This window comes from Neptunomonas sp. CHC150 (assembly GCF_030397555.1).
Lineage (GTDB): Bacteria > Pseudomonadota > Gammaproteobacteria > Pseudomonadales > Balneatricaceae > Neptunomonas > Neptunomonas phycophila.
Window position 1 is genome coordinate 230687 of sequence record NZ_JAPNXU010000006.1, and the last position, 56926, is coordinate 287612.

Consider the following 56926-nt stretch of genomic DNA (forward strand, 5'->3'; position numbering starts at 1 on the left):
CAGTCAATGCCTTCGGGTAGAGGTTTGGTACCGTTAGTTTCAATGGCAATCTCAAAACCGGCATCATGCATAGCATCCACTAAGGCTTTATCAAGTTGTAAAGCGGGTTCGCCGCCAGTAAAGACAACAAATGGAACTCCTTCAGGTGAAGGCCAAAAGGATTGAATACGCTGTGCTAGCTCTATAGCCGTTTTAAATTTACCGCCGTTTTGACCATCAGTACCGACAAAATCGGTGTCGCAAAAGCTGCAAACAGCGTTATTGCGATCTTGCTCGCGCCCAGACCAGAGATTACACCCGCTAAAACGACAGAATACAGCCGGACGGCCAGCATGTGCGCCTTCGCCTTGTAGGGTATAAAACATCTCTTTAACGCTATACATGAGGGTCTCGCTATAAAAAAGGGGCTAGTCTACCGTGGCATAACTAGGTTGCAATCATTATAGCGATAAATCCGCGCTATCGCTTACGCTAGCGCGGTGATAAGACTGTTGCAAAGCGAGTTAGCGTTGAACTTCGCCGCCAAAGGCGTCCATCAGTTGAGGGTATAAACGTTGACATTCTAACGCTAAGCGCGCGGTATCACTGTCTAAGCGAACTAACGGGTCTTCTGAGCTTTCTTGATTTAACGTTTCCGATAACTCATCACTGAGTTTTACACGCTTGATACTCAAATCATCTTGTAGCATAAACGATAATGTTTCATCCCACTCCAATGCTAGTTTCACCACTTGCTTGCCCGTATCTAAATGGGCAATCATTTCATCCGAATGTAGGTCATCTCCTTTAACGCGAATGGTGCCGCCTTCGTCAGTTGGGTCTTTCATTTCGCATTCGTCTTTGGGAGTAAAGCCAATGGCTGTCTTGGTTTGTCTAAGCCATTCAGACATGACAACGGCAGGCGATTGATGAACATCGGGTAATATAATGGGCAAAGTGCCGAGACTATTGCGCAATAGGTTTAGTAGTTCTTCAGCACGTTTATGGTTGGCGCTGTCCACTACAACCAATCCTTCGCGGGGTAACAACAGTGCGCTAGTCTGCTGAAACTTGCTGAATGCTCGCGGTAGCAAGTCGATGACGATCTCATCTTTAAGTTGTAATTTTTCTTTACGGTAAACTTTGCGTGCTTGCTCGCTTTCAATTTGGCTAACGCGCTCATTTAGCAAACGTTTGATAACATTTGCAGGTAGCATCTTTTCTTCTTTTTGTGCGGTGATTAGAAAGCCGCCACCAGAACTAAAAATCGTTTGCTGGTCGAGTGCTGAATGTGGGGGAACCCAACCGTAACGGCTCAGCTCTTGGCTTTTACACGGGGTAAAAAGGTGTTCTGCAAAGGCTGTTTCTAGCTGGTCTTGTGTGTAGTCGGTGGATTCGGTGTAACGATAAAAAATTAAGTTCTTAAACCACATAGCGTGTCTCTAAATATCCGTAAAAACCGCCATAGCTTAGAGGTAAATGCTTAAGAATGACAGGTATAAAACGATTAAGCGCCTGCTTGGTAAACATGCTTTATGGCATCTATTAATAGGCTGGTAATAGACGAAACTATATCGCACTATACCGCTCTACAGTGACCTCATATTTTTTGTAGAAGTAGCCAGTAACATGACCAGCTTTTTTGCACACTCAAGCGCTTATTTTAATACACGCCGATTTCAACTTTCTTTTCTGATAATAACGTGTCTGTTCGGTGTTAATGCTCCGCTAGCGTTTGCGGACAAAACAGATGAACTCGATTCGACATTAGCTCCGTTAATGGCGCAAGTCAGACAATCCGCAAAATCCTCTGTAATGGTAGAGGCCTCTATTGAGCGGCCCGCTATTCATATTCGTGAAGACATGCCGTTGTTACCTGCATCAACACTTAAAATACTAACGGCCTATTTGGCTATTCAGCGTTGGGGGTTGGACCACCATTTTACGACTGACTTTTATGTAGAGGGATCTACCTTGTGGATTAAAGGTTATGGTGATCCTTATTTAGTATCGGAAGAATTATTGTTGATTAAGTCTGCGCTCGCGCCTTATTTAAGGGATAAAACTATTCTACAAATAGGCATAGATACCAGTGCATTTCCCGATGTGGATCTGGGGCGCGGCGATAGTGATAACCCTTATGATGCAGGAAATGCGGCGCTAGCCCTTAACTTTAATAGTGTCAATTTGATACGCCAGCAGGGGGTTATACAGTCGGCAGAGCCACAAACGCCTATCACGGCTTTAGCCCAAACCTTGGGACAAGAAATGGCTGTGGGCAGTAAAGCAAAACGGGTTTCACTTCCTGGTGGGCGGGAAATGTCAGCGCAATATTTTGCAGAGGTGTTTAGCCAGATAGTATTTGATCAGGATTTACCTATTCGCATTGGCCTCTTACCACAACAAGCACAGCCTATCTACCAGCACCATAACTCTAAAAATTTAGAGCAGGTTTTAATTGCGATGCTTAAATACTCGAATAACTTTATCGCCAATCAATTATTTTTAATGATGGCTTCAGATCAGTTAGGCACAGCGCTATCCGCGACTGAATTGGTCAACAATGCCCGCCATTATGCGATGACAGAGTCAGCTGAAGCTTTTGGGTGGAAAAACTATGCGGTTGTTGATGGTGCTGGTTTGTCGCGTGATAATTATCTCAGTGCCGAGCAGATGATGGTGTTGTTAGAGCACTTTCGTCCGTGGCGTTATTTATTACCGCAGCGAAACAGTCGTGTACAGGCAAAAACAGGCACCCTTACGGGGGTTAGAACCTATGCCGGCTACTATCAAGATGCTAGCAACGAGTGGCGTGCTTTTGCGTTGATGATGAATGAGCAGATCGCTTGGCGTTTTCGCTACGCCTTTGCGGATGCACTCGCAAATTGATTGGTACGCATTCGTTAACGATATCTAGCAAGTAATAGCTCATATCTAAACAGCTAGAACGTTTACGGGGCCTCATGGCAAGGAGGTCTGAAGGGGGCGGATGTGAGCTGTATAAAATTTGTGCTACGGTTATTCTCGATAATTATCGATCGAGTAGTCATCTCTAATGGTTTGCGCTGTGTAGCGTAACCTCATGTTCGGTCGTGTTTCAAAGCTGAGGCGTATCTCGATTCAACAAGGAGGATGTATGAAAGGTAAGTGTCTGTGTGGAAATATCGAAGTAGAAATGGCTGACCATAATGAAGTGGGGTTATGTCATTGCTCTATGTGTCGTCGCTGGGCGGGTGGCCCAATGTTTGCGGTGCACGGCGGCTCTGATGTTAGCTTTACAGGAGAAACACCAGCTAGATACAAATCGTCTGACTGGGCTGAGCGTGGTTTCTGCCAAAACTGTGGTACGCATTTATTTTATTATCTGTTACCCGCTAATGAGTACATGCTTCCTGCTGGTCTATTTCAAGATCAAGAGTTTACTCTACTAAGTGAAATCTTTATTGAAGAAAAACCTGAGTATTATGAACTCCGTAATGAAACGGACAAGTTAACAGGGCAACAAGTTTTTGAGCATTTTGCACCTAAGGCATAAGCCTAGGGGCATCTGAAAGATGCTCCGGTGCTAGAAGCCGGAGCATCGATCTATTAAGCGGAAAGCTGTTTAACAATTGCTTTCCCAACGGCATGAGCGCTGCTTGGGTTTTGACCGGTAATCAATCGGCCATCCTCGATGACAAACTCACCCCATGGCTGTACCTTGCTGTATCGTGCGGCTGTGCGTGCTAATGACTCTTCTAGAAGAAACGGTACGTCGTTAATTGTGCCGTAATCGATTTCTTCTTCTCGAGTAAACCCCGTTACTGATTTAGTAGCTAGTAGAGGCTCGCCAGAGCTTAGTGTGATCGGTAATAACCCCGCTGGGCCGTGGCATACGGCGCCAATAATACCGCCATTTTCGTAGTGTGTGGCGCTGAGTGCGGCAAAGGCTTTGTCAGTGGCTAAATCAGACAGCAAACCAAAACCACCTGGATAAAAAACCGCATCGTAATCATCAATATTGATTTGCGTAACAGGGATCGTGTTATTGATACGGTTTTGGAAGCCCTCATCAGCTAAAACGTTATCATTGACAGAATCGTCTTCAATGTCAGTTCCGTAAAGGGGAGCCTTACCACCTTTTATTGAGGCGATATCATATTCGATCCCATTCTCCATAAATACATGAATGGCATGTGTGATTTCGGGTGAATACGTGCCGTTAGTTTGGTCAGTGTCGCCCAATGTGGCGTGATTGGTCACGGGTATGAGTATCTTTTTCATGATATTCCCTCAATGAATTATGAGTTTCAAAATTTACGTTGTCATTACTGTAAAGCATCTCCAAACGGGTGATAATGGGTCGTATTTGATAATTACAATTGCTGTATAGCAATAATAAGGGATGTGATGGACAGTTTTGAGGGCATCATTGAGTTTGTGGCGGTTGCCGAGAGTCGCGGCTTTTCGGCAGCGGCTAAGCAGCTAGGCTGTAGTACTAGTCATGTTAGCCGCCAAGTCGCTCGCCTTGAAAAGCGGCTGGGGTGTTCTTTGTTGGCACGCTCGACCCGTTCAGTTAGTTTAACTGACAATGGCATGGCATATTATCAGCAAAGCAAAGAGCTTGTGGTTGGGCTGCAGCAGGCCAATGAGCAAATAACTCTACAACAGTTCCATTTAAGCGGTACATTGCGCGTTAGTGCTGCGGGTGGTTTTGCTGAACATTTTGTCGCCCCAGCGTTGATGGCCTTTGGCCGTGAGCATCCTAGTCTATCCATTGATTTTGATGTGAATAGTAACGTGGTGAACTTTGTTGAGCAGGGGATAGATTTTGCGATCCGCTATGGTGATTTAAACGACTCGAATTTAATTGCTCGCCAGTTAGTAAAGCGGCCCATGATGGCGGCCGCCAGTCCGGATTATTTAGAACAATATGGCACACCTAATAACCCAAAACAGTTAAAAAGCCATAGTTGTATTATCTCTAACAACGATCATTGGTTGTTTATTAATAACGGTGCTTACGAGAATATAAAGGTCAGCGGGCGTTGGCGCAGTAATAACTCAAATATTGTTGTTAACGCGTGTGAAAGAGGTTTGGGTATCGCATATATGCCAAAAAGTACATTTGATAGATCGCTTAGTAGTGGCCGCTTAGTTCCTGTGCTTGAGTCTTTTTGGAGTAATGGCGCTAGTAGTTGGATTGTTTATCCCAATAGACAGTTTCTTCCCTTGCGTGCACGGCTAGCAATTGATTATTTACTGGACCATTTTTCTGATTGGCAGGAGTAAAACTTGATTGTAGCCGAGCAAGGAAGCTTGAGTTCTAGGATGAAGAGAGATGAAATATGGGTAAGCGATTGATAGTTAATTGTTGCGTGGTAAGCTCTTGTTATCAAATTAAATACTGATGGAGTTACGGTCGCTCTTATGAAAAGTTCTTTAACTAAGTTGTGTTGGCCTGTTCTCAAATTTTTTGAGACCGGTATAGAATCGGCAAACTACAAAAAGTCTCACCGTGTGGCGTTAAACGTGTTGGGTTCTTTATTTATCATACTGTCTTTTGGTGCCGCATGGGCTGCGATCGCTAGCGGTGGGCTAGGTGGTTTCATCCCTGTTGTTGTCTTTTTTGGGCTGGGAGTCGTCGCTGTGATTGTTGGTACTTTGGGGTCTAGTCGCGCCGTATCCAAAATTTGGGGCACTAAGTAGGTGATGAGCAGGCGCAGGTAGTACCAAAACAGGCTTAGATGTTTTAAAAGTACCTTGGGTTTAATTCAGTACAGGCGCATACTGAACTCAAGTGGTGGTCTGCTTGCAAACTTAAACAACACACATAGGTACTTATGAAGCGCTATAAAATCATTCACCGTACCTACTATAATTATACGGATACTGTTTCTTTAGGGGCGCATCATTTATTGTTACGTCCTCGTGAAGGTTACGAATTACGTATCGAATCTTTCGCGCTTAACATTTTGCCTGCCGCCCAAGTTTTTTGGCACAGTGATGTGGAAGGTAACGCAGTGGCTATTGCTAATTTTTCTGAGTCAACTCAGCGGCTAGCGATAGAAAGCGAAGTGGTTATTCAGCAATATAATGAGTCGCCTTTGGACTTTATAGTCGCTAACTATGCGATTAACTATCCTTTTTCCTACGATGAAGCCGATCAGTTTTTATTATCTCCTTATCGGGTATTACCTGACCAAGAGACTAGAGAGTTATTGAATCATTGGATCTCGTCCACTTGGCATGCCAATGATCCAGTTCAAACGTATACCTTATTACAAGGTTTAACACAGACTATTAATCAAACCTTGATATACAAAGCGAGAGAAGAGCCGGGCGTTCAGTCGGCGCAAGAAACGCTCGCTTTAGGTTCTGGGTCGTGTCGAGATTTTGCCTTACTCTTTATGGAAGCGGTTAAATGCTTGGGCTTGGCTTCTCGTTTTGTGAGCGGGTATCTGTATGCGCCGTTGATGTCTAGCCAAGTGGGCTCTACACACGCGTGGGCCGAAGTGTATATACCGGGAGGTGGTTGGAAAGGGTTTGATCCGACCATTGGAGATATTGTGGGGGCGGACCATATACCGGTAGCCGTTTCCCATCGGGCTGAGTCTGTACCTCCTATCTCAGGATCCTTCGCGGGCTCGGCTACGGCAAAGATGGATGTCGGTGTGTGGGTGAGTGAGTGTTAGCTGCTTGAGTCTAACTAGATTGACTAGAGCCCATTGCCCGTTTCGTTTGGTGCGTGGCTACCGCCGTTAACGGGTCATCTGGCCACGGGTGCTTTGGATAACGTCCCTTCATTTCTTTTTTTACTTCGGGGTAGACATGCTTCCAGAAGTGCGCCAAATCTTGTGTAACTTGCAATGGTCTTCCGGCGGGTGACAGTAAATGTAATTTGACGGGCGCGCCACATACGACAGGCGTGCTCGTGCAACCGAACATAGATTGTAATTTAACAGCCAACACGGGAGGGGTTTCACTGTAATCAAGGGTTATAGATTGCCCTGACGGTACTGATACGGTGTTAGGTGCGAGTTGATCGATTGTTTGCAGCTGTGACCAGCTAAGCTGATTTTTCAGCAGCGATAGGAGGTCTATTTTTGCTAGCGTATGCTGGTTGCGCACTTTTCCTAGATAAGGGATCAGCCATGAATCTACCGAGGCTAGCAAACCTGCATCACTGTAATCTGGCCAAGGCTCTTCCCTAGAAAAGCCGTTAATAGAGCGTTCATTGGCCGAGTTTATGAGGAAACGCACTCGTGCTAGCCATGCATGTGTCGTGGCATTCCATGGAAGTACTTCCAGTCCTGATGCTTTAATCCAGCGGCTTATCGCTGCTTGAACTTCTTCATCGGGTAATTGGCTAAGGGCATTACGGGTGAGGATGATTGCACCTACCTTGGTTTGCTCTTCAGCAACTAGCCGTCCATTTGTCGTGCTCCATTCAACGGCCGTTTCATGTTTTACTAATGGTTTGAGCATGCCGGCTAACAGTAAAGGGTCAAGCGCCAACGCGAGTGTAATACGATCACCAGACGTGGTTTCTTGTTGTATCACTTCTGCAATGGCTAACCATTCTGATTTATTAAGCGGGTCGGGCGAATAAAAGCGTGCTCGGCGGCCATTGGCCAGTTGATAAACTTGTTGTGTGCCATCATTGTTGATGCGTTTCGCAATGCGATCTGGCCACGCGGAGGCTACCAGTAGGCTAGCACGCTGTGCTATGTCCATTGGGGCCGTTAAGTGATTCTCGGCTGGCGTTAGATCACGCTCTTGTGACGTGATGAGTTGCTGAAAGCGTTGGCTTTGTTGTTTGACCGAGGAGCGTAAGTGCTGACTTTCTGGTGTATTAGCCCTGAGCCATGTAAGGCGCTGATGGATGTCGGCTGTGTTCGATTTAAGCGGATCCCTTTCGCTGAGTAAGGCGGCCAAATCGGCAGCAAGCGCGAGGGCGCCTATCGATTTTCCTGTGATTAGAAGGTGAGCTAGGCGGGGGTGCATTGGTAGCTGTGCCATATGCTGGCCATAAGGCGACAATCTGTATGTGTTGTGTGTTGTTGCTTCAAGTGCGCCTAGTTGCCGCAGTAAGTCGCAAGCCTGTTGGTAACGGCCGGCGTTGGGCGGGTCTATCCATTGTAGTTCTTGCGGAGTGTCGCACCCCCATTGGAATAGCTGCAATGCAAGTGGTGCTAAATCGGCTTGGCTTATTTCTGGCGGCGTAAAAGCGCTCAACTGCTGCTGTTGGTCTTGGCTCCAAAGGCGGTAACATACGCCTGGCTCCAAGCGACCTGCGCGGCCCGCCCGTTGATCAGTCGCTGCACGTGACGCTTTTTTTGTCACAAGGCGGGTCATGCCGGTTATTGGGTCATAAATGGCTTGGCGGCTGAGTCCCGCATCAATCACAACACGGATCCCTTCGATTGTTAAACTAGTTTCGGCAATGTTAGTGGCCAGTACTATTTTTCGCTGACTATTGGAGCTGGGCGCAATGGCGCGTTGTTGCTCTGCAAAATTAAGGTTGCCGTATAGCGGCGCTACAATCACACCGGATGATGAAGGCATTTGATCTGCTAACAGCGATTCGACTCGACGTATTTCACCTTGACCCGGCAAAAACACTAACAGGCTACCGTGCTCATCTTGCAGGGCTTGTTGGATAATACGTACCACGCGTTTTTCGATGGGCTCTGGATAACCACCGGTTTTTGGGGGAGCAAAGTAACGGATATCCACGGGGTAAGATCGCCCCTCGCTGCAGATTACCGGGGGGTTATCCAATAACTGGCATAATGCTTGGCTGTCTAAGGTGGCAGACATGACTAATAGTTTAAGTGGTTGTTCTTCATCTCGAAAGTATTCACGACTTTGTAGCGTAAGTGCTAAACCCAAATCTGCATCTAAACTCCGTTCGTGGAACTCATCAAAGATGACCAAACCCACGCCTTCCAGCGCCGGATCGGTTTGAAGCATGCGATTAAGTATGCCTTCCGTGACAACCTCTATTTTTGTATGCCGGCTGACTTTTGTGTCTAACTTAATCCGATACCCAACCGTGTGGCCGACGGGTTCGTTAAGCAATGAAGCCATGCGCTCCGCTGCGGAGCGGGCCGCCAGACGTCGAGGTTCTAACATGATGATTTTTTGCTCGCCAAGCCATGGTTCGTTCAACAAGGCTATGGGTACTTGAGTCGTCTTACCTGCGCCGGGAGCGGCTTGTAGAATCGCCGTATGGGATTGATTTAGCGCGGAAATCAGTTCGGGAAGTACGTCGAAAATTGGCAGCGTGTTCATCAATTAACCTTGATTACACAAAAAGGTAGGGAGAAAGCACAGTGGCTGGTGCTGCCGCTGTGCTGAAGTGGCTTAGGGAGACTATAAACCTTCGTAAGCTAACATGGTGTAAACAGGGAAACCGGCATCTTGTATACGCATCGAGCCGTTTAGGTCAGGCAGGTCGATGAGTGCAGCGCATTCAACGACTTCAGCGCCCAATTTTTTGATTAAGGTGCAAGCGGCTAGGATAGTCCCGCCTGTTGCGATTAAATCATCAAAGACTAAAACACGATCACCGGCTGCTACCGCGTCTTTTTGCATTTCTACAGCAGACGTTCCGTATTCTAGTTTGTATTCTTCGTGGATGGTTTCGCCGGGTAGCTTGCCTTTTTTGCGCACTAACACCAACGGTTTCTGCATTTGATAAGCCATGATTGATGCGATTAAGAACCCGCGTGCATCGATGCAGGCAATGTGTGAGACATCAGCGTCCATGTAACGTTGGATAAAGGCGTCCGCCACCATGCGTAGTGCTTTTGGCTCTTTGAAAATAGGGGTGATATCACGAAACATCACACCGGGCTCTGGCCAATCTGGCAAGGTACGGATAACCGATTTGACGTAAAACTCGTCGTAAGACATGGATGCTTAGCTCCTGGGCTTGCTTAAAACAGAAAAGCGCTTGTGTACCACACAAGACATAAAAAGAGATTATATCGTTGAAAGGCAAGGGCGGCAAAAGTAGCCGCCCTTAATTACGTGGTTTTGAAACGAAACTGTATGCAGTAGCGTTCGCTAGAGAATGGTTTGCTGTTGTCCGGTTGGGCCTATTCGGATGGCTTGGTAGGCGCATTCTCCATACTGTCGCATGAACAAGGAGTTGGCTATTAACCACACACGCACGACGCGTGTGGCGGGTCCATTAATGATCGTTTTGTAGTCGTCATATAAATTACGTTGCTCTGATACCCATTGGCCTAACTGGGTTGTTCCGCTTCGTTGAACAACATGGGTTTCTACTTGATCCCATCCCGGTATGGGGCAGCGGAACACTTTTCCTACGGGTAAACTGGAACTCCACATATAGGTGATGTCTTGCCCGTCATCAAACTCGACCGCCATGGATAGGTAATCGTGAGCAAGGAGTGTATCTTCAGGCTGTGTGGAGGGGAGCTGATGAACAATCCAATCCCAATCTAGCTGCAAGTTGCTCACTAAGGGCTGATCTGCAAGAGGGTACTGCAAAATGCCTACATTCTTGTGTGTCTCGCAGTCTATGTGTCCTTTGGCGTTTTCGGTGTAGATGCTTCCATCGCCAAACATGAAAATATTGCTCCAGCCTTCAGGCATTAAACTTAACAGACGTTGGCGCTGAAGTTCGGCTTTTAGCATGCCTTGCACATCCCCCGCACTCGACAGCTGAGTCAGGCCTTTTTTGGGGTCGCCTTCCCAGATGATGGCGATGCCTTCCACGTGGCCTTCGCTGGCTTGATACTGCTCAATAGGTACCCATAAATCACCTTGTGGTGATGCGAATTCGCCAACCGAGCGGGCTATTTCTAAAGAACCGTTACGGTCAGCATAAAAAGTCCCTGTGTTTTGCATGGCGTTGTAAATAACACTGCTACCCGTCTTGTTTGTGGTACGTGCGAAAAATACAAAACCAGGTTCAAGCCAGCGACTTTGTTCTTTAAAAAACCACCAGTGTCCAGTAAGCAAAAACGTGACTGCTTGGCCTTGCTCTAGTTTCCCTAAACTTTTTTTCCAGGGTAAATCGGTTGGTGCTAGTTGGAAGCGTTCTATCCGTTTGATCGGTGCATTGGATAGGGTTTGGAGTTGGGTTACGGATTCTTGAAGGGACTGGCCGCTGACTGGCGAAGGTGGTGGTTCCGGTGCGTTAGCGAATGCGCTAGCGCAAGGGGCGAGCAAAGGAGCGGCGGCTAGGGTTTTAATGGCATTGCGTCGGCTGTGGTTGCAGCGATGAGTTTCTGACATGGCTATTATCCTTATCATTATGTCGTTGATGGCGGCAGTACTGACCGTTTCTCCACGATAATAAAAGGAGCGAGGCGCTGAAGTGTCAGGCTTATGTAAGATTTAGCAATTTAGGCTGTAACCCAGCCCGCGGACGGTAACAATGTATCGATGCTCGTGTGATGTGTCGCGTAACTTATGCCGTAATCCGACCATATACTGATCTAACGCGCGGCTGTTAGGCAGGTAGTGCTGGCCCCATACAAAGTCATACAGTTCGTCTCGCGTGACTACTCGGTTTGTGCTTCGTTGCAGGCGCTCTATTATACGGGCTTCTTTAAGTGTTAACGTTTGAGTGGAGCCGTCAATAAACGTCACTGTATGCGTATTTAGGTCGATTATTGTATCGCCTAGCTTTAGTTGGTTTGAAGGCGGGGTAGGGATAAGGTACGGAATTCGGCGGCGTATTGCGGCTAAACGAGCAAGCAGCTCCTCAGGGTTGAAGGGTTTGGTTACATAATCATCGGCACCGCACTGTAGTCCTCTAATTTTATCAGAATCGCTGTTTTTGCCGGATAAGATCAAAACGGATAGGGCAGGATGTTGGGCTTTGATTGTTTGGCAAAGTTTATCTCCTGACATTTTGGGGAGTTGGCGGTCTATTATGCAAATATCTGGTTGATTAGTGGATAACCAAGTGACGGCTGATTCAGCGCAAGAAAAATCATAACAGCGGTACAGCGAGGCTTGCAGTAAATTACATAAACCCTGGCGCAAGGCGGGGTCATCCTCAACTATTAAAACGCGATACATGAAGTGTCCTGTTGGCGTTTTTTAAGGTTGGTCTGTTTGGGTAGTGTGAGTGTTACAGATACAAAGCACTCATCGCAATCAATTAATAAGTGCCAACCAAATGCTTTGCATAAGGATTTACAAGAGGCGAGCCCTGTACCATCGATAATTGTTATCGGCGTTTGTACATGCGGCGAGCATCGCTCATTTTTTAACAAAAGAGACAGGCTGTCATCGTCCTGATTGCAGTGATAGATGAATAGCCCTTTGTTTGAGTGTTGAACCACATTATCCAATAAATTAGAAAGAATACGGTTGAGTGCTTGAGTTGCACTGTGCGCATCATCGCGTCTGTATGACGTGGCGCTGATGGAGTCGACGGTGATCTCCATAGTACGACGTTGCTGCAAGAGCGTCGGTAAATACGTGTGTATGTGCTCATTTATGATGTCGATTGGAGTAAAAAGGTCGCCGGGTGTGCGGGTGGTGCTGTAATTGATGGGTGGGTTAGCTTTAGGGTGCCTTAGTGATGGTCGTCTCATAAGGTGGTTGAGTTGATAGAGAAGATGCTTAGCTTTGTTCGTTTCTTGTTGTAACGTGTCCAGATAAGGTTGAGGCGAAGTGAAACCGATCTGTTGACCCAATAGATAGGTGTATAGGTGAACATTTGATAAAGGCGATGCAAGGTCATGTATTGTCTGGATTAGTTTGTCGTAGTAATTCAGAACAAGACGTATAAAGCCGATGCACGAGAATAAGATCGCCAACCACAGTGTCGGCATAAATAAGGCTGTTGTGGTGTATGTAGACCAAGTGCAGACGGTGTAACCATTCTCCCAACAATGATATTGACTACTGTTGATTATCAAAGGGTGAGAAGTCTGTGACTTCAACAATTGTTCGAAATACGGGAGAGCCATTTTTAAGCGGCTCAATTCAGCCAGTGTGTTATCTAAACCCTCACCCGGATAAATAAGGTCATTATCCTTCCAGAGCGTGATTAATGATAAGTCGGGTTCCTGATATAACAACCGCCTAAGAGACTGTTCTATGGGGTAATCATCTGATAATACTTGATCGATTGTCGCTTGAAATAATTGCGTACGCTGCATGTTATTAATAACCAGCGCATAGCTACAAAGTGCGGCTAGCAGGGCTAAACTAAACCACAGGCGATATTGGCTAAGGCATTGTAGACTGATTAATTTCATGGTTATCCCTTGTGAGCTAAGAGCGCGCACGTACGGTTAACGGTATGGCGGCGTTAACTCTGTTTCTGTAACCATGATTAGTTGAATAAGGCCGGTTGTCTGTCCTTCAAAAGGAGAGTTTTTGAGCGCAATTAGTGCTGTTTTTATTTGAAAGGGCAATGCCGTTTGAGTCCGGCATTGCAGTATATGAGGTCAGCCCTAAAGAAAGAGCAATGATAGAATGCTTTATATAGATAACTCTTGCGTATCGGTTGGCTCTGAAGTGCCAGGGCATTCGCCGGATATTTCATAGAGCTTGTCGATACTTAACAGCTCAATTTCTTTGCCATCAACAGCCAGAATTTCGCTTTTCTGGAAACGTGTAAAGATACGGCTCACGGTTTCGACGGCTAAGCCTAAATAATTCCCTATTTCATTGCGTGACATGGAAAGACGGAATTTGTGCTCGGAGTAGCCTCGGGCTTTGAAGCGTTGCGATAGTTTTAATATGAACGTAGCAATACGAGCTTCAGCGTTCTTTTTAGAAAGCAAAAGCATCATTTGCTGGTCGTCCTTAATCTCTTTACTCATGGTGCGCATAACTTGGCGACGTAATTCCGGCAGTTGGCCACAAAGGTCATCTAAATTATCAAACGGAATTTCGCAGACGGCAGTTGTTTCAAGCATTTTAACCGAGATCGGATAAATGCCATCGTCATACCCGCTTAGACCGACAAGTTCACCAGGAAAGTAAAAACCGGTAATTTGCTCTTCGCCTTGGTCCGTAATTGTGTAGGTTTTGACGCTACCGGCGCGAATGGCGTATACGGATTTAAAAGCATCGCCTTGGTGAAAAAGGTGATCGCCTTTCTTTAGCGGACGGCTTTTTTCGATAATATCATCGAGACGGTCCATTTCGGTCATGTTGAGTGATACAGGCAAGCACAAAGAGCTCAAACTGCATGTTTTGCAGTGTGACTGATGAATACTATGAACTTTCCCTTCTTTACCGCAATCTGTCATGACAATTTCCTGTCGTAATTAGCCAATACTGCCTCGTTTACAAAGCAGATTATGGACTATTTAGGAAAGCGGGTGAAGGCTATATTAGATAATTCTTGAATAACCGAGAGTGGTATGCTCCTTTGGTATAAAGGCATCGAAGGCCATGCATATGCGCCTGATCAATAATCGACCAGCAGGCGAAACAATAATTTTGTCTTTTTTAACCGATAACAGCTTGTCTTCTTTAAACTGATTGATTTCAGGTAACACATCATTGAAATAGTCAAAGAAGTCGATGTCGTATTTTGTCTCTATCGCGGTAGTATCCAGTGAAAAATGACAAATAAGTTGGGTGATAACATCACGACGTATATGGTCGTCTTTAGTCAGCTGTATGCCACGCCTAATGGCACGGCCTCGATCCTCAATGGCTGCACTCCACGCCGTAATATCGTGCTCGTTTTGATAATACACGTCTCCTACTTGGCTAATAGCCGATACGCCCATGGCGATTAAATCGCAATCGGCATGTGTGGTGTAGCCTTGGAAGTTACGGTGTAATTTGCCTGTTTGTTGAGCGATAGCTAGTTCGTCTGTCGGCTTTGCGAAATGATCCATGCCAATATAGACGTAACCGGCATTGAGCAGTTTTTGAATCGTTGACTGTAAAATAGCCAATTTTTCATTGGCGCTGGGCAAGTCGGCTACATTGATATGTCGCTGAGGGCGAAACCGATCAGGCATGTGGGCATAGTTAAATACCGATAAGCGATCGGGGCTCATGTCGATAACTGTATCGAGTGTTTTATTGAACGTTTCGAGTGTTTGGTGCGGTAATCCATAAATTAAATCCATGTTAATGGATTTAAACCCCAATGAGCGAGCCTCATCGAGAATGCGCTGTGTATCTTCAGTTGACTGCACGCGGTTAACGGCTATTTGTACCCGAGGATCAACATCTTGGATGCCTAAACTAATCCGGTTAAAACCTGTAGCGCGCAATGTTTTTAGTGTGTTTGAAGAAGCTTCACGCGGATCTATCTCGATTGAATAATCGCCTTTATCGTCATTGCGCAGAGCAAAGTGATGACGTAAATGTGTCATCAGTTCTTGCATTTGCTCGTCACTGATAAAAGTAGGCGTGCCGCCGCCCCAATGCAATTGGTTTACAATACGCTGGTTACCGTACCAAGCAGCGGCTTGTTCTATTTCTTTGTAGAGAGTGTCTAAGTAAGGCTGGGCTTTATCGCGGTTGCGCGTAATCACTTTATTGCAGGCGCAGTAGTAGCAAACATGCGCGCAAAAAGGGATATGTATGTATAAAGAAAGCGGTGCATGAGCATCACTGGTTTTCAATCCGGTGCGAATTAAATCAATTTCGTTATGCTCAGTATCAAACTGTAAAGCCGTTGGGTATGAGGTGTATCGAGGGCCTGCTAGGTCATAGCGCTTGATTAAATCTGTATTCCAAGCAAGTTGAGTCGGTTGAGCCACAAATAGATCCTCTGTACATCATCATAGTATTGACGCCATGTTAGAGGATACGGATGTGTGTTGTTTTGACAGGGGTCAAGCTAGTGCGTTAATCCCGTCCATGGAATGGTGTAAATGCCAAAGGCGATAATCACGATACCAGCTACAGTATGAATCCATTGGCGCTGGAGTAATTGTTTGATCTCATTAGCTAATAACCCAGTTGCAAGCATGGCAGGTAGGGTACCCAAGCCAAAGGTAAACATGAGTACAGCACTTTCTAACGGATGTTGTGCAGAGGCACTCCAAATAAGCGTGCTATAAATAAGACCGCATGGCAGCCAACCCCAAAAGAAGCCAAGCAGTAGAGCTTGGCTAAGAGTCTGAACGGGCAGTAGTTTGCTGGCGGCGGGGCGGATGATAGACCATAACCCTTGCCCCAATTTTTCGATTCGGGTTAGCCCTTTCCACCATTGCCCGATATAAAGCCCCATGGCGATTAACAAGAGACCTGCACCCGTGCGCAGTATAAGTCCGGTCACGGGATCTTTGATCATGAATCCAAGACTGCCCACCAAAAAACCAGCCAAAGCGTAACTGAATATTCGCCCAACGTTGTATGCAACCAAGTAGTAGCGACGAGACTGCGTCATGGCAATAGAGGCTGCAATACCACCGCACATACCCAGGCAATGAGCACTGCCAAGCAAACCTAATATAATAGCCGTGGTGAGTGTGAGGCTGGTGGGCACGTTATTTACTTCTTATCTTGTTTTGCTTCGTCGGGTATGAGGTCGTCATCGTCGTCATATAAAATGCTGTGCGCGGGTGAATCAAGATCATCGTATTGGCCGGTATTTACACTCCAAAAAAAAGCCCAAATAGCAGCGCCCGTTAAAATAACAGCAAGTGGGATAAGAAAAAAAAGAATTTCCATAATTAACGACTCTTCTGGCCTGAGTGTAGCGGTTTACGACGGGGTAACCGAGTGAGACGCAAAGCGTTGCCTACAACAACCAGTGAACTTGTAGACATGCCAATAGCTGCCATATAAGGAGCCACAAAGCCCAAGGCTGCTAGGGGAAGCGCCAGCAAATTATAGCAGATTGCCCAGCCTAGGTTTTGACGAATAATGCGCTGAGTTTTACGTGCTAGGACAATAGCGTCGACTAAGCAGGTTACTTCACTACTAATCAGTACAGCATCTGCATTCGTTTTGGCGAGATCGGTTGCACTGCCCATCGCTATAGAGGTTTGAGCACCGGCTAACACGGGAATGTCGTTGATTCCATCGCCTACCATGATAACTTGCGCCCCTTGGCGCTGTAGTTGCTGTATGTGCGCAAGCTTATCCTGCGGAGAAGCATTGCTGATAATGTCTGTGATAGCGAGTTGTTCGGCTACTGCGGATACAGCCGATGAGCTATCTCCGGTGAGCATGCTAACGCTAAACCCTAGGCGCTTTAATTGCTTAAGGGCTAATGGAACGTCGTTTCGAATTTGATCACTCAGGCTAAACCAGGCTATTGGGGCTTGATCGTTACATAATAATAGCCACTGCTGTTCTTGGTCGGGAGCGTCACGGTAACTGATCGATTGATTGCACAGTTGAGAGGCGAATTCAGGCTTTCCTAAACGGTACTGTTGTTGGTTATATTCGCCGCAGATACCTTGTCCTAAACTCGCCTTTATGTTGTCGGCTGATTGGGCTCCGAAGCGGTGAAACGCTTTAGCGATTGGGTGTTCAGAGTGGGCTTCTAATGCGGCCGCTACCGTTAACGCGTGCTCAGTATCGTAATGCCCGAACGTTACTGTTTGCTGTAGAGAAAGGTTACCTTCTGTCAGTGTGCCTGTTTTATCAAAAACAATATGCGTTGCCGTTGAGAGGCTTTCGAGCACATGCCCGCGAGTAATGAGTAAGCCATGTTGGCGCAGTGTACCGGTAGCCGCTGTTAGGGCGGTTGGAGTGGCTAATGATAGAGCACAAGGGCAAGTGACCACCAGTACTGAAAGAGTGATCCAGAATGCGTTCTCTGGAGCGATATGCCACCAAGCGTAACTCACAACAGCAGCGGTAATGAGTACAGCGGCTACGAAATAGCTGGCTACTTTATCAGCTATTTGTGCAGCCTTTGGCTTTTCTTGTTGGGCACGATCTAATAAGCGCACAATGGCTGATAATTTTGTTTCTGTCCCCACGCTTGTGAGCTGTATTTGAATGGGGTTCTCTACATTAATTGTGCCGCCGACAACAGGGTCGTTGATATGCTTGCTTAATGGGCGATACTCGCCAGTTAATGCAGATTCATCTACCGATGTGCCGCCCACACAGATTGTACCGTCCGCCGGAATTATATGGCCGGGTTTGACTAACACAACATCGCCAACGTTGAGCTCTGTTGCTGGAACCAATGTTTCATTGCCGTTGATGATACGAGTGGCACTGGAGGGTAAAAGGTTGAGTAATGCGTTTCCGGCGCGACCTGTACGGTGGCGCGCTTGCATTTCAAGGTAGCGGCCAATCAATAAGAAGAAGGTAAACATGGTAACCGAGTCATAATAGACTTCTCCGGTTTCCAGCAGGGTAGCGGCGGCACTCGCGAGGTAGGCTCCTCCCACTGCTATCGATACAGGCACATCCATACTTAAATGGCGGGCTTTCAAATCTCGTAAGGCAGCCACAAAAAAAGGTCGGGCAGCATAAAACACGACAGGGGTGGCGATAATCAAGCTGACCCATCGAATAAATGCTTCGTAGACCGGCTCTATGCCTTGTAAAGCACCTGCATATAACGCCATAGCCAACATCATTGACTGCATCATGCCTAAGCCAGCGACACCTAAGCGGCGAATAGCACGTTTCTTTTCAACCTCAAGCAGCTGCTCTTCTTTATCTGGGTGATAAGGGTGGCCTTTGTAACCGATACGATAAATGGACGACATTATATCGCTGAGTTGTATATCGGTCTCTTTCCAACGGATACGAGCGCGGTGGTTCGTTAAATTGACCGAAGCTTGGATGACGCCCGCTTGTTTCGCTATATGATGCTCTAATAGCCAGACGCAAGCGGCGCAGGTGATCCCTTCGATAACGAGAACGGCTTCTTTGATTCCAGGCTCTACTTCAGAAACAAACTCTTTTTGAATAGAAGGGTTGTTATAGAGAAGTAGCTCATCTTGAACACTGCTAGGTAACTCTTGCCCAACGAGTTCAGGAGGTAGGACCAGTTCACCTTGACGATGCTTGTAATAATGCGTCAAGCCGCTGGAAACAATGGTTTCGGCAACGGCTTTGCATCCGGGGCAACACATAGGTTGCTCTTTATCGTTAATAAGCGCGCTAAAGTGTGTGCCGGATGGAATTGCCTGTCCGCAGTGAAAGCAGCGTTCGTTGGTAGAGCTTTGCATGTTTAAGGGCTCTACTGCTCTGGTTTCATATCAACTGTTTTTTGATCGTAGGGCGGCTGCATTTCTTCATGGAGATGCCAGCTTTCGTCTGCAGGGAATAAAAACAAAAAGCGTTTGCCGGTGATTTTTCCTGTTAGGGAGCCCGTGTATAAGTTTTGAGCGCCAATGGCTTTTAACGTAATTGCTTGGTCATATTTTTGGTGCGTGGGGTGAACAATATCGAGGGTTAGCGATGCAGGAGCCGGGTTCAGGTTTCCAGAAAGCGAAACCATAACATCACCGGTAATAGTATCTAGTTTGACTTGAGCTTCGATATTTTGATCCAACGCTCGTTGGTTCTTTTCTGATTTTACTTCGTAGCCACGGGCGATACGGTAATAATCATCTTTGACTACGCCGTCCATCGTTACGATTGACAGGTATAAAAAAGAAAAGCCGTAAATAAAAACAGCAATAAGAGGGGTAAGGATGAACCATAACCAAGGTTGTTTGTACCACGGTGCTATTACTTCGTTTTCTTCAGTCATATCTCTACTGCTTGTATAAAAATAGCTGCCATTAAGTGTGGCAGCCATTTTACCTGAATTAACGCTTGGGTCGACTATCTGCGTGGGGCAGGGCCGATAAAGCGATTCTCTTTCGTTATTTCAATACCGCTACCATCGGTAGCCTCCGCTGTTATCTTAATGTCATAACTTGGGTGCTCTAGGTTAGCTGGATCAACGCGCAAGCGAATTGTTTGGTTGATGAGTTGGCCTGCCTCAACCGTAACGAGCTCTTTACCTATGAGTTCGATACCTTTAATTCCGCTTACCGAGATACGGTACTGATGAGCAACTTGTTCTTTATTGGCAATTTTGAGTGTGTAAATATTCTCAATCATGCCATTGTTTGTTTCTTGGTACAGCTGTCCTCTGTCACGAATACATTCAAGCTCAATTGGAACACGTGTACCAATAGCGTAAACGAAAGCTGCACACATCAGCAGGAGCACTGCAAAATAACCGATTAGGCGAGGGCGTAAGAGGTGTGTTTTTTTACCTGTTAGCTGATGCTCAGTTGTGTATCGGACAAGCCCTCTTGGGTAATTCATTTTGTCCATGATTTCATCACATGCATCGATACATGCACCACAAGCAACACATTCGTACTGTAACCCATCCCGAATATCGATTCCGACTGGGCATACATTGACACAATGTCCACAATCAATGCAGTCGCCTAAGCCTTCAGCTTTATAATCTGCATTTTTTTTGCGCTTACCTCTTTTCTCTCCGCGCTCTTCATCGTAAGAAATAATGAGGGTGTCTTGGTCAAACATAACACTCTGAAAGCGAGCGTATGGGCACATGTAGATACAGACTTGTTCTCGAAGCCAGCCTGCATTGGCATAAGTCGCTACAGCAATAAAGCCGATCCACCACATTTCCCAAGGGCCAAGCGAGAAATTAGCAACATCCTGTACAAGCTGTCGAATAGGTGAGAAATAACCCACAAAGGCTATCGCGGAGGTAATGGCAATAATGAGCCAAAGAAAGTGTTTTACCGCCTTCTTGCGCAATTTGCTGGCATTCATGTTGCTTTTGTCTAGCTTCATGCGTTGGTTACGGTCACCCTCTGCTATGCGCTCAGCCCAAATAAATAACCAAGTCCATACAAATTGCGGGCAGGCATAACCGCACCATAAGCGCCCAGCAAAAACAGTGACAAAAAATAATGTAAACGCCAATATGATGAGTAGCCAAGAGAGCAGCATAAAGTCTTGCGGCCAGAACGTCATTCCAAATACATGGAACTGACGATTAGGTAGGTCAAACAAAACGGCTTGCTTGCCATCCCATTGAATCCAAGAAAAGCCATAGAACATTATTAACATAATGGCGCCGCTAATAATGCGTAGGTTTTTAAAAATACCCCGGTAGAACTTTACGTAGATGTGCTCGCGTTTGGCGTACAAATCATAGCTTTCAGTTTCTGGTTTTTTGGGGTTGGTAACATCTTTTATAGGTATCTGGTTCATGCCTGTGCTCGCAAGCCGAATAGAGAATTGGGGTCGTGCTAATTAGCATGTGCTAATGTTTATTAGAAGATCTTAATATTACCATGGTTTCTACAAAAAAAGGCGACACGGTATTAACCCTATCGCCTTTTGATTGATAACCGTCAATAACTACTTAGACAAGCTATATACATACGCCACGATTAGCTGGATTTTATCTTGGCTGAGTAGGTCTTTGTGCGCCGGCATTACACCAGCACGACCTGCACGAATAGTGTGCGCTACATCAGCAAAGCTATTACCATACAACCAGATATCATCGGTCAGGTTTGGCGCCCCCAGCATTTGCATCCCTTTACCGTCTACACCGTGGCAAGCGGTACAAAGTGATTCAAATGACTTCTTACCGTTGGTCACCGCTTCAGCGTCAACTTCTTTACCACTTAAGGAAAGAACGTAGCTTGCCACATCACGAACACCGTCTTCACCTAAAACAGCGCCCCATGCAGGCATGGCTCCTTGGCGGCCGTTAACGATAGTTTGAGTGATTGTTTCTGGTTCACCACCATACAACCAATCGTTATCGGTTAGGTTAGGAAAGCCGTGTGCACCTTGTGCCGCTGTGCCATGACAAACCGAGCAGTTGTTGGCAAACATACGCTGACCCATACGCAAACCTTCTGCGTTTTCAGGTTTTTGTAAGTCTTCAACACTCATGGCCGCATATTTAGCGAACACTGGTTTGTAAACCTCTTCAGCGTGGGCCATTTCTTCTTCCCACTGATTGGCAGAAGTCCAGCCTAGTAAGCCTTTGAAGTTTCCTAGACCAGGGTAAAGTGCTAGGTAAACAAGACCAAATATAACGGTGCCAAGGAATAACATGAACCACCAGCGAGGTAGGGGGTTATCGTATTCCGCTATGCCGTCAAACTCATGCCCAAGTGTTTCTTCTGTTTCCTCTTTAAAGCTTTCGCTTTTACGAGTTTGCAGGAGTAACCAAGTGCAACCAAAAATTACTGCTAAGGTAATGACTGATACCCAAGCGCTCCAAAAAAAGCTCATTTTTCCACTCTCCTGTTTGGATCCATCGCCTCTTCGGTGGCTGCCTCTTCTTTATCGTCTGCAAAGGGCAGTTGAGATGCTTCATCGAATCGCTTTTTGTTACCAGGTAATAGCACCCAGATAAACAAGCCAACGAAAGTCAGTAGCATAATTACCGGAATAAATGGACCGTAAACATCGTAACTCACTGTAATTACCGCTTATTGTTGTAAACAGAATGTGTTTTACCCAACGCTTGCAGATATGAAACCAATGCGTCGATTTCATACTTGCCAGCCACGTCGTCTTGCGCGGTTTCCATTTGCTCTTCGGTGTAAGGAACACCTAACTTTTTCAGAACAGCCATTTTAGCAGCGGTATCTGATCCTGTTAGCTTGTTCTCGAATAGCCAAGGATAGGACGGCATTTTAGACTCAGGGACCACATCACGTGGGTTATACAAGTGAGCACGGTGCCAATCATCAGAGTAACGACCACCCACACGGGCCAAATCAGGACCGGTACGCTTCGAACCCCATAGGAACGGGTGCTCCCATACGTGTTCGTTGGCAGTAGAGAAGTGACCATAACGCTCAGTCTCTGCACGGAAAGGTCGGATCATCTGCGTATGGCATACATGGCAGCCTTCGCGGATATAAATATCACGCCCTTCAAGCTCTACAGCACTATAAGTACGTAACCCTTCAATAGGCTTTGTTGTTTGTGCTTGGAAGAACAATGGAACTATCTCTGCAAGACCACCACCGCTGATAACGAGGATGATCAGCAAAATCATTAAGCCAATGTTCTTTTCAATAGTATCGTGTTTAATCATCTATTCTGCTCCTTCGCTTAGGCTGCCTGCGCAGCAGCAGTCGCTACTGGGGCGTTGCTGTTCTTGCGAACAGTCTGCCAAGTGTTGAAGGCCATCAGCAGCATACCGGTTACCCAGAACATACCGCCCATCCAGCGAACCATATAGCCGTAATGTGATGCCTCAAGTGCTTCAACGAAGCTGAACATCAATGTTCCGTCTTCATTAACAGCGCGCCACATTAGACCTTGCAGAATACCGTTAACCCACATCGCACAGATGTAAAGTACAGTCCCGACAGTAGCCAACCAGAAGTGAGCATTGATTAAACCGACACTCCACATTTGAGCTTTACCAAAAATCTTTGGCAGCATGTGGTAAGTCGCACCAATAGAGATCATCGCAACCCAGCCTAAAGCGCCCGCGTGAACGTGGCCGATAGTCCAGTCTGTGTTGTGAGAAAGGGCGTTAACCGTTTTGATAGACATCATCGGACCTTCGAAAGTCGACATGCCGTAAAACGAAAGAGAAACAACAAGGAAGCGAAGTACAGGGTCGGTACGAAGCTTATGCCAAGCCCCTGATAGCGTCATCATACCGTTGATCATGCCACCCCATGAAGGAGCAAGAAGAATCAAAGACATCACCATAGCAACAGACTGGGTCCAGTCAGGAAGGGCTGAGTAATGAAGGTGATGACCACCAGCCCACATGTAAGTCGCGATAAGCGCCCAGAAGTGAACGATGGATAGGCGGTAAGAGTAAATTGGACGTTCCGCTTGCTTAGGTACAAAGTAGTACATCATGCCCAAGAAGCCCGCCGTTAGGAAGAAACCTACAGCGTTGTGTCCGTACCACCATTGAACCATGGCATCAACGGCACCCGGGTAAACTGAGTATGATTTCCACATGCTGACTGGAATGACCATGCTGTTTACTATGTGCAGTACCGCCACGGTAATGATAAAAGCCATGTAGAACCAGTTACCTACATAGATGTGGGATGTTTTACGCATTTTAACTGTGCCCAAGAACACAATTGCATAAGAAACCCATACCACTGCAAGTAAAATGTCGATTGGCCATTCAAGCTCTGCATACTCTTTTGATGAGGTCAGGCCCATCGGCAGTGTGATTGCTGCCAGCACAATAACGGCTTGCCAACCCCAGAAGGTGAATGCAGCCAAGCCATCTGATATCAGACGGGTTTGGCATGTACGCTGAACAACGTAGTAAGACGTTGCAAACAGCGCGGAACCACCAAAGGCGAAAATAACCGCGTTGGTGTGTAGTGGGCGTATACGACCATAGGTTAGCCACGGAGTATCGAAGTTTAGTGCAGGCCATACCAGTTGGGCAGCGATTAAGACGCCCACTGACATACCGACTATGCCCCATACCACCGTCATAATGGCAAACTGGCGCACAACTTTATAATTATAAGTTGGGTGTTCAGTTACAGTGCTCATGTCAGGCTCTCATCAAAAGCTTAGTTTTACTATCTTAGTTTACAATAGAGTTCCACGGGCAATTATCTTGGAATAGCCCTGCAGTTTCAACGTGATTCCATTGTTGAATGGGGCGTATTGTCGCACATGAAGTGTGGGAAATATATTCCCTGTAAGTTCTATATGGATAAAATGTGTTTTTTTAAGTAGTTGTTTTTTAAGGTTTTTAAAATAATATTTTCGATTCTTTATTCGAGGCGCTACTAATGTCTGCGTACAATAGGCCTTTGGTCGAGGGGCTTTGGTAGCGTGGAACCCTATTAATATTGTGGCTTTACTTGATTTGCATCAACATGGTGGAACGAGTGGCTTTCAAAAATGAACGAGAAATATGACATTCCTAACCCACGGTACACCTAAAAAGGCTCGTATTCTGTTTATGCATGGTGCTGGTGCGCCAATGGATAGCGAGTTTATGAACGAGATGACACTGGCTTTAGCATCCGATGATATTCAAATAATACGATTTGAGTTTCCTTACATGGCCAATAGGCGCGTAACCGGAAAGAAAGCACCGCCTCCAAAAGCCGAAAAGTTGATAGATGATTGCCTAGAGGTGATAGCTCGTTATGATGATGCTCCTCTCTTTTTGATGGGGAAATCCATGGGAGGGAGAATTGCTTCGATGGTATTGGAGCAAACTTCTGCGATAGCGGCGTTTGCGTTGGGTTATCCTTTTCATCCATCTGGCAAGCCAGATAAATTACGCATATCACATTTTGAGAGCCTGTCTAAACCCATGGTTGTTATGCAGGGCACGCGTGATCCTTTAGGCAATAAAGAAGAGGTAGAGGGCTATTGTTTGCCTGAAATCGTGACGGTTCACTGGTTTGCTGATGGTAATCATGATCTAAAGCCGCGTGTTGCATCTGGGTGTACTCAGCGTCAGCATCTGGAGCAGGCCGCTGTGTTGATCCGATCAGAGATCCGTAAACTTTTAGCCGATTGAGGACACGGCTTCCGCTAGGTCCGTTTATTTGCGACAATAGGGGCGCATTGAATATGGAACTGAACATGATAGATATAAAAGAAGATAGCCTGTTAGATGCGACAGGGCTCTACTGTCCAGAACCTGTAATGTTGTTACACAACAAAGTGCGAGAGCTGGAATCAGGGAATGTATTGATGGTTGTTGCCACCGATCCTTCTACTGAGCGTGACATTCCGAAGTTTTGTACATTCCTCGGACATGAATTGTTAGAGCAGATCCATGAAAACGAAACATTCAGATATTATATTCGCGTTGGCGAATCCTAAGGTGACTGAGTGGGTCAGAATGTAGAATCAGTCATTGCCTCTACTCTGTCTTTAATTGATGAGTGTGAGTCAAGATTAGATCGGCTAGAACAGCAGGCCGAAAGTACGAATACACGTGTTATTGAGCGAGTTATTGAGAGAAAAGTTGTGAACGACGAAGTTACCCCAAAGAACAAAACTAAAACTAAAAACCGCGCGGCAAACCAAGCAGCACTTAAATTGTTGATGGAAACCTACCCTAAAACGTTTAACCGTGAAGATGTTAAACCGCTTAAAATTGGTATCCAAGATGATTTGTTAGCGGAAGAAAAAGTAGCAAAGAACAAAATCAAACGAGCACTGGCATCTTATGTTCGTTCGCCTCAATACTTCCGTTCAATGGTTGAAGGCGCTGACCGCGTTGATTTGCAAGGTGAAGCTGCTGGTAAAGTGACGGCTGAAGAAGCCGAGCATGCCAGAAGCCAGTTAAAAGAGTTTCATCAGCGTCGCCGTGAAGCGGCTCGCGAACAAGAAAAGCAAAAGCGTGCTCAAGAGCGTGAAGAGCGTATTAGCAGCAAGCTAGATCAATTAGTGGCTTTGAACAAGCGCTAATTAGGACATGTACAGCTCAACCGATGGGTGTGTTTATAGGTAAGCTCTGCTTAGTCTAGTAACCCAAAAGGTGAGCTTATTCTAAAAAGCCCGATTACAGTAAAAGTAATCGGGCTTTTTGCGTGGCTTTAAATAAAAATTGATTGCTAATTGAGTGCTTCGGGTTGCCCATAAAGGAAGCCTTGTGTGCCATCAATTTTAAGTAGGTTTAATTGCTGAACCTGTTCATTGCGTTCTACACGCTCGGCGTAAACTTGAATATCCAAGCTATGTGCCGCTGTAATCAGGCTGCTGATCAGGAAGCGGTCTTCTGCGCTGGTATCCACCTCACGGCTTAATGATCCATCTATTTTGATGTAGTTAGGCTGAACCGAGTATAGATAGCTGAAACCACTCGGATGCACACCAAAATTATCGACACCAAATTGAACGCCTGTTGGTCTTAGTAGGTTGCGAAACCAGACAATGTGCTCAATATCATTCAGCGCAGCGGTTTCATTAATCTCAATATTTAGTCGGTTACCTGGCGCGTATTGTTTGAGAAGTTGAGTTATCCATGTGCTAAAGCCATCCTCGTGGATGGTTTGCTGGCTCAAGTTGACCGTCAGAGGGCCGCCTTCTGGGTATTCAGCTAAATGTATAACTGCTTTTTCTAAAATAGCGCGGTCCAAAGCTGAAATTAGATTTAAGGATTTTACTACATGGATAAACTCGCCAGCAGAGCAAGGCTCTCCTGCCTTATTCAGGATGCGAGCAAGTAGTTCGCGTTGCAAAATAGTCGGGTTGTCTTGGGTGGAATGCGATGAGAATACTGGTTGGAATTGTATGAAAATATTCTTGTTCTGAATGGCTTTGGCGACATGCTGTTGCCATGATTCAGAAGCGACTGTAGAACCGGTAAACGTGTCGGGTAACAAGAGAGCCGTGCTTTGTTTTTTGGCTACCTGTATAGCCAGTTTGGCGTCTGACATCACGAGATTAGCACTTGCTAGTGTATCGAAAGTGGTGACTGCGATGTGGAATGGCATACCGTCATCTTGCGGTGAAATAAAATTACTCTGTGTAGTGAGTTGTGCAGCTAGCGCATTAAGTTCTCTTTTTATGAGTTCTTCATCAACGGTCGGAAGAATTGCGGCAAAGTCTGACCCTGTTAATCGGCCTACAATATTGGGGTCAAAACGCATAGCAAGTTTAGACAGTGTGCCGCCAATATGCTTCAAATAATTATTGGCTTCTTCTTCGCCTAAGGCTGAGTTCAGAGCCTGTAAATCGTTAACATGCAGGTAAATACAACATCCAGGCCCAAACTCTTGGCGGTTGTCTAACCAGTCACTTAGCAACGCCATTGTAGATCGTTGATTAGCTAAGCCCGTAAGGTTGTCTTGGTAGGCCGTTTTGCGCAATTCTTCAATATGCAGTGATTGTTCGGCAAACATTTTTTGTACGCGCTTAACCATGCTGTTCATGGCTAGGACAACCCGCTTAAGTTCTCGGGTTTTGGGGATGTTTTCTTGTTCTATGTACTGCCTTTCTGCCAAGGCTTGTGCCTGCTCTTCTACGCCACGTAGAGGGCTTAAAATATAACGGATGAGCGTACTTAACAGCAGGACACTTAACAAAGATAAAGAGACGAAAAGTATTAATGTATTCTGTGCCCCTTGCCATAACTGAGAATAGGCGTAATCGGCTCTGCTTTGAACGAGTACAGAGCCAACTTTACGCCATTGAAAGCTGATTTCGCGACTCATTGAGGGTGGCGTTAACTGGACTAAGCTGACGAACCAGTCTGGCACGCTTTTCCCTGATTGGGGGAGGGTGCTGGTTTCAAACAGCGTTTCATTGTCGGCAGAGCGAATCACTATTTTTTGATAGAATCCACTATCAAAGATAGCGTTAACGGTTGCTTCGATGGTCGCTGTATCTTTGTCAGCCACATAGGGGGCTAGATAAAGTCCTAGGTGAGTTGCCGTATCCTGACCATGCGATTCTAATTGAGTAAGAAGCATATTTTTGGAGCTGTCTGACATAATAAATAACGTACCCGCGACAAGCCCGATCAGCACGGCAAATACGGCAGCAATAAGCTGATTAACCAGTGACATAAAGATCTCCTAGGTATGCTGTTGTGTATAGGGTGTTGTAGTTAGTTAACATTAACATGCTTATTCTCTAATCGTGACTGCAGTTTAACCCAAGGGCCTAGTCGTTCTGATGTACCTACTAACTGTGCGCGGCGTCCTTTTTTTGATAGCCATAGATTATCACCATTGAAACTATAAACGTGAAGTAAATCAGGGCGTTGCGAGGCTGGTTTAATATCGGCTATCAAATTATCTAACACCAATGGTACCGAGCTGGGGGTGTCATAGTAGGTTAAAACCATGTGGGCTTGATTGAGTTCTAGCGCTTTAACATAGGCGATACTCATTTTGTCGATGTCGACGCCTAATTCACGCAACGTGTAGTATTTAGCAATGGAAAAGTCTTCACAATCACCACCATTACTGATGAGGAACTCCAGTGGTGTGGCCCAGTAATCTTTCTGTTTCCAATGGTCGATGTCGTCTAAAAAGCGTACCTGATTAAAGAAGTTGTTTACTCGTGTGAGTTTCTCTTTTTCGGGTAGGTCTGCGCTTTCTTTGATCAGGTTTTGCCAAGCGATTAAACGCCTTTTCGCTTCCTCACCGTATTCGTTGCCTAGCTGATTTATGTAGGCTGTGGTTAGCTTTACACTGATATCGCTTACCGCTATCAGTGAAAAGAAAGAGAGACCAGCCAGTACTACTAAGCACATAAAATAGCTCTGTAATGTGCGAGAGGAGCGGTGCTTGGGTATGTTGATAAGCTCTGTCACGGTTGACTGCGTATCCATTAGCTGACTGATGTTTCGTGGTTATCAATAAGCATGGTTCACAAAACGCGATACAGCAAACTCTCTTAGCGATTATTTGCGTTGGGCATGAGGTTGCATTGGCTAAGAATATGTTGCCATGCCTGCGTATGCCTATTTCGAGCATTTATGTATTGATTCCAGAGACTTATGTCGGTTGCGCGAGTAAAAACTTTAGCGTCATAGAGGCGTGTGCTTGCCGGTGGCGAAACAAATTCACGAATCTTTGTATGAGCGGAAAACCATTGCTCTGACAATCGATGAACCGTGGCCATGTAGGGTTGAATAGTTGTCGCATAAAAGCGTGTAAATACAGTTTTAAGTATGTCTGCTTTTGGGTTGCTCATTTCATTAAAGCACAAAGGCCGGCGTTGTAGCCGCGCTTCGATAACATCAGCTGTCGTATTGAGATAGTGTGTTAGTAGCATTAAAGAGCGTAGTAGTGGTGTGCCGGCCGGGTTTTTATACAAATCTTCCATGTGCTTTTCGATATCAGTGAGCATCTGATTCGCACGAGAGTAATCCTGTTGCTTCAACATTTGGGATAATTGTGCAAAATATTCCCAGCTAGTTAGTGCATTTTGGATGGGGTGTTCATTATTCACTCCCAAAGGCAGCGTGGCTTGATTGAGAGCTAATGACTCGTCGATCTCCTGTCCTGTGTAGAGGGCGTTCCAGAGATACTTAGGCTGTTCTTGCAGTTTAACGTGCGCAATGTGGTGCAAACGAGCGATGGTCTCAGGTTTGGTATCTGGATTTTTTTCCAATATAGGGACACACTCGATAAGGCGCTGATAAAAAGTTATTTCATAAATCAGTATTTGGCTGGGAGAGGAAACTTTACCTAAGGAGCTGTTTCGTTTAGCAATTAAGGGGATTAAGTTGCATTCGCTTAGCTCTAAAATATCAAGTAGTCCCTCGCGCAGGTCAATGGTTGGTTGTAATCGCTCACGCAAAGCAGGAAGGGCAGGGAAGTTAGTCTGCGGGGGTGGGCTAGCTATTGGTTGATCTAGAACGTTTGCCACACGTTCTTGATAGGTCTGCATGACAGCCTGTTCTTCGGGATGGTTATCACATCCCGTTAGTAGGATGAATATGCAGATGCTTCCCATGTTGCATAACGTGTTCGCTAAGTTCGACAACAAACATTGACGCATGGTTAAAGCCTTATGTTTTATGCATGTGCTAGCTTAGCGCTACTGGATTAAGCTATTGCATTGCGAGCCACGCTACGTATACGAATGATCAGTAACCCTGCCGAAATGCTTAGGGCAATGACGAGAGCATACCAAAAGCCGGCGGCACCCATCGAAGGCGTGATGAGGTCCGTCATACCTAAAATATAGCCTAATGGTAAGCCGATCCCCCAATAAGCAAAGCAAACGATAATCAGCGGTATCTTTGTATCTTTATAGCCACGTAAAGCACCTGCCGTAGTCACCTGAAGCGCGTCGGAAATTTCAAAGAAGGCAGAAATGATTAGTAGGCTGGTTGCTAATTCTATAACGGGTAGTTCATTACTAAAAATGTCGGCAATGTTCCATGCAAATAGCCAAACACCGATGCTTGTAAATATAGCTAAAGTAGCTGCTGTACACAGGGCTATTCTTGCAACAATCCAAGCTTTTTCTGCTTGTTTTGCCCCCATTAGGGTCCCTATACGAATAGTGCTAGCCATCGCGATACTTAGCGGAATCATGAAAACCTGACTAGTAAAGCTCAGTGTAATTTGGTGGGCAGCAACAATGGTGGTACCTAAAGGGGCAAGCGCCAGAGCAATCACACTAAACATGCTGGTTTCAATCATGATGGACGCCCCAATGGGAAGGCCTAGCATCAATAGTTGCTTTGTGACACCGGGAACCCAGAGGCGACGCTTTTCAACCTTAGGAAGCTTGAGTGGGTGGCTGGTTTTTAATAAAAAGATCCCACTAAAAAGCATAAACCACATAACAATAGCCGTGGCCCAGCCACAGCCTTCGCCCCCCATTTCTGGGAGACCAAAATATCCAAAAACAAAAATAATATTGAGCGGGATATTTAGCAAGAGAGCGGTGATAGAAATAATTAACGCTGGGCGTGTTTGACTGATCCCATCACAGTAACAACGGATAACTTGGTATATAAACATTGCCGGCAAGCCAAATGAGACTGCTTTTAAATAGGCAAGGGTTTCTTTTGTTAGGTCGGGCTCAACACGCATTAAGTCGAATAAAGGGGAGGCTGATCGCAATAATAAGACGCTAACAATTCCAAGAATAAGCGCTATCCAGAAAGCCTGTTGGACTAGACCCGGGGTTTTATCTCGGCGTTTTTCACCTACGCTGTGGGCTACTAACGGGGTGGTAGCCATAAGCACGCCCGTAAAGGTCAAAAAAAGTGGAAACCACAAACTCGTACCTAGTGCAACGGCCGCCAATGATTGGGTGCTGTGCTGGCCTGCAATAATAGTATCAACGAATCCCAAAGATGATTGCGCAATTTGGGTGAGCATAATGGGCAAGCCAAGAGCGAAGAGATAACGAAGCTCGTTGATGAAAAGTAGTTTTTTCACGAAAGAATCACTTAATCGGAGGTGTAACAAAAAATGCCATATGTGTTGATGGCATGCGTCCATTTTTCCGGGGTATAGTAACAGTAATAGGAGCTAAGCAATTACTAAATTTGTAGGCTTTATCCATAAAAAAGCCTCTGTTTTACAGAGGCTTTGTATGTTTTTGGAAAAGTGTTAGTCGATTCTTACGGCAACATAGCGGCCCGGTGCGGGTTCGATAGGTTTAAAGGAAGCGTTGCCATAATCTTTAGGTGCTTCGATTTTCTTGCCGGCACGACGACGTAACCATTCGTGCCAGTTTGGCCACCATGATCCTTCCACTCGCTCCGCTGTTTCTAGCCAATGATCAGCCCCTTTACCTTGTTCTCCTTTGGTCCAGAAATTACGGCGATTTTTAGAGGCGGGGTTAATGACCCCAGCTACATGACCACTCGCGCCTAAAACAAACTCTATTTTCGATCCGAAGGTTTCAGTTGCCTTGAAAGTGCCTTTCCAAGGAGCGATATGATCCTCGGCCGTGGATAAGAAATAGCATGGGATTTTGATTTTTCCTAAATCAACCGGCGTACCGCAGACCTTTAGCTTGTTGGGCTTAGATAGGTTGTTTTCGAGATACATATTTTTTAAGTAATATGTGTACATCGCAGCAGGAAGGTTAGTTGAATCGCTATTCCAATACAAAATATCAAAGGGTGCTGGTGTTTGGCCTTTTAAGTAGTTATTGACGACATAAGACCAAATGAGGTCATTGGAGCGCAGCATATTGAAAGAGGTGGCTAGCTCGCGGCCCGATAAATAACCTTGAGACGTTACCTTTCCTTCCAGCTTTTTAACTTGTTCTTCATCAATAAACACACATAGGTCACCCGCATCTTCGAAATCAGTAAGGGTGGTTAAGAAAGTTGCGGATCCTACACTGTCATCACCTTTGTCTGCCATAACAGCAAGTGCTGAAGATAATAGCGTGCCACCAATACACCAAGCCACGGCGTTAATCTTAGGAGTCTGAGTTATGTCTTTAACCACGTCTATGGCTTTGAATATACCCTCGCCCACATAGCTATCCCAACCGATATCACTTTGCTCAGGTGTTGGGTTTAGCCATGAAATCAGGAATGTATTTTGCCCTTGATCGACGCAGAATTTAACAAACGAGTTATGCTCTTGTAGATCTAGAATATAAAATTTGTTGATACAAGGCGGGATGATTAGGGTTGGCTTTTCATAAACCTCTTCACCGCTGGGTTTGTAATGGATCAACTGGAACAGTTCGTTTTCAAAAACGACGGCGCCTTCAGTGGTTGCTATGTTTTCGCCGAGTGTAAAAGCACTTTCATCCGTCATCGAGATACGGCCTTTCTCGATATCGGACAGGAGGTTCTGCAGACCATCTATCAAGCTTTGGCCTTGAGTGTCTACGGCCTGTTGTAGGACTTCAGGGTTCGTAGCCGCGAAGTTAGTCGGAGACATCGCATCAATGTACTGCTGTGTGTAAAAGTCGAGCTTTCGCTGTTCTGTTTCGTCTAAGTTAGCGTTTGATGCCATGCTTTTTAGCAGGTTAGAGCTTAGAAGGTACGACTGTTTGAGGTAGCTAAAAACAGGGTTAGTTGTCCATTCCTCGCCGTTAAATCGACGATCTCCTTTTTCGGGGTTTGCAACAGGCGCTGCATCTGGCTGGCCGCTAAAAAAACTCTGCCATAAAGACATATGAGCTTGTTGGTATTCGGTAAAGGCTTGAACCCAAGTAGAGGGGTCTTCCATTGAGCGCGTTATCAAGTCAGTCCATGATCGGCTGAATTGACTGAACACATCGTCACCGCCGGCCGCTGTATAGTTTTCGAGTATTTTCTGTGTTTCGTGATTGATAAACTTAAGGAATTCTTGAGGGTCGTTCAGTGCCGTACTAGAGTCATTTTCCATGTGAGTGCCTTTTCCTAAAACTGCCTGCCGCTTAAACCGGGTGAGCGGGGAGCTACGTGTTAATGTCAGAGTAACTCTTGTTATATGCTGCTCTCAGAATAGCCTTGAGCAGGGCGGGCTTGCAACCCCGTTACGCCCTTGTTTCATAGCACTTTAGGCCAGTGCTTTTTCACAAACTGCGCTTAATTTTTATGCCTTGGTACTTTTATGACAAACCGGTGCGCCATGGCGCTGTAATGAAGCTCAATAACTGCAATAATGGTTTTTTGGTCACGATATTAAGCAGGGAAATGGTGCGTACATTTATTTTATATGGATCTGAAGGTTGTCACTTATGTGAAGATGCAGAAGCGTTATTGGTCGCGTGCTTGAACCCGGAGAAGCATCAAGTCGACCTGATTGATATAGCGTATGATGATCGTTTGATGGCTCGTTTTGCGACGCAAATACCCGTACTTGAAGATGAGCAAGGGGACGTGCTGAATTGGCCCTTTTCAGCGGAACAGTTGCGGGCATTTGTTGGTTGATGTGGCAGCCTATGATTGTTTGTATTTTAAGGTCAATTGCTATTCATTAAAAAAGGCCCCGTAGGGCCTTTGTTAAGGAGAAAGCTCACCGGTAAAAATAGGTGATGCTTACTGTATTTGTGTGCTCGGTACTTTAGTCTCTAAAGGCCCTTTTTTAAGGTTGAGACTAGACAGGGCGAGTGAGGCTGTTTCTTTATCATTGAGCAGCCGGCTCGGGTTCGAAGATAGTACGTCATAGATAACGCGATATGTCAGCACGTTTTGGACGTATTTGCGTGTTTCGTCAAATGGAATAGTTTCAATCCACGCATCCAAAGGCAGATCACCGCGTTGCTCTAACCAGCGTTTAACGCGATGTGGACCTGCGTTATAAGCCGCTGTTGCATACACCGTGTTGCCATCAAATCGTTCTAGCATTTGAGATAGGTAGGCAGTTCCAAGCTCTACGTTCGTCCTTAGCTGAAACAGCTCATCAGGGTTTTTGTAGTCTATATCGTATTTTTTAGCCGTTTCCCGTGCAGTAGCAGGCATAAGTTGCATTAAACCTCTGGCCCCAACGCGAGATCGAGCTGTTTGGTGATAGGCGCTTTCTTGACGAGCGATGGCGATAGCCCATGTTCTATTAATATTACGTGCAGTAGCTAACTCGGCAAAAAGCGGAAGGTGTGGCTTTGGAAAACGGATGTCTAGATCGTCCCATGCTTTAACTAAGGCTGCACCACGTATGGCTTGGTCGTACCAGCCCCAATCATAGGCGATGTGTGCGGCGGCGTGTTTGTCAGACTCGTCTAGTTGCTTAACTAAAGCATTCCATTCAACCCGCGCATTATATTCCAAACCAAAAGATAGTAACTCACGCATGCGTTGCATAGCGGGTAAGCCTAGGATACGTGCTTTTTGCTCTTCGGTGATGTTAGCCGGGCGGTGGTTCATACGAAACGGGTCGTTAGATAGCTCGGACGCTAAAAAGCCATAGAAACTACGCTCTTTTACAACCTGTGAGTAGTCGGGCGTATAGTTGCTGTCGAGACGCGCTTTAAGCGTTTCGCGCCAATAACGCCAGCGGTCACTACTGCGCATGTCGTCAGGTAGCAATGTAATTAAGCCTAAAGCGCCTTTCCAGTCTTTATCCGCGAGCTCTAAGCGAATGCGCCATTCAGTTAGTTCGCCTTCTTTAAAGTCTGGGTCAAGCTTAGCTAGAACTTGTTTGGCGTTAGATCGAAACCCTTTAGCGTAACGTTTACCAAAATAGTCGTTTAGGGCATGTTGTTTTTCGGGAGTTACGGCTAAGCGATGGCGGTCACGAATCCAGACATCGGCTGCTGCATGGATATCTTTTCGGGCTAATTCGCGAACCGCGTACGCTAAAATGATGCCGTGTTCTGGTTTGTTATCGTGAAGTAGGCTTTTATCTTCAATCAGAGAAAGATCATTTTGTACTTTCCAAAAGAGAGCGGCGTCTTGTTTATCGGCTGTATCAGTAATGAATTTTTCAGCGTACTTAGCAATTGAAAAGTTTTTGCTCGAAACGGCGTTCCAGAAACGAGCCTTCCCTTGGTCTGATGTTGGGTGGCCTTTTTTCATCCATTCTGCAAAGAGTGGATCGCATGCGCTATCTTGGGAGTAACCAACAACCCACATTGAATCGGCAAGGGTCATGGCTTCTTGGATTTTACCCGTGGCTAGCGTGGCGTAGGCTTTATCGCATTGGTATTTGCTTTTGGAGAGTGGGTAGTCTTCAAAGGCCGATAAGTAAGCCGCCCAATTTTGTTGGCTTTTAAGGTTGTTTAAGCGCGCTATTTGAACGTCATCACCAAAAGGGGTTGCTCTATTTGCTACGACAAACTGTTTAACAGACTGGTCATCCAGGCGGCTAATATCGCGTTTGATTTGACGCACGGTCAAATAGGGAACGAGAGGATAGTCGCCTAATTGTTGTGTAAGCCGGTCGGCGAGTACGGAATCACCTTTGTTAAAAGCGGCTTTGGCTTTGGTGTACAGAGCACGTTGTTGGGCGTCAGTGGCGGCGTATACTGAAGGAGCCGAAACTAACAGCTGTGAAACGCCTAAAAGTGCGATGAGGTGGAAACGAGGCTTTAAAGAGAACGTCATTGTATAAGTGCCTACAGTAGATCAGTTAATAGCCGTGTAATTGAGCTATGGGAAAATGATAGATATGCCGCCAAAATGTTTATGTTGTTGGCACGCCTTATGTTTAGGCTATCGGTGTATTGTATGAATTCTTTATCCAAAAGCCTCGTTATTTTTTTGGGTTGAATTAGGTCTTGTGGTCATTGGGTCGTCTGCACGTATTGCGCTTAATTTAAAAATAGAAAAGGGCAAACTCATAAAGTTCCACTCAACTCCTGCAAAATAATGCGTGCATTTTTTAACGTTACGGTGCTTGGCAGTTAAAATGGATGCTGTCATCTAAGTCTTCAGAAAGAATAAGCGTGCTAAATGCAAGATTATTCATCGTATCGCATAGTGCTTTTCTTGCGGAAGCACTGTTGACGTAGGTGCTATTGTACTCTGCGGATAGTACCGGTTTGTTGGCTTCAATAAACGGCAGGAGCAATTCACATTCATTGAACTTCGTGCATTGCTCATTGACCGCGAAGTCGAAGTAGCTAACTAAGTCATTCACTTGCTCTAGGTCGTTTTTTAAACCGATAGCCAATCCCAATCGATGGGCTTGGGTGGCTAAAAAACGGTTAAAGGTGAGTTGGTCTGCCGCTGTTAAATTAAAACCCGAGTCATTAGCGTAGCCGTCGACGTTGTCTGGTTCAACGCCATCACATCCTTTACTAGACGCTAATTCAAGACGGCTTTGCATGAGTTGAGTGACTTTATTTGATCGGATATCTAACCAGCGCTCGTCTGGCCATCCATCCATGGGGTAACCTAGGTCTGCTGGCTCAAATTGATCCGCGTCTGGTCGCCATGGCTCGTATGACCCTGCCGAAAAATAACAAATAACATGATGGCCTGACATGTGTAGCTCAGAAATGAGCTCGGAGCTGGTATCGAATAGATCAATATCATAAATGTCGACACTGTATTCTTGGTTAATAGTTCCGGTAAGTTGCCATTGCCATGAAGCTCCTGCTTGAGGTTGGTAATGGCCTTTTACCGTAGTTTCGTCCGTCTTGCTACCACCACCGCATCCGGTTAAAAAATAAGAACAAGCCAAAACTCCTAATATTGAGACTGCCTTGTGTGACGATTGATTTCTCATCTGTGTCCCTAAACGTTCGTGTTTTTACCTAGTAACTCTTCATACTTAACTATACTGGTTAAAGGCGAGCGTCATTTTTGCCATTGAAAGCCCAGAATAGCCAGCATTTGATCAGGTTAACATGGTTGTGAATTGTTAGTGATCAATATTTAAATTAAACGTTTGTATGTTTGTAAATTGTTGATTTTGTACTATCTTTTATGTGATTTGGATGTTTTGGGCTGCATTTTTGAAGGCGTGTTTGTTTAAAATTCTAAGTTTGCATGAGGTATTGTGAGGGGTTGGTACTACCAAATGTTTGAATGGTAGATCAGTAATGGATCAATGTTTTGGTTAATGGGTAGGTAATAATGTCGGTGGAAATACCAGAAGAAAAAAAGTTAACGGTGATTTGTCGAGTTGAGGCGGGATGTTTGGGGCCTGAAGGAGATAAACTCGTAGCACGGTTTTGTGGTTTTGCTTTAGATAACTTTGAGCGGACATTACCTGCGCATATTGCTATTAAGGTTCTGCCGCGCATGGATAAAATGTTGCCCGAGATGGATTATCAAGTGATGGGGCGAACGTTGAGTCGAGAACAGTCGACTAAATATTTACAGCTCTTTGATGATGACACGGATCAGTTAGAAGAACGCTTAAATGCCCAATTAATTGAGCTGATTAATCAGTATCTAGGCCGTTAACGGCAAACTCCCCATCCTGTTTTTCCACGCTGAGCTTGGTCAAAGTGGAAGTGGTCGGCATGTGCGGCGTTGTATTCTGGAGATAATACCGTCGCATAGACATCACAAGCGCCATCGCGAATAGCCTTAAGAAAGTTAGATTTCTGTCCCGCGTTTTTCCAATCACGTTTAATACTAATCCGCTCACCGTTTTTTAGAATAAATCCAGCAATATCAATGGCATTGCCTGTTGCGTGTTCACTCCAACGACCGCTAGCTTGTCCGTACATGCGTCGGCAATTATAAGATCCATAATGCTCAATGCCAGTAACCGGCTGTTGGAAAAACTCTAAAGCAGCGGTTTGCACAATTTGCTGCTCCCAAACAACATAAGCAGCCACCACTGAACAAGCAGGGGCTACATTAGGTGGGGCTAGTTTGGATACAAGAGGCTCAGAAGGCAGTGTTTTAATTAGGTCGTTTGCTAAGCATTCAGCACCGCCGCGTGAGGGTAGGCGCTGATAATGAACCCCCGCTTCTTCGAGCAGCGTTTCACATAGGTTTAGGTCATCCCTCAGTGCGACTAATTTCATGCGAGTTGATAAACCTATTGGTTTACTTAAATCTAATCGTGTCCAAGGGAGATCAGTTTCATAGCGCTTGTAAAAGTTAGCAATATAAGGATCGTAAAAGAAGTAGGCCCCTGATAAGCAGGTGAACAGTAAAATAATAGAGATACGTTGTTTCAAAGAAAGGGCCTTTCTACTCAATAATACTTTGCCAGTTTACGAGTAAACACATAACCAGCAAAGTATTGAGGTTCGTTACGCTGCTTTATACCGATATTGTAATCAGTTATTTAACGTTTGACGAAAAAAACGAACAACCTTGCGCTGAGATTTAATTGCTTGTCGTAAGTTGGGAGTAAACGTAACTTCACAGCCCGACCCTAAACATGCATAGGGGTCGGTAACGATCATCTCGGGTTGTAATCTGTCCCAAGCATGAGTTGCGCCGCGATATTGGCGGTGTGCCAATACCCCTTGCGCATCGTTTGGTAATGAGCTGACCAGATTGCTACATGTATCTGGTAGATCGTAGGTGTCTAGTTCACCTGATTGGATTAGCACTGGAGCACCTGTTAAGTGGTAGAACTCATAACCAGGGACAGTGTTGTAAGCCCAGCAAACTGGATAATTAGCGATATGACTAGCAAATCTAAGATCCTGCCCAAACTGGTCTGCATAGGGTTGAGTTGCCGCTAGCATGGTAATGACGCCTCCCCAAGAAAAGCCTAATAAGCCGATATTATTAGCATCAATTCCAGGTTGCGTGGATAAGAATTTTAGCGCGCCAAAGGCATCCGGGACTGTTTCGGGAACGCCGCTCGGTCGCCCGCTAACGCTGCCTGTCCAACCACGAGCAGCCCAAAGATCAACCTCCAATGTCGCTATGCCTGCTTCATTAAGAGCAAGCGTATAAAGTGAACCGCGGCTGTCTACTCCGGCGCTGCCATGCATGATAACGACCGCAGGAATTTTTTGGCTTTCATAGCCTTTTGGGATACGCAGTTGAGCTGATATCTCAATAGGGTTGGCTTCTGTTGCTGAAGGGAAATTAACGTATGATGTGTAAGGTAATTCAGGAAAGCTAAATTGGTGCTGTTTTAAGTGGGAGGGGCCTGCGAAGCTGTTAACAGTTAATAAAGTACTTATCAGAGTGATAAAACACCGTAATGTAATGGCACAAAAGCGCATAAAATTCTCCTTTTAAAAGCGCGTTTTGAATAGAACAGATAATATGAGCTAGTCCTGCACTCTTCGTATGGTCGGCCAAAAGCCAAGCTCTATTCTTGAGTTGGTAATCGTGAGCTTTCATGTATAGCTTGTCAAACGCTTGTTTAACTCAAAAGCAAGCTTAGCTTTATCGGATAGTTATAGCTTGGTAGGCGTTAATAATTGGCTCGATTTCTTGCGAGGAGTTGAGCTTTGAGCGTTGGTAATGGCCGATGGTTTTGGCCAGATACTCGGCGGCAATTTGTTTTTGTTCAGGAGAGGTTGTTGTCCAGATACGTTCGCCAACAGGCGTTATTGTGTTGCTAGATAAGGGCGGCTTGTTAGCAACCAAAAGTAGCTCATAAAAACGTTTGTTCTCTTTGACTAATTGCTCCTCAATCAAGGCAAAGCCTAAGTCTATCAGTGTCTCTCTTAGTTTAAATTGATGATGAACCGGGCAGAGTAAGTAATCTATTTCAACATCCGAATTTTTTTGGTTAATCGCAGCGATAAGGTCAGCCATTAAATCACCACCAATACCGGCAATAATAATTAGGTGTTTTCCGGTCTGTTTTGGAATAGTGAGAGTCGCTACATCTTGGCAATGAACCTCCCATACAGAAGCACTTGCCGTGTTTATTTTCTTTGGGTGGAATTGCTGTAACTTCCGTTCAACTTCATTCATTAGCTCGGGCAATATATCTACGAAATGCACAACCTGCGCAGCTTGTCGGGCGAGTAGAGAGGCCCCTAGCAATCCATGATCACAGCAACAATCCCAAATTTGGGTGTATTGATCAGTGACTAAGCTTTCTATTGCTGATAAACGTTTGCCGAGTTTCATGTGGGGAACTGCTTAAGTGATATCAGATGTGTCTTGTTGTTTTAAGTTGTTTATCAATTGGTTAGCAGTCTGTTTGAATGTGTTTAATTGGTCTTCTGATAATCCGTTTGTCATCGTTTTAATGATGAGCTTCTCTTCTTGAGCAATTAATGTCATGAGTGACTTACCTTGATCCGTCAATGCGAGTAGCTGGCTTCGTTTATCGTGAGGGTTAGGTGTTTTAATAATCCACCCATTGGCAATGAGCTCTTTGATTAACCGGGTAATTTGGCCTTTGTCACGATTTAAACCGACCGACACATCCAAGGCTGTACATGGTTGCTGTTGCTCGATTAGACGCAGTGTACGCACATGCATACCATTTATATCTTTTGTGTGTTCGCGAATGACATGACGTAAGCGTACTTTGAATACATACATGAGGGAATAAATGGTTTCGCTAAAGTCGTTTGAGTCCTGCATGTGGCTCCCTAGGGTGTGATAGATCAAGGGCTATTGGTCAACAAGAATACTGAAAATGGTTGACTTTATCAATTAAAATAATATGATTGATAATGTCAACTAAGTGCTAGAGTATAGTTATGACTTAGCACTTCTTATAAATCTAACAAACGTGATGGGGTAGAGGGTTAAGGCTCTCTAATAATTATTGTTGTGCCTCTGTCATGGTGAAGGAAAAAGCATGGTAAATAAAGAAATACAGACAGCTAAACAGAATGCCCCTGAGCAACGTGGTAATGGTCGTCGTGGTGGAAGAGGTGTGGTGCGCGAAGTGGTGGTGTCAAGAATGCAGCAACTGTCTCCTCACTTGAAGCGGGTTGTTCTAACGGGCGATTCGTTGAGTGATTTCCCAGAAGATCAGCAAGGTGCTTATGTTAAGTTGCGAATCGACCAAGGCTCTGAAAAGTTGATTATGCGCTCTTACACTATACAAGCGTTTGATCCCTCTACACGAGAGCTGGCACTTGATTTTGTGGTTGGTCAGCATGTTGGGCCAGCGACCGATTGGGCTGATACGGTATCGGTGGGTCAAAAAGTATCTATTGGCGGTCCTGGGCCGCGTAAAATGGACTGCTTTGGTGCATCTACTTACTTGCTGGTGGGGGATTTAACATCCATTAATGCCGTAACTGCCTACGCAAACCTCATTGATTCTAGTGCCACGGTTCATGCGTTTTTAGAAGCGCCTAGTTCAGAAGACTTTTTAGTGATTGATTGGCCTAAGAATGTTCAAGTGAGCTGGCACTTAGCTGAAAAAGGAAAGCATGACAGCATAGTTGAGGCTGTAAAACAAATGGAGAGCTTACCAGTAGATACTCATGTTTTTATTGCATCAGAAGCGAGTGTGTTTCGTGAGTTACGCCGTTTCGTTCGCGATAATGTAGGTTTGCCGAATGAGCAGCTTTTTGCTTCGGCGTATTGGAAGGAAGGTAAAGATAGCGACCAATTATCGATGGATAAGCTACAGGATACGATTTAATCCATTTAATTTGCGGTAATTCAGGACAGATATGGTATTAGCACTGCATAGCGAGGCGCTTTCCGTTAAAATGCCGAGCTGTTTTTACACCAACTTTCATTGAGTTCATTATGCCGCTAATTCGAATTGACAAAGCCTCGCTTGCTTTTGGTACACGCCCACTATTAACAGACGTTGAGCTTAACATTGAACCTGGCGAACGAATTGGCTTGGTGGGTTTAAATGGAGCGGGTAAATCCACGTTGATGAAAGTGATCAACAAAGAAGTTGCACTAGATGGTGGCGACCTTTGGATCGATCCTGCTTGCCGAATTGCACAGTTGCCTCAGGCCTTACCTGCAGCCGACGAACGTCGTGTTTGGGATGTCGTTGCAGAAGGTTTACAAGATATTGTGAATTTACGTCGAGAGTATGATGAAGTGGCATCACAAGACGATATTTCAATGTCTAAATTAGAGTCACTTCAGCAAAAGATTGAAGCCTTGGATGGCTGGCAGCTAGAACAAAATGTAGAGCGAGTGCTGACTCAACTGTCGTTAGATGGCGAGGCGTTAATGTCGTCATTGTCTGGCGGTTGGCGTCGTCGTGCCGCATTGGGCGCAGCGTTGGTTCAGAACCCTGACTTGTTGTTATTGGATGAGCCAACAAACCATTTAGATATTGGCACCATTGAATGGATGGAGCAGCAACTGATTGAGTTTAGAGGCGGCTTATTATTTGTATCGCATGACCGAGCATTAGTAGATCACCTGGCTACACGTATTATTGAATTAGACCGAGGTGTGTTAACCAGTTTCAAGGGTAACTACACGAGTTATGTAGAGCAAAAACAAGTATTGCTTGAGAACGAAGCCCGTCAAAACGCATTGTTTGATAAAAAATTAGCGCAAGAAGAAGTATGGATACGCCAAGGTATCAAAGCACGACGTACCCGCAATGAGGGCCGTGTTCGCACGCTGGAAAAGCTACGTAATGAACGTGCTGAGCGGATGAATCGGCAGGGCAAAGCGAGCTTTAATTTAGAAGAAGCTCAAAAGTCCGGCAAACTAGCTGCCGAGCTAGAGCATGTGAGTGTTGCTTTTGAGGGTAAGCAGGTTATTCGTGATTTTTCTATGACGCTACAGCGGGGAGACCGGGTTGGATTAATAGGCCCGAACGGTGCTGGTAAAAGTACGCTGTTAAAATTAATTTTAGGTGATATCGAGCCTGATTCGGGCAGTATTAAACGAGGCACTAAATTAGAAGTTGCCTATTTTGATCAGTTGCGTGGTCAGCTGGATATGGATAAGACGGTTATTGACAATATTTCTGAAGGCCGTGAGTCGATCGAGATCAACGGGAATACTCGTCATATTATTGGGTATCTAAATGACTTTTTATTTTCGCCGGAGCGTGCTCGAACACCAGTAAGAGCACTTTCGGGTGGCGAGTGTAATCGCGTTTTACTGGCTAAATTGTTTAGCCAACCTGCTAATTTACTGGTACTCGATGAGCCAACCAATGACCTTGATGTAGAAACTCTTGAGCTACTGGAAGAGATTCTGATGGAGTATAAAGGCACGGTATTGCTGGTAAGTCACGATCGGGCCTTTCTTGATAACGTGGTAACGAGTACGGTGGCTTTTGAAGGTAATGGTCGCCTTAAAGCTTATGTAGGCGGGTATAAAGATTGGTTGCGCCAACGCCCTGAGCCAACCGCTGTAGGTAAAGAAGCGGGTAAAAATGCGCCAAAGCCTGCAAAAGAAGCTGCAAAAGTAGAGCCAGTCAAAGCCGCTCCTGCACCCAAAAAAGCATCTGTGAAACTGAGCTACAAACTGCAGCGCGAGCTGGAAAGTTTGCCAGCTGAAATAGAAGCGGCCGAAAACTCATTGGAAGCTTTGCAATCTGAAATGGCTGATCCAGCTTTTTACGAGCAAGATCACGCCAAAGTTGCAGAAAAAGTGGCTCAGCTATCTGAGCAAGAAGCGACACTAGAGCGCTTGATGGAGCGCTGGGTTGAGTTAGAGGCAATGCAAGAGGGCTAAAAAAGCCCTCGATGTTTAGTCGGTTACTTCGATGCGAATAGCGAGTACATCACAAGGTGCTCCATGTAAAACGCTGTTGGCCGTTGAACCCAGTAGTAGGGCAAGGCCATGACGCCCGTGGCTACCTACAACGATTAAATCGCAGTTTTTAGCTTCGGCTATACGATGGATCTCTGTTTCGGTATGGCCTACTAAAACCATTTGATCCGCTACGGGAAAATCAAGCTTTTTAGTAAAAGCGGCTAGGTTAGTTCGAGCGTGTTCATTGAGCTGATCTTGAACGGTGGTTAGGTCCATAGGGACATCGCCGCCATATGCAAAACTCAGAGGTTCTATAACATGTAAAACCGTCACCGTAGCGTCGTTGTTACGAGCTATAGCACGTGTTTTTTCGATGAGTTGATCCGATTCATCGGATAGGTCAACAGCAAGTAGTATGTTGGAATAAACGCCCATGATCTGGTTCCTTATTCGTATGACGTGACTTGAGCTTACCACAGGCTATTTTAAATTTGCATGATGCTTATCAAAGGTCACATATCTATTTTAACAGTAGGGCCTATACGGTTCTTGGCAGAGGTTGATTGATGGAAGTAACAATCATAGTGTTTGTGGTCATGTCGCTTTTAGGCTCCCTCATGTGGATGATGCCTTCTAAGCGTGAAAAGTTGTTAGCCACATTGCGACTAGACGCTCGTAAGGCGGGCTTTACTGTGCAATTAGTGCATGTTGAGCCACCCCGAGCCGAAGGCGAATATGAAAGTGACACTATTAATGTCGCGGCGTATCGAATGAGCCGCAATAACTCTCATAAGAAACAGCCCGAAACAGTGCCATGGCAAGTGTTCCGTGTAAAAGCAATAAGTTGTGATGGTTTGACTGAAGGCTGGAGTTGGAAAATAGGTGAGCGGATGCTGTCTTCTTCTCATCTAGCTGTGCTTAACGAGGTTATTAAAGCCCTACCCGATGATGTGGTTGGTCTGGAATCTACTCCTATACACGTATCCGCCTATTGGAAAGAGTTATCGGGTATTGAGTCAATGGAAATCATTAAAAACGAGCTAGAGAAGCTAAAGAAGGCAAATTTATGAATACGCAAGCAGATAAACCATCAGATTTAATTAAGCCTATTCTTGCTGTAGGAAGGTATCAGCATTATAAAGGTGCTGAATATCAAGTAGTCGATGTTGTTTGTCACTCCGAAACTCAAGAGTGGTTAGTTTTGTACTACCCCTTGTATGGTAATCGTCAGTTATGGGTCCGACCTTACGATATGTTTATCGAGTCGGTAGAGCTATCAGACGGCACTACGCAATCAAGATTCACACTGGTTGAGCCAGAGTAAAGCCGGAAAAGCGGTATGATAAGTCCTTAACTGAAGCGTCTGCGCGTCCTGCGGTGGTGTTGGATGGTTACTTAGCGACGAGAGATTTCGCGCATTAAGCCAGAAAGATCTAGCCCCATTTCCTCTGCCATTTTCTTTATATCATTACTTGTTCTGGGTGGTACTTTGATTGCATGAGCGCGACGTTCTTTTTCTTCTTTTTTAGCAGCTGCCTTCGCCTCAACCTTTACAAGAAGGTCCGAAAGCTGCTCTAAAGAAAGCTCGCGTAGCCGCGTTAGATAATCTTCTTCTGTCATTAGCTGAAAATAGCCTGTGTTTTATAAAGTGCTTGCTGTGTTTTGGTAAAACGAATAAGTGATTGCTGTACAGGAAGTACATCCTCATAATAGCATAAATTTTAGTGATTATTAGAGGGTAATGTTAAGCCACAGCCACTCAATACCATCTTGGTAATCAGTTCGGCAGCGGTTTGATAATCATTCTTACTTAACTTCTTTTTGCCTGTCACTCGCCCAATCTGCCAATCAAAATCGGCATATGTTTGTGTTGATGCCCAAATAGTAAAGAGTAGGTGGTGCGAGTCTACTCTATCCATCTTTCCTTCATCCATCCAAGCGTTTAATCGCACGGTAGTACTGACGGTTTGTTGCATAAGTTTATCGGAAATATCAGCCGGTAAATAAGGTGCGCCATGCATGATCTCGCTAGCAAATACCTTGGATGCATGTGGGTGTTCTTTTGAAATACGAATTTTAGTATGTATATATGCCTGCAGCGCTGCGGCGGGGTCGTCATATGTTGCAAATGGGGTGGAAGCTTCTAGTAAAGGCTCGATAATTGACTCGAGAACACAACGGTATAGGTTTTCTTTACTTTGAAAATAATAGTAGATGTTGGGTTTGGGTAATTGTACTTTTTTAGCGATATCGATAATTTTAGTGGCGGCAAACCCTTTATCTGCAAACTCTATGGCTGCAGCCTCTAAAATACGTTCGCGGTTACGCTCGCGGATTCTACTCATTGTGGAGAAAGTTCTGTACTGCTCAGAAGGAGAGTCATAGTAACGGCCTTTATCAGTTAGCTCAAGTTTGCAGTACAGGACTTTGGTCACTGTTAAAAAACACTTCAATACAATTATTGCCAGAGCCAGAGCGGTCAACGACTAAAAACTCGTCATCATTATTTAACGCAATAACAGGGTAATGCCATGTCCCTTTGTGATAATTAACCCCTTGTAATCCATTGGTAATAAACGCTTTTAAGTCGTGGGGTGTTACGGTATCGCCAGGCGGAGCAACTACCACCAGAAAAGCTTGTTGGTTTAAAGGGATGAAAGCTTGGCTGCCAAGCGGGTGTTTTTCCATCATATTGATCTGTAACGGGCGAGGATAAACCTGCGCCCTAAAAATGCTAATGATGGCAGATCCGTCTTTGTCTGTATCGACGTCGGCTAAGCGGTGATAACGTCGAGTATAATCCTGATTAATGAGAAAATAGTCGCGATCAGCCGTTTCAATTACATCGCCATAAGGTGCAAATGCTTCAGCCGTGAGTGGCTCAGGTTGTAATAATTTATCCGAAAGAGCTGTTGTCGATTCAGAACTTGTCATGACTTTATTCCTCTTTAAGCAGGCAGTTTGCCGATTACACGTATACGGCTGATGCCACCATCTGGGAAAATATTAAGTTTAATATGTGAAACTACGCCGAGGTCATTCAGCTCGCTGTTGAAGGTATGCTCACGATCCATTTGTAGCTTTTGAGCGGGTAGTAGTTCTCGCCAATATAGGCTACGAGTGGCTACCTGTTCATCTGTAGCACTTTCAACAAGGGCCGCTTGTATTGAGCAGCTATCGGGATAGTTACCTTTAAAAAAGTGGGTGTCCACGATTATTTCTTTGGGTAGGCATGGCTTAGCTAGTTGGATGATAACCCAGTCGTTTCCGGGTACTCTTCGACGAGCAGTCTCCCAGCCGTCACCCATGTTAATACCGCGTCCAGGGTTTAGAATATTGCTCATTTTTCCATAGTGCTCGTCACTGCAGGCAAGAGAGCGAGCTCCAAGAAGAGCGGATGCAAAGTCGTAGGTTTGATCTAGGTTTTGAGACCAATCAACAAAAGGTGTCCCATAAATGCGCAAACGAGCAACACCGCCATCAGGGAAAATGTTAAAACGAACATGGGTCCACGGTTGGTCAGAGTCAATATCAAATAAATTGTTGCTATCGCCTTGAAGATTGACAGGCGCTAGCACTTGAGTCCATTGCGTAGAGTCGTCCGGTTCGGCCTCTGGGCTATAACAGGCTTCAAGTGAGGCAGAAGGAGGATAATTTCCGGTAAAAAAAGTGGTATCAATATCAACACCTTTAAACACGCCTGCAACCCCAAGTTTTATAATGGCATGATCATAGCCTTCATAGCGTTTGCGGCGAGATTCCCATCCATCCATCCACTTGCCATTGTCGTCAAATACCCCTTCTTTCCAAACAGGTGGCTGTGGCTGAAGCATTCGGTTTACGTCTGCAAACCAGTCGTCGGTGACAAAAGTAGCGATGGAGCCTAGTCGTGCATCCGCTAGGTTTAAGAGGTGTGTAAATTCAGTGTTGTTCGTCATTTGTTTGTATCTCGTCAATAGTACTTGGTCTTGATAAAGCACTTATCATTAAAGGGTTTCTAAGCGAAAACGTGCAATTTTATTGATCTCTTCTAGTGCTGTTTGAAATTCCACATCAGGTGCATTCGTGATGCGTTGTTCAAACGCGTCGAGTATCTGGTAACGGTTACTACCTTTAACGGCTTTAATGAACGGAAAGCCAAAACGTGTTTTGTAGGTATAGTTAAGACGAGTGAAGCGATCAAATTCTTCAGGGGTGCATTCGCTAATGCCCGCGCCTGACTGTTCTGCCGTGGAGGAGGCCGTCAACTCTCCTCTCATAGCGGCGCGACCGGCTAGGTCAGGATGAGCATTTATTAGTGCTAGTTGCTCGTCATAACTGGCGTTTAATAAGCACTGCGACATCGCTTGATGTAAAACATCAATTTCATCGAATTGGTTAAGCGGGCCTAATAAAAAGGCCTTTTCGGCAACCCATGGAGAGTGCTCGTAAATGTCCGCGAAGGTTTCTACAAATTCATCCAAGCTCATAGTGCTGGGTTTGATATGGGTAAAGCATTGTTTTGTGTTCATCGCTTAACCCTTAACCCTTAAATGGATGATGTGTGTGCCAGTGGGTAGCGATATCTTCGCGCCGCGCATACCAAACACCTTCAAATTGTTTGGTGTACTCAACGAAGCGTTTAAGTGCTGCAAGCCTGCCAGGACGGCCTATTAGACGACAATGCAAGCCGATAGATAGCATTTTGGGCGCAGTATCTCCCTCTTCGTAAAGCGTGTCGAAGCTGTCTTTTAAATACTGGTAAAACTGCTCGCCTGTATTAAACCCTTGTACTTGCGCAAAACGCATATCGTTAGTGTCGAGTGTATAAGGGATGACGAGGTGGCCTTTCCCATCGTTATTGACCCAATAGGGGAGGTCGTCATCATAGGCGTCTGAGTCATATAGAAATCCGCCTTCTTCCATTACTAGATCACGAGTGTGGATACCGTTGCGGCCGGTGTACCAACCAACTGGTCGCTTGCCAGTAATATCAGTCAGTATTTTAATAGCTTGGTTAAGGTGCTCTCGTTCCTCGTCTTTGTCCATGAAGGCGTAATCTATCCAGCGATATCCATGGCTACAGATTTCATGTCCTTCATTCGCCATAAATTTGATGATATCAGGATAGCGCTCAGCGGCCATTGCCACTGCAAAAATCGTGAGCGGGATGTCGTTTTTCATAAATAGGTTAAGAATGCGCCAAACACCAGCACGGCTGCCGTATTCATAAATGGATTCCATGCTCATATGTCGAGCATTTGGAAATGGTACGGCGGATGGCATTTCTGATAAGAATGCTTCTGATTCTTTATCTCCATGGAGTATGTTCCGCTCTCCACCTTCTTCGTAGTTGAGTACAAAAGAAAGAGCGATCTTTGCATCATTTGGCCATTGTGGATGGGGAGGTTTTCCGGCGTAGCCGATCAAGTCGCGTGGATAGTCCATGGCAGCCTCTTTAAATTTAGCATTGTATACAATTTATAATTACCTTTATAAAGACAAATGATTATAAAATCGATATCTTTAAGGAAATAATCGTTATATTTTTAGCATAATCACATTTTTGCTCTTTTTTGGTTCGATTTTAGATGGTCTGTGATTCAAAATTGTGCACAATTTTTTCGTTTGGCGATGTCTACTAATGTTTGAAGAAAGAGTCGCTAAAGTGAGAGCTATAAGTTGCCACTGGGTTGAGCCGAGAATAAACAAGAGGAAGTAACTATATGGGATACTTAACAACACATGTTTTAGATACAGCAAAAGGGTGTCCTGGCAGTTCTATGCAGGTCCGGTTGTATCGTATTGTTGATGGTCAATCAGAGCTGTTAAGCGAGATTGTGACCAATAGTGATGGCCGTTGCGATTCACCTATACTTGCCGCTGATGATTTTAAGATGGGTAAGTATGAGTTGGTCTTTGAGGCTGGTGATTACTTTAGACGTTCGGGGACTTTAGGCTCAGGGCCTTCATTTGTAGAAGATGTAGTGATTCGTTTCGTGATTTCTGATGAGTCCGATCATTATCACGTGCCGTTAATTGTTTCGCCTTATAGCTTTTCAACGTATCGTGGCAGTTAACGTTATAAGTAAGCGCTATGAGAAATGATTGTTTTGGTTAAATAACAAACAAACTACTGCTTTTTATAGCTAAATCGCTCTTTTTGGGGACTAAAATAGAGGTTTTACCTGTTTTTTAGTCTTTAGGTGTTTTAGTGCGTGTATGTTAATAAAGCATTTAATGGTTGTTCATTGCTTCTCTTTGACGTTAAATCGGCGAGCTATTTTTTAAAAAGAATGGAAACATGAAAAATACAATGGCTTCTCCTCCTGAACGCAAACGTGCTCAACAAGATGAGGCAATTTACAGCCATATTTTTGATGCGATTTTAGAGCAGAAGTTGGCACCGGGAACACGCTTGAGTGAAGAAAAGCTTGGCGAGTTATTTGGTGTCAGTCGTACGATTATTCGTCGTGTGCTTTCACGTTTATCATCAGAGCAAATAATAGAGCTGCGTCCTAACCGAGGGGCGATTGTTGCTTGCCCGACTGTGGATGAAGCGGTGCAGGTTTTATTCGCGCGGCGTATGGCTGAAAAGGCCATCGTTGAACTTGCCGCCGGCCGTTGTTCTGCTAAACAAATTCAACAATTGCGTGATCATGTGTCACATGAAGATGATTTATTTTCAAAAGGTGACCAAGGCGCCGCTATCCGTATGTCTGGCGAGTTTCACTTGTTATTGGCAACAATGGCCGGTAATGCGCCTCTCGAACATTTTATGCGCAGTCTGGTGTCGCAAACCTCGTTGGTTATAGCCTTGTACGAAATTAGGGGTAGAGAGCACTGTGCAGGGGATGAGCACAGCCAATTGATTGATGTTCTCGAACAGGGAGATAAGGCTAAAGCGGTTGAGTTAATGGATGTGCACATGGACCACATTGAAGCCAAACTGCGTTTGGATAAAGCGCCCGACACGTTAGATAGCGTATTCGGGCACTTGCAGGCTTAACGCTTAGCGTTGATGCACGCATCGACCACCACTGTAAGTGGCTTTGATGCTGCGGTCATCTCCTAGCATCATTAGGATAAATAGCTGTTCAGATATGCTATTTGCGTTGGCCATGCGTGCTTTTATTAATGGCGTGGATTCAAGATCCAAAACGACAAAATCAGCTTCGCTCTTAGGTAGTAACGTGCCGATCTTATCGCTTAGTCTGAGCGAGCGCGCCCCACCTAGTGTTGCTAAATAAAAGGATTGTATGGGATCAATACGTTGTTGTTGAAGTTGAGTCACTTTGTAGGCTTCTTGTAAGGTTTGAAGCATCGAAAAGCTTGTGCCACCACCCACGTCGGTTCCTATGCCTATATTCACCTTATGCGATTCTAGTTTCTTTACATTAAACAGCCCGCTGCCTAAAAACAGATTAGAGGTGGGGCAAAAAGCAACCGATGATCCGGTTTGGTGTAAACGGCAGCAGTCCTCGTCATTTAAATAAATGCCATGTGCAAAGACTGATCTCTCTGTCAGGAGTTGGTGTTGGTCATACACGTCTAAGTAAGAGCGGCTTTCAGGAAATAGCTCGGCTACCCATCCACATTCATTTTTGTTTTCAGCTAAGTGGGTGTGTAAATATAAGTCTGGGGCAAGCTTAAGTAGCTTGGCGGCAACATCTAATTGTTCTGGGGTGCTGGTGGGCGCAAATCGGGGCGTCACAGCATAAGCTAAGCGGTCTTTGTTATGCCATTTTTCAATCAGCTGCTTGCTTTCGTCATAGCTGCTTTGGGCTGAGTCGGTTAAATAGTCTGGTGCATTGCGGTCCATCATAACTTTGCCGGCAATCATCCGTAATTGTCGTTTTTGCGCTTCATTAAAGAAAGCGTCAACGGACTCCGGGTGAACGGTGCCGAACACCAGAGCGGTCGTGGTTCCGTTTTTCAGTAGTTCGTCTAAAAACAACGAAGCTACACGCTGGGCATGCTCGGGATCACTAAACTGCTTTTCAGTTGGGAAAGTGTAGTTTTCAAGCCAATCCAGTAATTGTTCGCCGTAAGACGCGATCATTTCGGTTTGCGGGTAGTGGATATGCGTATCAATGAAACCGGGGGTAATTAAGCTGTTGGGTAGTTCTACGACCTTGATATGGGGCGGTAACTCCTTGAGAAGGCTTTCAGCGTCGCCGCAGTGGGTTATTGTGCCGTTCTCGACGACTAATAGCCCGTCAGCAAAATATTGGTGAGCCTCTCCTGCTGGTTGGTGAGCAGGGTTATCGAGTGTATGGAACAATGCTGATCGGTAGGCGGTTTGGGTATCGGTCATAGTTTGTCAGTAGCTCGTTTAGTTCGCTAAAGGAATAGTAGAAATCCACTTAGCCAAGGTGGTGTATTTCGGCGTGGCTAGAGGTGTTTTGTGTGCCTTGTTTGCACGCAGTAGCCACCTGTTGTTGATAGGTCTGAATCAAGTGGGCGGCAACGGATACGGCAATTTCCCCGGGTAGTTTGCCGCTAATGCTTGTTAATCCAATCGGGCAAGTTAACTGCATAATCTCTTGTTCTGTAAAGCCTTTGTGGCGCAATCGGTGTTCGCATTTTCGCCGTTTTGTGTCTGATCCGATCATACCCAGATGCAGCGCGTCTTTGCGAGCTAGCACAGTCTCAACAATAGCTTGGTCGAGTTGATGGTTGTGTGTCATTACCAGCACGTAACTGTTTGGAGGTAGATCTTGCACGTCATCAGTCAGTTGCTCACTAATAATGGGCTGAGTGTTGGAGGGTATGATTGACGGGAATTCGTGTTCACGAGAGTCTATCCACCTTACTTGGCAAGGCAGGTGCCCGATAATAGGCACTAGCGCTTTAGCTACATGACCTGCACCAAAAATGGCGACTGTTAGCGCGGGCGGGTTGATCGGTTCGAATAGCAATGTGATAGCGCCTCCACAGCATTGGCCTAGCGAAGCGCCTAAAGCAAAATGTTCTATCTGCGACCGCTGTGCACGATTCGCTAAAAGCAAACGAGCATGTTTAATTGCTTTGTGTTCTAAGTGCCCACCGCCAATCGTATCGTAGCACTGCTCTGAGGTGACAATCATTTTAGCCCCAGCTTCTCGCGGCGTTGACCCTTTATGTTCTGCCACCGTAACTAAAACCGCTGATTCGCCGGCGGCCGTGATTGTTGCTAGTTGCTGGATCCAGCTCGTCGATGTCATGCCTTACCACCGGCCGTGGCTTGTTGGTTGGCAGATTGCGCATGACGCAGCTTGTTGATGCCCATCAGGATGCGTTCTGGTGTTGCTGGTGCATCGATAGAAGGGTGAATCGCATAATCCGCTAAACTTGCTACAGCGTCTTTTAATGCACACCAAACAGATATTCCTAACATGAAGGGGGGTTCGCCAACGGCTTTGGAGTGGAAGACTGTATCTTCAGGGTTTTTCCGATTTTCTACCAGTTTTACATTAAAAATAGGAGGGGTATCGGCAATGGCGGGGATCTTGTAGCTGGCTGGTCCGCTCGTCATTAGCTTTCCTTGGTCGTTCCAGACAAGTTCTTCTGTGGTCAGCCAGCCCATACCCTGAATGAAACCACCTTCAACCTGCCCTATGTCTATTGAGGGGTTTAATGAGGCTCCTACGTCATGAAGGATATCAGTGCGTACAACACGGTACTCGCCAGTTAGCGTATCGATAACGACTTCGCTGCAGGCAGCGCCATATGCAAAGTAGTAAAAGGGGCGACCAGCGGCTTTGTCACGGTCATAGTAAATTTTGGGTGTTTTGTAATAGCCAGTGCTCGATAACGATATTTGCCCAACATAGGCTAGGGCAATGAGCTCATCAAAACTGATAATCTGCTCGCCTGCTTTAACATGGTTATTGTTAAATGAGACCGCTGTTTCGTCACAGTTAAAATGCAAAGCGGCAAAGCTGATGAGCCGCTGTTTTATAGTCGTTGCTGCGGCTTCGGCCGCCTTACCGTTGAGGTCTGTCCCGGAGGAGGCCGCCGTTGGTGATGTGTTGGGTACTTTTCCTGTGTTGGTTGCCGTGATTTGAATACGCTCAAGGTCCACCTGGAATACTTCGGCGACGATTTGCGCCACCTTCGTGTTTAGGCCTTGCCCCATTTCAGTCCCACCGTGGTTAAGGTGAATACTGCCGTCGGTGTAGATGTGCACTAGAGCGCCTGCTTGGTTAAGGAAGCTACTCGTAAACGAAATGCCAAACTTAACGGGCGTCAGGGCTATCCCTTTCTTCATTAACCGGTTACGGCTGTTAAATTCTTTAATGTGTTCGCGTCGTTGTTGATAATCGCAACTGTGCTCCAGCTCGTTGATCATCTCGTCAAGCAGGTTGTCTTCTACCGTTTGGTGATAGTGGGTAATGTTTCGCTCGGTTTTTCCATAAAAGTTGCGCTTGCGGATCGTCAGAGGGTCTGTTTTCAGGTGGTGTGCTATGGCATCCATTATTTCTTCGATGACGACCATACCCTGCGGGCCTCCAAAGCCTCTAAAGGCCGTGTTTGAGGCGAGGTTTGTTTTGCAGCGATGTCCTGTAATTACGGCATTGCCAAGAAAATATGCGTTATCCGCATGAAACATGGCGCGGTCGACGATAGCGCCTGATAAATCAGGTGAGTATCCGCAATTACCGGCCAGCTCAATATCAATGCCTTGGATGATGCCCGAATCATCAAAACCCACTGTGTAGCGGCTATAAAATGGGTGCCGTTTACCCGTCATGGTCATATCTTCATGGCGCGGCAGGCGCATTTTAACTGGTCGACCTGTTTTTAAAGCGGCTACGGCACATAGGCAGGCGAGTGACGCAGATTGTGTTTCTTTACCTCCAAACCCGCCTCCCATTCGGCGCATATCAACAACTACTTTATTCATAGGCACGCCAATAACCTCGGCTACCAGTTTTTGCACTTCTGTCGGGTTTTGGGTTGAGCTGTATACGATCATCCCACCGTCTTCCGTCGGCATGACGCTGGCAACTTGTGACTCTAAATAAAAGTGCTCTTGCCCGCCGATATGCAATTCGCCTGACAGCGTATGAGTGGCGTCATTGAGGGCTGCTTTTGCATCGCCAATCCTGTGTTCATGGCTTTCTTGAACAAAGTGTTTCTTAGCTAGCGCTTCTTCAATATCAATAATAGCGTCCAGAGGCTTGTACTCGATCAATGCGGCTTTAGCGGCTGTACGAGCAATCTCCAAGCTAGTGGCAGCAACAGCAATAACGGGTTGGCCTAAAAACTCGACTTTGCCGTCCGCTAATAAAGGATCTCCGGGAAATACTGGGCCTATATCTAATTGGCCGGGCACATCTTTCGCCGTTAATACACAAGCAACACCGGGTTGGTAGCAACCGGACAAATCCATGTGGGAGATTTCAGCATGGGCGTGAGGGCTCATTAGCGCATAGATGTGCAATTGGTTTGTAAAGCCAAGCCGATCATCAACGTAAGTGGCTTCGCCTGTGACATGGCGTTCGGCGCTTTCATGAGGGATTTTTTTGCCGACACCGGTTTTTAAATCCTGCTTAAAGCGCTCCAGCATGGCTTCATGCGATAACGTAGGCGTTGGTGTATGGCTCATGATGCATCTCCTTGGGCTGAGGCGGTTGTCCCGACATCAATAGCTAAATCATAGGGCGCTAACAGCGATGCATCTGTAATACGTGTGCTGGCTACTGTTTTGTCGGTGCTGTGGGTGGACTCTATCCAGCACTTTTCAAGTAAGTTTTGGGCAATGAGTAGTCGGTATTGGGCGCTCGCTCGAAAATCACTGAGCGGCGTAAAGTCATCAAGCAGGAGGTCTTTCGCGGCTAATGCGTTCGCTTCATTCCATTCTTTGCCTAGTAAAAATGCTTCTGTAATCTGAGCCCGTTTGGGGGTTGCCGCCATTCCACCAAAAGCTAGACGACAATCGACAATGACATTCCGGGAGTTGCAAACAATTCTAAAGGCGCCTAGTACAGCTGAGATATCGTCGTCTAAACGCTTAGAGATTTTATAAATTTTGTAAATAGCCTGTGGCGGTTGTGGTGGAATGTGAATAGATTCTATGTATTCTCCGCTGGCTAGTGCCGTTACTTTGTAATCGACAAAGAAGTCTTCAAGGTTGATTGTACGGGAGCCACTGGCTGATCGAAGTGTTAGGGAGGCGTCAGCGGCGATCAAAGCGGGTGGGGAGTCTCCTATTGGAGAAGCATTGGCTATGTTTCCGCCAAGGGTCCCTTGATTGCGAATTTGCAGAGAGGCAAATCGATTAAGTAGTTCGGCAAAATCAGGCAAGTGTTGCTTTAGTGCGTTTGCGCTGTTTGATAACGTAGCGGCAGCGCCAATGACGAGCGTACCGTTTGCCCAACGAATGTGTTGTAGCTCCGCTATTGAGCCTACATAAATGATAGTGCTGAGTGCTTCGTGAAACTGTGTGATAGAGAGGCTTAAGTCCGTTCCACCGGCTAATAGGTTGGCTTCTGGATAAAGGTTTAATAATTCACACAGTTGCTCGGTGCTGGTGGGCGAAAAAGCATGGTGTGTTCCATCAGAGAGAGAATGTTGCTCGGTGGGCTTAATGCTCAGCAGATCTTCGGCCGTTCGAGCACTATTACGCGAAAACTGATCGGTGTTGGATAAGGTTGATAAGGCTTTGGCTGCATTAAATATAGGTTGGTAACCTGTACAACGGCATAAATTACCACCTAGTGCGAGTTCAGTGGCATG

The 56926-nt window shown here is 45.6% G+C and carries 57 protein-coding genes (2 of these 57 cut by a window edge); 16 read left to right on the top strand and 41 right to left on the bottom strand.

The window, feature by feature from the left end; translation table 11 throughout:
- Together queE and rdgC are read right to left on the bottom strand one after the other, a co-directional pair.
- A protein-coding gene (gene queE / locus OW491_RS07105; RefSeq protein WP_178968884.1) for a 7-carboxy-7-deazaguanine synthase crosses the window boundary here: on the bottom strand, nucleotides 1–383 show its 5' portion. 247 nt of this gene lie to the left of the window's left edge; only the first 383 of its 630 coding nucleotides appear in the window; it begins with the start codon at nucleotides 381–383; its stop codon lies beyond the left edge, outside the window.
- A gap of 120 nt (nucleotides 384–503) precedes the next feature.
- Entirely contained in the window at nucleotides 504–1412 is a 909-nt protein-coding gene (gene rdgC, locus OW491_RS07110; RefSeq protein WP_290035333.1) for a recombination-associated protein RdgC, read from the bottom strand.
- Between the two features lie 196 nt (nucleotides 1413–1608).
- Here rdgC and OW491_RS07115 point away from each other — a divergent pair, with 196 nt between their 5' ends.
- Nucleotides 1609–2868 carry a D-alanyl-D-alanine carboxypeptidase gene (locus OW491_RS07115; protein WP_290035335.1) on the top strand — a complete coding sequence of 420 codons (1260 nt, stop codon included), beginning with the start codon at nucleotides 1609–1611 and terminating at the stop codon, nucleotides 2866–2868.
- Between the two features lie 247 nt (nucleotides 2869–3115).
- Nucleotides 3116–3514, top strand: a complete 399-nt coding sequence (locus OW491_RS07120; RefSeq protein ID WP_290035336.1) for a GFA family protein — start codon at nucleotides 3116–3118, stop codon at nucleotides 3512–3514.
- Nucleotides 3515–3567: 53 nt separating this feature from the next.
- Here OW491_RS07120 and OW491_RS07125 read toward each other — a convergent pair whose 3' ends face one another.
- A complete protein-coding gene (locus tag OW491_RS07125) occupies nucleotides 3568–4242 on the bottom strand; it encodes a type 1 glutamine amidotransferase domain-containing protein (RefSeq protein WP_215151896.1) in 675 nt (224 codons plus the stop codon).
- 126 nt (nucleotides 4243–4368) lie between these two features.
- On the opposite strand from OW491_RS07125, the gene OW491_RS07130 reads away from it, so the two are divergent.
- The 3 genes from OW491_RS07130 (at nucleotide 4369) to OW491_RS07140 (ending at nucleotide 6653) form a co-directional block, all read left to right on the top strand.
- Entirely contained in the window at nucleotides 4369–5250 is an 882-nt protein-coding gene (locus OW491_RS07130; protein WP_290035337.1) for a LysR family transcriptional regulator, read from the top strand.
- A gap of 138 nt (nucleotides 5251–5388) precedes the next feature.
- Nucleotides 5389–5667 (top strand): hypothetical protein, encoded by a 279-nt coding sequence (locus OW491_RS07135; protein ID WP_075179032.1) that lies wholly within the window; start codon nucleotides 5389–5391, stop codon nucleotides 5665–5667.
- Between the two features lie 134 nt (nucleotides 5668–5801).
- The gene (locus OW491_RS07140; protein WP_290035340.1) at nucleotides 5802–6653 is read left to right on the top strand and encodes a transglutaminase family protein; all 852 of its coding nucleotides are present in this window, start codon (nucleotides 5802–5804) and stop codon (nucleotides 6651–6653) included.
- Between the two features lie 10 nt (nucleotides 6654–6663).
- On the opposite strand, the gene hrpB is transcribed toward OW491_RS07140, so the two are convergent.
- The 16 genes from hrpB to ccoN all read right to left on the bottom strand — a co-directional run bounded on the left by hrpB (nucleotide 6664) and on the right by ccoN (nucleotide 24402).
- A complete protein-coding gene (gene hrpB / locus OW491_RS07145) occupies nucleotides 6664–9255 on the bottom strand; it encodes an ATP-dependent helicase HrpB (protein ID WP_290035342.1) in 2592 nt (863 codons plus the stop codon).
- A gap of 81 nt (nucleotides 9256–9336) precedes the next feature.
- Nucleotides 9337–9879 carry an adenine phosphoribosyltransferase gene (locus OW491_RS07150; RefSeq protein WP_075179030.1) on the bottom strand — a complete coding sequence of 181 codons (543 nt, stop codon included), beginning with the start codon at nucleotides 9877–9879 and terminating at the stop codon, nucleotides 9337–9339.
- Between the two features lie 153 nt (nucleotides 9880–10032).
- Entirely contained in the window at nucleotides 10033–11232 is a 1200-nt protein-coding gene (locus tag OW491_RS07155; RefSeq protein WP_290035344.1) for a DUF3047 domain-containing protein, read from the bottom strand.
- 102 nt (nucleotides 11233–11334) lie between these two features.
- A complete protein-coding gene (locus OW491_RS07160) occupies nucleotides 11335–12024 on the bottom strand; it encodes a response regulator transcription factor (protein WP_075179028.1) in 690 nt (229 codons plus the stop codon).
- Nucleotides 12009–13214 carry a hypothetical protein gene (locus OW491_RS07165; protein WP_290035345.1) on the bottom strand — a complete coding sequence of 402 codons (1206 nt, stop codon included), beginning with the start codon at nucleotides 13212–13214 and terminating at the stop codon, nucleotides 12009–12011. Before OW491_RS07165 ends, OW491_RS07160 begins: the two co-directional genes overlap by 16 nt.
- A 225-nt stretch (nucleotides 13215–13439) precedes the next feature.
- Nucleotides 13440–14216 (bottom strand): fumarate/nitrate reduction transcriptional regulator Fnr, encoded by a 777-nt coding sequence (gene fnr, locus OW491_RS07170; protein ID WP_215151889.1) that lies wholly within the window; start codon nucleotides 14214–14216, stop codon nucleotides 13440–13442.
- Between the two features lie 84 nt (nucleotides 14217–14300).
- Nucleotides 14301–15692 carry an oxygen-independent coproporphyrinogen III oxidase gene (gene hemN, locus OW491_RS07175; protein WP_215151888.1) on the bottom strand — a complete coding sequence of 464 codons (1392 nt, stop codon included), beginning with the start codon at nucleotides 15690–15692 and terminating at the stop codon, nucleotides 14301–14303.
- Between the two features lie 80 nt (nucleotides 15693–15772).
- The gene (locus tag OW491_RS07180; protein ID WP_215151887.1) at nucleotides 15773–16423 is read right to left on the bottom strand and encodes a sulfite exporter TauE/SafE family protein; all 651 of its coding nucleotides are present in this window, start codon (nucleotides 16421–16423) and stop codon (nucleotides 15773–15775) included.
- A 5-nt stretch (nucleotides 16424–16428) separates the two neighbouring features.
- Nucleotides 16429–16608 (bottom strand): cbb3-type cytochrome oxidase assembly protein CcoS, encoded by a 180-nt coding sequence (ccoS, locus tag OW491_RS07185; RefSeq protein WP_075172418.1) that lies wholly within the window; start codon nucleotides 16606–16608, stop codon nucleotides 16429–16431.
- A 2-nt stretch (nucleotides 16609–16610) separates the two neighbouring features.
- Nucleotides 16611–19079, bottom strand: a complete 2469-nt coding sequence (locus OW491_RS07190) for a heavy metal translocating P-type ATPase (RefSeq protein ID WP_290035348.1) — start codon at nucleotides 19077–19079, stop codon at nucleotides 16611–16613.
- Nucleotides 19080–19090: 11 nt separating this feature from the next.
- Nucleotides 19091–19606: a FixH family protein gene (locus OW491_RS07195; RefSeq protein WP_178968872.1), complete on the bottom strand. Its 516-nt coding sequence runs from the start codon at nucleotides 19604–19606 to the stop codon at nucleotides 19091–19093.
- Nucleotides 19607–19680: 74 nt separating this feature from the next.
- Complete coding sequence (ccoG, locus tag OW491_RS07200) at nucleotides 19681–21099, bottom strand: cytochrome c oxidase accessory protein CcoG (RefSeq protein WP_178968871.1); 1419 nt, start codon at nucleotides 21097–21099, stop codon at nucleotides 19681–19683.
- Between the two features lie 150 nt (nucleotides 21100–21249).
- Nucleotides 21250–22140 (bottom strand): cytochrome-c oxidase, cbb3-type subunit III, encoded by an 891-nt coding sequence (gene ccoP / locus OW491_RS07205; protein WP_075172415.1) that lies wholly within the window; start codon nucleotides 22138–22140, stop codon nucleotides 21250–21252.
- A complete protein-coding gene (locus tag OW491_RS07210; protein WP_075173505.1) occupies nucleotides 22137–22289 on the bottom strand; it encodes a cbb3-type cytochrome c oxidase subunit 3 in 153 nt (50 codons plus the stop codon). The genes ccoP and OW491_RS07210 overlap by 4 nt, the downstream gene beginning before the upstream one ends.
- Nucleotides 22290–22333: 44 nt before the next feature.
- Nucleotides 22334–22954 (bottom strand): cytochrome-c oxidase, cbb3-type subunit II, encoded by a 621-nt coding sequence (ccoO, locus tag OW491_RS07215; RefSeq protein WP_075172414.1) that lies wholly within the window; start codon nucleotides 22952–22954, stop codon nucleotides 22334–22336.
- A 17-nt stretch (nucleotides 22955–22971) separates the two neighbouring features.
- Nucleotides 22972–24402, bottom strand: coding sequence for a cytochrome-c oxidase, cbb3-type subunit I (ccoN, locus tag OW491_RS07220; protein ID WP_075172413.1), 1431 nt, complete (start codon nucleotides 24400–24402; stop codon nucleotides 22972–22974).
- 370 nt (nucleotides 24403–24772) lie between these two features.
- On the opposite strand from ccoN, the gene OW491_RS07225 reads away from it, so the two are divergent.
- The 3 genes from OW491_RS07225 to OW491_RS07235 all read left to right on the top strand — a co-directional run bounded on the left by OW491_RS07225 (nucleotide 24773) and on the right by OW491_RS07235 (nucleotide 26289).
- Nucleotides 24773–25390 (top strand): alpha/beta family hydrolase, encoded by a 618-nt coding sequence (locus OW491_RS07225; RefSeq protein ID WP_290035354.1) that lies wholly within the window; start codon nucleotides 24773–24775, stop codon nucleotides 25388–25390.
- A gap of 65 nt (nucleotides 25391–25455) precedes the next feature.
- Nucleotides 25456–25698: a sulfurtransferase TusA gene (gene tusA, locus OW491_RS07230; RefSeq protein WP_075172411.1), complete on the top strand. Its 243-nt coding sequence runs from the start codon at nucleotides 25456–25458 to the stop codon at nucleotides 25696–25698.
- Nucleotides 25699–25707: 9 nt separating this feature from the next.
- On the top strand, nucleotides 25708–26289 hold the full coding sequence (locus OW491_RS07235; protein ID WP_139303147.1) for a ProQ/FINO family protein: 582 nt from the start codon (nucleotides 25708–25710) through the stop codon (nucleotides 26287–26289).
- A 146-nt stretch (nucleotides 26290–26435) separates the two neighbouring features.
- On the opposite strand, the gene OW491_RS07240 is transcribed toward OW491_RS07235, so the two are convergent.
- From OW491_RS07240 to phaC, 5 genes are all read right to left on the bottom strand, one after another.
- Nucleotides 26436–28391, bottom strand: coding sequence for an EAL domain-containing protein (locus OW491_RS07240; protein ID WP_290035357.1), 1956 nt, complete (start codon nucleotides 28389–28391; stop codon nucleotides 26436–26438).
- Between the two features lie 41 nt (nucleotides 28392–28432).
- Nucleotides 28433–29161, bottom strand: coding sequence for a transglutaminase-like cysteine peptidase (locus OW491_RS07245; RefSeq protein WP_346424304.1), 729 nt, complete (start codon nucleotides 29159–29161; stop codon nucleotides 28433–28435).
- Between the two features lie 65 nt (nucleotides 29162–29226).
- Nucleotides 29227–30336 (bottom strand): DUF3080 family protein, encoded by a 1110-nt coding sequence (locus tag OW491_RS07250; protein WP_290035359.1) that lies wholly within the window; start codon nucleotides 30334–30336, stop codon nucleotides 29227–29229.
- Nucleotides 30337–30383: 47 nt separating this feature from the next.
- Nucleotides 30384–31733, bottom strand: coding sequence for an MATE family efflux transporter (locus OW491_RS07255; protein WP_290035360.1), 1350 nt, complete (start codon nucleotides 31731–31733; stop codon nucleotides 30384–30386).
- 174 nt (nucleotides 31734–31907) lie between these two features.
- Complete coding sequence (gene phaC / locus OW491_RS07260) at nucleotides 31908–33653, bottom strand: class I poly(R)-hydroxyalkanoic acid synthase (protein WP_215151878.1); 1746 nt, start codon at nucleotides 33651–33653, stop codon at nucleotides 31908–31910.
- Nucleotides 33654–33889: 236 nt separating this feature from the next.
- Between phaC and OW491_RS07265 the strand changes: the two genes are divergently transcribed.
- Nucleotides 33890–34180: a glutaredoxin family protein gene (locus OW491_RS07265; protein WP_254842919.1), complete on the top strand. Its 291-nt coding sequence runs from the start codon at nucleotides 33890–33892 to the stop codon at nucleotides 34178–34180.
- A gap of 108 nt (nucleotides 34181–34288) precedes the next feature.
- Here OW491_RS07265 and OW491_RS07270 read toward each other — a convergent pair whose 3' ends face one another.
- Together OW491_RS07270 and OW491_RS07275 are read right to left on the bottom strand one after the other, a co-directional pair.
- Nucleotides 34289–36292, bottom strand: coding sequence for a transglycosylase SLT domain-containing protein (locus tag OW491_RS07270; RefSeq protein WP_290035363.1), 2004 nt, complete (start codon nucleotides 36290–36292; stop codon nucleotides 34289–34291).
- Between the two features lie 283 nt (nucleotides 36293–36575).
- A complete protein-coding gene (locus OW491_RS07275; RefSeq protein WP_290035365.1) occupies nucleotides 36576–37418 on the bottom strand; it encodes an endo alpha-1,4 polygalactosaminidase in 843 nt (280 codons plus the stop codon).
- A 350-nt stretch (nucleotides 37419–37768) separates the two neighbouring features.
- Here OW491_RS07275 and OW491_RS07280 point away from each other — a divergent pair, with 350 nt between their 5' ends.
- Nucleotides 37769–38101, top strand: coding sequence for a hypothetical protein (locus tag OW491_RS07280; protein WP_178968863.1), 333 nt, complete (start codon nucleotides 37769–37771; stop codon nucleotides 38099–38101).
- Here the strand turns inward: OW491_RS07280 and OW491_RS07285 are convergent.
- The 4 genes from OW491_RS07285 to OW491_RS07300 form a co-directional block, all read right to left on the bottom strand.
- Nucleotides 38098–38829 carry an extensin family protein gene (locus OW491_RS07285; protein WP_290035366.1) on the bottom strand — a complete coding sequence of 244 codons (732 nt, stop codon included), beginning with the start codon at nucleotides 38827–38829 and terminating at the stop codon, nucleotides 38098–38100. The two genes, OW491_RS07280 and OW491_RS07285, sit on opposite strands and share 4 nt — an antisense overlap.
- Before the next feature lie 102 nt (nucleotides 38830–38931).
- On the bottom strand, nucleotides 38932–39837 hold the full coding sequence (locus OW491_RS07290) for a dienelactone hydrolase family protein (protein ID WP_075179018.1): 906 nt from the start codon (nucleotides 39835–39837) through the stop codon (nucleotides 38932–38934).
- 166 nt (nucleotides 39838–40003) lie between these two features.
- Complete coding sequence (locus OW491_RS07295) at nucleotides 40004–40699, bottom strand: tRNA (adenine(22)-N(1))-methyltransferase TrmK (protein WP_290035369.1); 696 nt, start codon at nucleotides 40697–40699, stop codon at nucleotides 40004–40006.
- Between the two features lie 12 nt (nucleotides 40700–40711).
- Complete coding sequence (locus OW491_RS07300; RefSeq protein WP_215151873.1) at nucleotides 40712–41161, bottom strand: MarR family transcriptional regulator; 450 nt, start codon at nucleotides 41159–41161, stop codon at nucleotides 40712–40714.
- A gap of 220 nt (nucleotides 41162–41381) precedes the next feature.
- Between OW491_RS07300 and OW491_RS07305 the strand changes: the two genes are divergently transcribed.
- Both OW491_RS07305 and OW491_RS07310 read left to right on the top strand, forming a co-directional pair.
- A complete protein-coding gene (locus tag OW491_RS07305; protein WP_290035370.1) occupies nucleotides 41382–42179 on the top strand; it encodes a siderophore-interacting protein in 798 nt (265 codons plus the stop codon).
- Nucleotides 42180–42289: 110 nt separating this feature from the next.
- The gene (locus OW491_RS07310; RefSeq protein WP_290035371.1) at nucleotides 42290–44203 is read left to right on the top strand and encodes an ATP-binding cassette domain-containing protein; all 1914 of its coding nucleotides are present in this window, start codon (nucleotides 42290–42292) and stop codon (nucleotides 44201–44203) included.
- A 15-nt stretch (nucleotides 44204–44218) separates the two neighbouring features.
- Here OW491_RS07310 and OW491_RS07315 read toward each other — a convergent pair whose 3' ends face one another.
- Nucleotides 44219–44659: a universal stress protein gene (locus tag OW491_RS07315; protein WP_075172399.1), complete on the bottom strand. Its 441-nt coding sequence runs from the start codon at nucleotides 44657–44659 to the stop codon at nucleotides 44219–44221.
- 131 nt (nucleotides 44660–44790) lie between these two features.
- Here OW491_RS07315 and OW491_RS07320 point away from each other — a divergent pair, with 131 nt between their 5' ends.
- The gene (locus OW491_RS07320) at nucleotides 44791–45294 is read left to right on the top strand and encodes a hypothetical protein (protein ID WP_290035372.1); all 504 of its coding nucleotides are present in this window, start codon (nucleotides 44791–44793) and stop codon (nucleotides 45292–45294) included.
- Complete coding sequence (locus tag OW491_RS07325) at nucleotides 45291–45548, top strand: DUF1653 domain-containing protein (RefSeq protein WP_075179014.1); 258 nt, start codon at nucleotides 45291–45293, stop codon at nucleotides 45546–45548. The genes OW491_RS07320 and OW491_RS07325 overlap by 4 nt, the downstream gene beginning before the upstream one ends.
- A 71-nt stretch (nucleotides 45549–45619) precedes the next feature.
- Here the strand turns inward: OW491_RS07325 and OW491_RS07330 are convergent, their stop codons facing one another.
- The 6 genes from OW491_RS07330 to puuE form a co-directional block, all read right to left on the bottom strand.
- On the bottom strand, nucleotides 45620–45844 hold the full coding sequence (locus OW491_RS07330) for a hypothetical protein (RefSeq protein WP_075172396.1): 225 nt from the start codon (nucleotides 45842–45844) through the stop codon (nucleotides 45620–45622).
- Nucleotides 45845–45945: 101 nt separating this feature from the next.
- A complete protein-coding gene (locus OW491_RS07335) occupies nucleotides 45946–46569 on the bottom strand; it encodes a TetR/AcrR family transcriptional regulator (protein WP_290035376.1) in 624 nt (207 codons plus the stop codon).
- A gap of 61 nt (nucleotides 46570–46630) precedes the next feature.
- Complete coding sequence (locus OW491_RS07340; RefSeq protein WP_290035377.1) at nucleotides 46631–47158, bottom strand: ureidoglycolate lyase; 528 nt, start codon at nucleotides 47156–47158, stop codon at nucleotides 46631–46633.
- A 14-nt stretch (nucleotides 47159–47172) separates the two neighbouring features.
- Nucleotides 47173–48162: an allantoicase gene (gene alc / locus OW491_RS07345; protein WP_290035378.1), complete on the bottom strand. Its 990-nt coding sequence runs from the start codon at nucleotides 48160–48162 to the stop codon at nucleotides 47173–47175.
- A 48-nt stretch (nucleotides 48163–48210) separates the two neighbouring features.
- The gene (gene uraD / locus OW491_RS07350) at nucleotides 48211–48735 is read right to left on the bottom strand and encodes a 2-oxo-4-hydroxy-4-carboxy-5-ureidoimidazoline decarboxylase (RefSeq protein ID WP_290035381.1); all 525 of its coding nucleotides are present in this window, start codon (nucleotides 48733–48735) and stop codon (nucleotides 48211–48213) included.
- A 10-nt stretch (nucleotides 48736–48745) separates the two neighbouring features.
- Nucleotides 48746–49651 carry an allantoinase PuuE gene (gene puuE / locus OW491_RS07355; protein ID WP_290035383.1) on the bottom strand — a complete coding sequence of 302 codons (906 nt, stop codon included), beginning with the start codon at nucleotides 49649–49651 and terminating at the stop codon, nucleotides 48746–48748.
- Nucleotides 49652–49929: 278 nt separating this feature from the next.
- Between puuE and uraH the strand changes: the two genes are divergently transcribed.
- Together uraH and OW491_RS07365 are read left to right on the top strand one after the other, a co-directional pair.
- Nucleotides 49930–50283, top strand: coding sequence for a hydroxyisourate hydrolase (gene uraH, locus OW491_RS07360; RefSeq protein WP_215151867.1), 354 nt, complete (start codon nucleotides 49930–49932; stop codon nucleotides 50281–50283).
- Nucleotides 50284–50507: 224 nt separating this feature from the next.
- Nucleotides 50508–51212, top strand: a complete 705-nt coding sequence (locus OW491_RS07365) for a GntR family transcriptional regulator (protein WP_075179009.1) — start codon at nucleotides 50508–50510, stop codon at nucleotides 51210–51212.
- Nucleotides 51213–51215: 3 nt separating this feature from the next.
- Here OW491_RS07365 and guaD read toward each other — a convergent pair whose 3' ends face one another.
- The 4 genes in view from guaD to xdhA are tightly spaced (at most 49 nt apart) and all read right to left on the bottom strand, a layout consistent with a single transcriptional unit that may run on beyond the window.
- Complete coding sequence (guaD, locus tag OW491_RS07370) at nucleotides 51216–52520, bottom strand: guanine deaminase (protein WP_290035387.1); 1305 nt, start codon at nucleotides 52518–52520, stop codon at nucleotides 51216–51218.
- A gap of 49 nt (nucleotides 52521–52569) precedes the next feature.
- On the bottom strand, nucleotides 52570–53409 hold the full coding sequence (gene xdhC / locus OW491_RS07375; RefSeq protein ID WP_290035389.1) for a xanthine dehydrogenase accessory protein XdhC: 840 nt from the start codon (nucleotides 53407–53409) through the stop codon (nucleotides 52570–52572).
- Nucleotides 53406–55796 (bottom strand): xanthine dehydrogenase molybdopterin binding subunit, encoded by a 2391-nt coding sequence (gene xdhB / locus OW491_RS07380; protein WP_290035391.1) that lies wholly within the window; start codon nucleotides 55794–55796, stop codon nucleotides 53406–53408. The genes xdhC and xdhB overlap by 4 nt, the downstream gene beginning before the upstream one ends.
- Nucleotides 55793–56926 carry the 3' portion of a xanthine dehydrogenase small subunit gene (xdhA, locus tag OW491_RS07385; RefSeq protein ID WP_290035392.1) on the bottom strand. 414 nt of this gene lie beyond the right edge of the window, so 1134 of the gene's 1548 nt are visible here — the last part of the coding sequence; its start codon lies beyond the right edge, outside the window — the gene reads right to left on this strand; it ends in the stop codon at nucleotides 55793–55795. Before xdhA ends, xdhB begins: the two co-directional genes overlap by 4 nt.

What these genes read in the sequence shown, in the direction of transcription:
- rdgC (WP_290035333.1), bottom strand. Translation starts at nt 1,412, where the DNA reads ATGTGGTTTAAGAACTTAATTTTTTATCGTTACACCGAATCCACCGAC.
- OW491_RS07115 (WP_290035335.1), top strand. Translation starts at nt 1,609, where the DNA reads ATGACCAGCTTTTTTGCACACTCAAGCGCTTATTTTAATACACGCCGA.
- OW491_RS07120 (WP_290035336.1), top strand. Translation starts at nt 3,116, where the DNA reads ATGAAAGGTAAGTGTCTGTGTGGAAATATCGAAGTAGAAATGGCTGAC.
- OW491_RS07125 (WP_215151896.1), bottom strand. Translation starts at nt 4,242, where the DNA reads ATGAAAAAGATACTCATACCCGTGACCAATCACGCCACATTGGGCGAC.
- OW491_RS07130 (WP_290035337.1), top strand. Translation starts at nt 4,369, where the DNA reads ATGGACAGTTTTGAGGGCATCATTGAGTTTGTGGCGGTTGCCGAGAGT.
- OW491_RS07135 (WP_075179032.1), top strand. Translation starts at nt 5,389, where the DNA reads ATGAAAAGTTCTTTAACTAAGTTGTGTTGGCCTGTTCTCAAATTTTTT.
- OW491_RS07140 (WP_290035340.1), top strand. Translation starts at nt 5,802, where the DNA reads ATGAAGCGCTATAAAATCATTCACCGTACCTACTATAATTATACGGAT.
- hrpB (WP_290035342.1), bottom strand. Translation starts at nt 9,255, where the DNA reads ATGAACACGCTGCCAATTTTCGACGTACTTCCCGAACTGATTTCCGCG.
- OW491_RS07150 (WP_075179030.1), bottom strand. Translation starts at nt 9,879, where the DNA reads ATGTCTTACGACGAGTTTTACGTCAAATCGGTTATCCGTACCTTGCCA.
- OW491_RS07155 (WP_290035344.1), bottom strand. Translation starts at nt 11,232, where the DNA reads ATGTCAGAAACTCATCGCTGCAACCACAGCCGACGCAATGCCATTAAA.
- OW491_RS07160 (WP_075179028.1), bottom strand. Translation starts at nt 12,024, where the DNA reads ATGTATCGCGTTTTAATAGTTGAGGATGACCCCGCCTTGCGCCAGGGT.
- OW491_RS07165 (WP_290035345.1), bottom strand. Translation starts at nt 13,214, where the DNA reads ATGAAATTAATCAGTCTACAATGCCTTAGCCAATATCGCCTGTGGTTT.
- fnr (WP_215151889.1), bottom strand. Translation starts at nt 14,216, where the DNA reads ATGACAGATTGCGGTAAAGAAGGGAAAGTTCATAGTATTCATCAGTCA.
- ccoS (WP_075172418.1), bottom strand. Translation starts at nt 16,608, where the DNA reads ATGGAAATTCTTTTTTTTCTTATCCCACTTGCTGTTATTTTAACGGGC.
- OW491_RS07190 (WP_290035348.1), bottom strand. Translation starts at nt 19,079, where the DNA reads ATGCAAAGCTCTACCAACGAACGCTGCTTTCACTGCGGACAGGCAATT.
- OW491_RS07195 (WP_178968872.1), bottom strand. Translation starts at nt 19,606, where the DNA reads ATGACTGAAGAAAACGAAGTAATAGCACCGTGGTACAAACAACCTTGG.
- ccoG (WP_178968871.1), bottom strand. Translation starts at nt 21,099, where the DNA reads ATGAACCAGATACCTATAAAAGATGTTACCAACCCCAAAAAACCAGAA.
- ccoP (WP_075172415.1), bottom strand. Translation starts at nt 22,140, where the DNA reads ATGAGCTTTTTTTGGAGCGCTTGGGTATCAGTCATTACCTTAGCAGTA.
- OW491_RS07210 (WP_075173505.1), bottom strand. Translation starts at nt 22,289, where the DNA reads ATGCTACTGACTTTCGTTGGCTTGTTTATCTGGGTGCTATTACCTGGT.
- ccoO (WP_075172414.1), bottom strand. Translation starts at nt 22,954, where the DNA reads ATGATTAAACACGATACTATTGAAAAGAACATTGGCTTAATGATTTTG.
- ccoN (WP_075172413.1), bottom strand. Translation starts at nt 24,402, where the DNA reads ATGAGCACTGTAACTGAACACCCAACTTATAATTATAAAGTTGTGCGC.
- OW491_RS07225 (WP_290035354.1), top strand. Translation starts at nt 24,773, where the DNA reads ATGACATTCCTAACCCACGGTACACCTAAAAAGGCTCGTATTCTGTTT.
- tusA (WP_075172411.1), top strand. Translation starts at nt 25,456, where the DNA reads ATGATAGATATAAAAGAAGATAGCCTGTTAGATGCGACAGGGCTCTAC.
- OW491_RS07240 (WP_290035357.1), bottom strand. Translation starts at nt 28,391, where the DNA reads ATGTCACTGGTTAATCAGCTTATTGCTGCCGTATTTGCCGTGCTGATC.
- OW491_RS07245 (WP_346424304.1), bottom strand. Translation starts at nt 29,161, where the DNA reads ATGGATACGCAGTCAACCGTGACAGAGCTTATCAACATACCCAAGCAC.
- OW491_RS07250 (WP_290035359.1), bottom strand. Translation starts at nt 30,336, where the DNA reads ATGCGTCAATGTTTGTTGTCGAACTTAGCGAACACGTTATGCAACATG.
- phaC (WP_215151878.1), bottom strand. Translation starts at nt 33,653, where the DNA reads ATGGAAAATGACTCTAGTACGGCACTGAACGACCCTCAAGAATTCCTT.
- OW491_RS07265 (WP_254842919.1), top strand. Translation starts at nt 33,890, where the DNA reads ATGAAGCTCAATAACTGCAATAATGGTTTTTTGGTCACGATATTAAGC.
- OW491_RS07270 (WP_290035363.1), bottom strand. Translation starts at nt 36,292, where the DNA reads ATGACGTTCTCTTTAAAGCCTCGTTTCCACCTCATCGCACTTTTAGGC.
- OW491_RS07275 (WP_290035365.1), bottom strand. Translation starts at nt 37,418, where the DNA reads ATGAGAAATCAATCGTCACACAAGGCAGTCTCAATATTAGGAGTTTTG.
- OW491_RS07280 (WP_178968863.1), top strand. Translation starts at nt 37,769, where the DNA reads ATGTCGGTGGAAATACCAGAAGAAAAAAAGTTAACGGTGATTTGTCGA.
- OW491_RS07290 (WP_075179018.1), bottom strand. Translation starts at nt 39,837, where the DNA reads ATGCGCTTTTGTGCCATTACATTACGGTGTTTTATCACTCTGATAAGT.
- OW491_RS07295 (WP_290035369.1), bottom strand. Translation starts at nt 40,699, where the DNA reads ATGAAACTCGGCAAACGTTTATCAGCAATAGAAAGCTTAGTCACTGAT.
- OW491_RS07300 (WP_215151873.1), bottom strand. Translation starts at nt 41,161, where the DNA reads ATGCAGGACTCAAACGACTTTAGCGAAACCATTTATTCCCTCATGTAT.
- OW491_RS07305 (WP_290035370.1), top strand. Translation starts at nt 41,382, where the DNA reads ATGGTAAATAAAGAAATACAGACAGCTAAACAGAATGCCCCTGAGCAA.
- OW491_RS07310 (WP_290035371.1), top strand. Translation starts at nt 42,290, where the DNA reads ATGCCGCTAATTCGAATTGACAAAGCCTCGCTTGCTTTTGGTACACGC.
- OW491_RS07315 (WP_075172399.1), bottom strand. Translation starts at nt 44,659, where the DNA reads ATGGGCGTTTATTCCAACATACTACTTGCTGTTGACCTATCCGATGAA.
- OW491_RS07320 (WP_290035372.1), top strand. Translation starts at nt 44,791, where the DNA reads ATGGAAGTAACAATCATAGTGTTTGTGGTCATGTCGCTTTTAGGCTCC.
- OW491_RS07325 (WP_075179014.1), top strand. Translation starts at nt 45,291, where the DNA reads ATGAATACGCAAGCAGATAAACCATCAGATTTAATTAAGCCTATTCTT.
- OW491_RS07330 (WP_075172396.1), bottom strand. Translation starts at nt 45,844, where the DNA reads ATGACAGAAGAAGATTATCTAACGCGGCTACGCGAGCTTTCTTTAGAG.
- OW491_RS07335 (WP_290035376.1), bottom strand. Translation starts at nt 46,569, where the DNA reads ATGAGTAGAATCCGCGAGCGTAACCGCGAACGTATTTTAGAGGCTGCA.
- OW491_RS07340 (WP_290035377.1), bottom strand. Translation starts at nt 47,158, where the DNA reads ATGACAAGTTCTGAATCGACAACAGCTCTTTCGGATAAATTATTACAA.
- alc (WP_290035378.1), bottom strand. Translation starts at nt 48,162, where the DNA reads ATGACGAACAACACTGAATTTACACACCTCTTAAACCTAGCGGATGCA.
- uraD (WP_290035381.1), bottom strand. Translation starts at nt 48,735, where the DNA reads ATGAACACAAAACAATGCTTTACCCATATCAAACCCAGCACTATGAGC.
- puuE (WP_290035383.1), bottom strand. Translation starts at nt 49,651, where the DNA reads ATGGACTATCCACGCGACTTGATCGGCTACGCCGGAAAACCTCCCCAT.
- uraH (WP_215151867.1), top strand. Translation starts at nt 49,930, where the DNA reads ATGGGATACTTAACAACACATGTTTTAGATACAGCAAAAGGGTGTCCT.
- OW491_RS07365 (WP_075179009.1), top strand. Translation starts at nt 50,508, where the DNA reads ATGAAAAATACAATGGCTTCTCCTCCTGAACGCAAACGTGCTCAACAA.
- guaD (WP_290035387.1), bottom strand. Translation starts at nt 52,520, where the DNA reads ATGACCGATACCCAAACCGCCTACCGATCAGCATTGTTCCATACACTC.
- xdhC (WP_290035389.1), bottom strand. Translation starts at nt 53,409, where the DNA reads ATGACATCGACGAGCTGGATCCAGCAACTAGCAACAATCACGGCCGCC.
- xdhB (WP_290035391.1), bottom strand. Translation starts at nt 55,796, where the DNA reads ATGAGCCATACACCAACGCCTACGTTATCGCATGAAGCCATGCTGGAG.